We start from the raw sequence: 53236 nt of genomic DNA on the forward strand, positions 1-53236 counted from the left end.
CTCTGCCTCCGGCAGCCGAATACTCGCTTCGCTCGTTTCGCGCGTCCCCGCGCGAATTGCCCGCCTCCGGCGGGGCGGTTTGCAATACGGCCTCCGGCCTTATTGCATAACGTGCGTGCCTCCGGCACGAAAGGCGCTGGTTTGGTTTTGTGGGTGGGGAGTTGGGAATTGAGTTGAGGGGGCGTCATATCCGGTTTCTGGGCCCGGTTTTCGGGTGCGGGGAAGGCGGGAATCTCCGATTCCCTTGCGGGGGGAGGAAGTTGGGGAATCTCCGATTCCCTGAAAGACGGAAAAGGCCTGATTGGTATTCCGTGGAAAAGAATACACCACGGAATACGAGAAAAGGGGGGTTCGGTTCGGGCCCCTCCGGGACCCGAACCCCCGGCCCCGGGCCGGGGGTTCACTGCCTCCGGCAGCTCCCCCCGGCTGCGACCCGTCCGACCGGCCGCGCCCGCGCCCTGTACGAGGACGACAGACCGACTGCCCGAGCCACCAGCCCGGGCAGCCCTCACAGCCCCACACAGGAGCCTCCAGGCTCCTCGACGACCAACTCACCACACGGGAACTGACGACCCCTAGGCGAGCCCACATGACACCAGGAGGGCGACACCCCAGCACCGCCCCACAACCCCACACACGGGCCCACACAACCCAGGGCAGACCTCACCGCCAACACAGCGCGGAGGCACCAGCCGACGCGCAACCAACCAGACCCCGACCTCCATCCCCGAAGCCATCCCACACATCCACACCTACATACAGGCACAAGGAACAGCAGAAGGGGATGTCAGCAACCCGACCACGCGCACACGGCCCTCCGACCAGCCACGACCCCAAGCCGGCCCCTGACGTCAACGTGACAGATCTGGGAGGCAGTTGAGGTGACAGGTTGAGGTGAGAGTTGTTGTGAGGGTTGCTGCGAAGCCCGTTTCGAGATTAGAATTAGCATCGTCTAAATGGACGATCGAGGGGGACCCCAGGGCATGGCAACTCCATTGGAGCAGGCACGCGGCGGGCGCATCGCCGTGGCTACATTCGCGGCTCAGCGAGCCGAACATGCGCCATTCAGCATCGATGGTTTCACCGCTGTCGCAGTATCCGCCGTCGACGCGTACTCCAGGCACCACCAGGGCTCGCCCTTCCAGGAGCAGGCGGAAAGGAACATGGCGGACGCTCTGTCCACTCTCGGCTATGTGGCAGTCGACGTTTTCCATTACATGGATGGCAAGACGAAGGTGGCCGATCTCTACACCCACGCAGTCCGAATTGCTGCGACCGGAATTTGGGGAGTCGGCCAGTACGCACCGGAAGACATTCTGGAGGAATCCAACGCGGCCGCATTGCTGGCGGCTCTGTCCTTCAAGTGCTCGGCAATGTGGGACGACACCAGCGAAGTCGAAATGCTCGAAGATTCCTATGCCCGCTACGCGTCCGACGCGGAAGAAACACGACTTGTTTTCGCCCGACGCGTCAGGCAGTTGGTAGAGACCGAGAGCGCCATGGGAATGGCGGAGCGGCAACTCCGCTGAGGTTCGCAACCCACCACCGAAGGGGAAAGATCATGCGCAGTGTGTATCCCAACTTCCCGTCACAGCCCGGAGTTCCGCGCGGGGGCTACACGTACTACGCCGTGACGGCCCGCTTCCCGAACGGGCGTGAGGTCGAGGTAGGCGAGTGGCAAGGGGACGCCGAGAAGGCCGGAGAGGCCGCCCTGAAGGCGTACGAGCGGTACTACCGGGACGCGTGCGTCGAAGTCCTTTGCGACGGCGGCCCGTTCGCGTACGTGACGCACGACCCGCGAACCCCCGAGAGGACCCCGTTCCTGTGCCAGTCGGGGTTTTGCTGGCACCCCGCGTGCGGCCAGGTGCCTCCGGAGGAGTGTGGTTGCCGCGACCGGATCGAGCGAAGGGGTGGCGTCGCATAACCCTTCGAGGGTATAGTTAGCATCGTCGGGGACGGCGGCAACCGATCCCGGCACAACCCACCAAGCGGGGGCGGCGGAGCGGCCGCCCCCGCACCAGACAGAAGGAGCACTCTCCTATGGGGCATGACCGTCCGTCTTCCGTGACCCTGCCGAACGGCGTCGAGTGGTCGGTTCCGGCCGACACACTCCGCACCCGGCGTGGTCACGACTTCTACCCCACGCTCGGCCAGCGCGCTGCGATCCCCCCGCTGTACAGCACCGAGAACACCCCCGTCCCGGAGAAGATCGTCCATCTGCACTTCTTCGGACTCTCGTGCATGGACTGGTTCGTGACCGAACTCGACCCCACCTGCGGTCTCGCGTTCGGCTGGGCCTGCATCTCGCAGGGCGAATGGGGCTACTTCCTGCTGCCCGAGCTGGAGGCGATCTCCTACGGCCCGGGACTGGTCATCGAGCGCGACCTGCACTGGGAGCCCAAGCCGGTCCGCGACGTGCCGCAGATCGCACGCGTCGGCCGCTTCTGACTCCGTCCGGGGCGGGGGTGCCCGGCAAGGCGCCCCCGCCCCTTTCAACCCACCAGGGGAGCATCGTGTTCTACGAGGACGAGACGACGGCCGACGCCTTGCAGGCCGACCACGAAGCCAAGGTGGACACCGACCTGCAGCAGGCCGAGATGGAAAGCGCCGCGCGCCGGTCCGAAGCCCACGAGAAGGCCGGATACTGCGCGCACCTGAGCGCCGTGGGCTACCTCCCCGCGCCGGTCTACGAGGAGCAGCGCGGTTTGCAGCCGGACCAGCTCCGCTGCACGGGCGGTTGCGCCACGGTGTTCGAGTCGGACGAAGCTTGGTACGCCGCCCTCAACGCCCCAGAGCTGAACCCCGTCAAGCGCACCGGCCGCCGAGGCGCGACGCCGCTCCGGCAGGCCGACAGCGCCAAGCCGAGCGGGGGCGCATGATGCGGGAAACCCCGTTCCCCCGCCCGATGAACAGCACCGAGGCCCGCGAACTGTGGGCCATCATCGGGCGCGTCATGTCCGACAGCGCCCGCGACGCCGCCAGCCAGACCGGCATCCCTCCTCACCGGCTCTTCAAGACGGTTGCGCGTGAGACCGTCCTCCGCGAAGTGACCGCCGTGTTCCTGCGCGCCAATGGGCGCGGAGCGCTCCCCCGGGAGTCCGCCGAGGAGGCCCGCGCGTACCTGACTCACGCACTGCTCACGTTCATCGAGCGAGGACGCGCCGCCCTGCACACAGACCCACCCCGCCCGTAGGCGAGCCAGACGGCCCCACCGGCCGCCCGCGATGAGCGCGGAGCGCTTCCGCCCCCTCCCCGAGTGCGGAGCGCTCCGCGCGCCCCACTGCCGCGTAGCGGCAGCGCGACGCCTCTGCGGAGCAGAGCGCGCGCCGGAAATGGGCGGCAACCCACTTCCGGCACCAACCCACCATTTTGAAGGAGCCCACGCATGGACCTCACGCCTCTGGCCATCGAGACCCCTTCCGGCTCTGTACACGCCTTCAGCGAGCCCAAAGGCGACGACGCCGTGATCTACACACTCGGGGGCGCACTGCGCGGCACCATCCACGTCACCGGCACCCACCACCCGCACCACTGGGACCAGTTCACCGCACTGCGCGCCACCTTCGGAGCCGCCGACGCCATGGCAGAACTCCCGCCCGCCGACTCCCTGCCGCGACTGCGCAACAGCACGGCCCGCCACACCGGCAACCTTCTGATGTGGGACGGCCCTGCCGGTCCCCAGCGAGAACAGAGCACGATCCAGTCCGCATCCGGCAGGCCCCCGGCCCCCGCGACGGCCGAAACACTGCGCACCGTCCTGTATGCCATCGCCGAGGACGCCGCCCGCCGCCCCGACCGGGCCCGCATACTCGATGCCTCCCGCGTACGCGAGACCCCCGCACTCCTGCGGTTTTTCGAGTGCTCCCGCGCCAACTCGCTGGCCGACATCGCACGTTACGAGCGCCGCGCGGCCCGAGACCGGCGCCAGGTCCGGATTGTCACCGCCGCCTGGTGGGCCGCCGCACAGTGGCTCGCCGCCCAGCCCCATCCCGTCCTGCCACTGCTGCTGGCCGACCGCCCCCGCACACTCGCCCGCGACATCTACGCCTGCACACAGGGCGCCGCCGCCTACGAGGACGCCGCCGCCCAGGAACGCCGCCGCATGCAGCGCTTTGCGGCCGAAGCCGCCTCCCTCCGTGCCCAGATGCGGCCAGACCGGCGCAACGCCGCCAACTCCACCCACTGACACACGCCCGCCCGCAGGGTCGGACTGCCGCCGGTCCGGCCCTGCCTCGAACGGAAGGAACGCCCGTGCCCGACAGCACCGCCGGCCCGCGCCGCGAACTTTGCGCCGACGAGGTCACCGTGACCACCGACACGGGCGGCCGCCCCGTCATCCTGCTGCCCTACGACATCATCGCCGCCCTGAACACCTCCTCCCGCAGGGACGTCAAGGACTACGGGATCGAGGGATCCGAGTCCCGCCACTACGCCGCCAGCTCCTGGGAGGCCCGCACCATCCAGACGATTTTCGACGCTCTCACCGCCTGCCCCGACGTCGAGGACAGCGACAAGCACTCCGTCAGGTACGGCAACTTCTACGGCGCCGTCGTAGCTCACCGCCACTGGAACCAGGACACCCGTTGGTGGGCCAACTACCGCCGCGACCGCAACGAGTGGCCGCGCGGCAACCTGGTCATGCTCCACCGCTACCCCGGGCACCGCGAACACCTGACCGTCTATTTCGGCGACTGAACCCGCCCGGGGCAGCCCACCGCACACCGAGCCGCCCCGGCCCGCACGCCAGCCCCAGGCTCCCGCCCCGCCACCTGCCCCACACTCGCCGCCCGGTCACAGCGCCGAACCCTGCCCGTTGCGCGGCCGGCCGACGACGCCCCCTCACGGCAGCCCGCACCCGAAGGAGACCTGTGTTCCTGATCGTCCCCGATCCTGCCCACGGCCTCGTCGCCGCCCCCGAGTCCGAAGCCGACCTCAACCCGCTCACCGAACAGTCCCTCACCGCCCAGGGGTTCACCTGGCACAGCGGAATCGAGGCCTACACCCGCACGGCCGACAGCAGCCCCGAAGCCGTCGACCGCACCGCCCGCACACTCCGCGACCTGGGCCACTACGTACTCGCCTCCTGGCACCCCCTGCCCGGCAGGTGACGAACCCGCACACCGGACCCCGGGCCGCCTCCGGACCACCGCCCCCCCACCCGCCGCACACGGCGCCGAACAGGAAGTCGACTCCATGACCACCGGGCACGACCCACCACCCGCCAACCCCCGCCAGGCCAAGGGCTTTCTCGTCACCCTGTCGCTCCCGCCGACCGTTCCCGCATCCCGCCTTGAACCGTGCGACGTCTTCGCCCTCCCCGAGCAGCCCCGCCACCCGCTCACCATGGACGACGTCAGGCCGCACCCGGTCCTCACCGGGCGCCTGCTGGTCGATCTGCGCGGCGTGAGCGAGCCACTCACGCTCTGCGCCACCGAGCCCGTTCACCCGCTCTCGATGCCCCGCCGCGTGGAAGTCACCTGCCAGCTGTGCGAGGCGATGACGACGATGCCCCTCGATCTCGTCACACACGGCGAGCCGCAGACGTGGGTGTGCCGTCTGCACTGACGCCCCGGCCGTGAGCGGCGAGATCAACGGCTTGACACCCACCCGCGCGAGGGTAGAATTATTACTGCCGATTCGGGCGGCAACCCGGACCGGCACAACCCACCAAGTGATCTAGGAGCAATCCTCACGTGAGCACCACACCCCAGGTGCGCGCAGCCCTGCTGCGCGCCGATCAGATCCATGCCAACCCGCGCAACGTCCGCCACAGCCTCGAACTCGACGAGGAATTCCTCGACTCCATCGGGGAGAACGGCGTGCTGGTCCCCGTCGTGGTCGTCCAGCAGGACGAGGAGGGCCCGGACGCGGAGGCCGCCTACGAGCTCAAGATGGGCCACCGCCGGCACGCAGCCGCCCGGCTGCGCGGGATCGAGTCCGTCCCCTCGCTCATCCTGGATGCCTCGCTGCGCGAGGCGGGCCAGGACTACATCGAGCAGCTGATCGAGAACGATGCCTCGTTCCGCCGCGCGCTCAGCCCGCTGGAGCAGGCCGACGCCCTGTTCGGCGCACTGGAGGACGGCGCGAGCATCGCCACCGTCGCCCGCCGCACCGGCCGCAGCAAGGAACAGATCAACCAGGCCGCCGAGACCGCCAAGCGGCTGGGCCAGGGCACCCGCACCGTGCTGGAGGCCCACGACGCCTACGGCATCGACCTCGAAGTCCTCGCCGCCCTCGCCGAGTTCGACGACGACCCCAACGCCGTCGCCCGCCTGATCAAGGCCCACCAGAACGGCACCTTCACCTACGAGCTCAGCCAGGAGCGCACCGAGCGCACCGAACGGACGGCCCGCGAAGCCCGCTGTGCCGAGCTCAAGCGGGACGGGATCCGGCTGTGGGAGGACGCCACCAACCTCCCGCCGCGCGCCAAGTGGCTTGAGGACCTGGTTGACGGCGACGGTGAGGACCTGGACGAGGCCGCCCATGTCCGCTGCCCCGGCCACGCCGTGGTGTGGGACGACACCGGCAGCGCCGACCCGGCCGCCGTCGCCGCCCTGTGCCTCAACCCCACCGCCTACCACCACTACACCCCCGGCACCGAACCCACCGCCCACCACGCTCCCAGCACAGCGGCCGCCACCGGCGAGGCGGAGGACGACGAGGACGCACCGAAGGACGAGACAGAGGAAGACGAGGAAGCCAAGCAGGCAGCCGCCGAAAAGGCCGAACGCGCCCGCGCCGAAGCCGAATCCAAGGCGGCCGCCGAGGCCGCCGAGCGGAAGAAGGAGCACCACCGCAAGATCGCCGGAAACAAGGCCTACCGTGCCGCGATCGAAGCCCGCCGCACGTTCCTGCGACAACTGCTCACCCGCAAGAGCGCACCCAAGCCGCTCGCCGCCTGGGTGACCCGGACCCTGCTGACCTGCCCCAAGCCCGTGCAGTCCTGGACCGGCGACACCACCCGCTCCGCGATCCTCGCCGATCTACTCTCCATCGGCACCGATGAGAAGAAGGCAGCCAGCGCACAGGAGCGGGCCACCTGGACCGGCAGCAGCGCCACGCCCACCCGCCTGCTCCTCGTCAACTTCGCGGTGATCGCCGCCTGTTACGAGAAACGGATCGAGAAGCCCAACACCTGGCGCCAGGACCAGCCCGAATGGGACACCGAAGAAATCCGGGCCGACGCCCGCGTCTGGCTCACGTTCCTGGCCGAACTCGGCCACCAACTCTCCCCCGTTGAACGCGACGTCATCGACGACACCCCGTTCGAGATCGACGAAGAGCCCGCCGCGACACCACTCGACGACGCGGACAGCAGCCAACCCGCCCAGCCCGCCGACGCCGAAGACTGAGCACCACGGCTGGGGCGTCCGCTCGGACGCCCCAGCCCTCTCCCGGCCCCAAGCCGCACCCCTGCCGCCCGACACGGGCCCACCCGAGCACCGCAGGACGCCGCCACCCGGCTAAAACCGCGCAGCCACAGCTGCGTCGTCCTCGCCGGCGGCCAGGACCCAGCGCACTGCCCCCGCGCGTGGGGCTAGAAAAGCTCGGCCACACCATGCTCACCGCCAGCCAGCTGGCGACCTCCCACGAATCTTGGAAACAGGCCATGAGGTGCGGCGACACCCCCCCTGCGACCGGCCAAGGGGATCCCGGCCCGCTGTGCCCACCGCCCCCACCCGCTGATGCGAAGGAAGCATCCCCGTGCAGCTCGATCCGCGCCGCGGCGCACTCTGCGTGATCCAGGCGACCATCACCACCCCCTCAGGGCAGGCCGAGTTCGTCTCGCTGGCCATGCCCACCGCCCCCCACGGCATCCCCGCCTGGCAGCTGCCCATCGTCGTCTCCTACCTGCACGCCCGCAGCGAGAACAAGAAGCCGCCCACCGCCGCCTCACTCACCGCCCACCTGCACAGCCGGACGCACTCCGCTATCCCCTCCCCGGCCGCCAACTACCCCTACGCCGCCGTGCACGACGAACGCGTCGCCTGCCTGATCAGCCTCACGATGGCGCCCGGACAGGACACCTTCTGGCCCCAGGCCTCACTCGCCCTCCTCCAGCAGGAAAACCGCCCCGTCCGCTGCAGCTGGAGCAGCCTCGAGCACGCACGCGGAACACTCGCCGTCCTTGGCCGCGCCCTGGCCGAAGCCGAAGCCGAACAGTGCCGCCTCGCCGACCTTGTCAGGAACGGACGCCACCCGGCCGCGACCGAACTGCACCACCTGGCCGAACGCGTCACCCACTGGACGCGCAGCATGTATGACATGGCCCGCGCCGCCCACACCGCCGCCCGCGCCGCAGACACCCGCCAAGCCCTGCGCGCCATCTGAGAAACTGCGCGGGACACCGCACGTCCCTGACCGAACTCCCCTTACCGAAGGCGTCATTGATCACGGACCTGCTCGACTCGCGTTTCATCGCAGCAGGCCTCCTCGCCGGCCTCGGCGCTAACACCCACGCCTCCCACGTCATACGTGAGCTGATCGCCGAACGGGCCTGACTGATGGTGTTCCTACTGCCCGCCTACTCGCCCGGCCTCAACCCCGTCGAGTGGGTATGGGTGCACGTCAAGCGCACCGTGGCCAACTTCGCCGTGGTCGCCCTCGATCGGCTAGAGGCCCCTCGTCCGTGACCGGCTCAAACGTTCAGTACCGATCGGCCGCCCTCGACGGTTCATAGCGGGCCGCGGCCTGACCCTCGACGACCCAGCATCACCCTGGCGAGCGAAGTCAGTCCCGAACAGCTGTGGCGCTGAGGGCGTAGCAACTTCCCTCGGTCGCACCGTATTTCTCCGGGTTCATGGGGTAGGTGATCACCGTCGATCCATGCGGTTCCAGGGTGTACTTTGCTGGACTGCCGTCGTTCTTTACAAGCGTCACGCCGTCGACTTGCGGCGAAAACGTTTCCCGTTCATCTGCGGCATTGTCGAAACGGATTTGCGCGATTCGTGCGGGCCGCATCGCCCCACCATCGTTGGATTGCCAGAGTTGCGTCTGGGAGCAATCAACGACCGATCCGCTTACGGGCATGCCTCCGTCCCCTCCGCCCGCGAACGCGTAGGCGACACCGCCGACGGCAAGGGCCAAGCCAGCTCCAGCTGCGGCCAGCAGCCACAGAGGGCGCCTGCCTGCGGTAGGCGGATACGTGGGCATTGGAGGCGTATCGGCGGGGTGTCCTTCCTGCGCTGCGGCCCACCCCTCGATGTAGGTGTCGATGCATTCCTGACAGGTCGCTTGCTCGGGTTCTTCTGCCCGGGGTGCTGAACGGTCGATCGGCGTATCACACATGGCAACCACATCGCCCTTGAGGGCGATGTGTACCACTTCTCTCTGCATGTCCCTCTGGCCCTTCGCGCCGATCACCGCCACGTGAACCACACGGGAACGGCACAGCTACACAACCATGTGAACCTTCTGCAAGCAGACATTCACACCATCAGGCCGTAGTAGATCAGATGAGAGGCTGATCGAGAAGTCTCTGACGCGGCCCCCTCCCTGTCAGACTCTGGTGAGACATCCTGCAAGCCGCCTTCCCGCCACAACTGGTGCCGCTGGTTGGCCGACTTCGGGCTCACCTGCAGGCACCGTGCCGCCTCCGGCGGCTTGGTCTTGGATACGCCACACCGGCCCTATCAGGCACTCCGAGAGAGTTCACCCTGCCGAGCCGAAGTCAGTAATTGGTTTCTGGCATGCGCTTGGCGCGTCCCTGAGCGGGCCGATAGGGACCCCAGACGAGTCCGGCTATCGTCCGGTCATGGACTGGGGAGACGTTCCAGCGTGGGTCGCTCTTGTTGTGGCTGTCGTCGCGGCGGTGTTCAGCGGCATCGCACTGAAACACAGCAGGGACTCCGCACAGGCAGCGAAACAGTCAGCAGTGGCAGCAGATCGATCGGCGACTGCCGCGGAACGCTCGGCGGCGGCAGACGAAGCCACCCTTGCCGAGATGCGGCGTGAGTCGCAGGAGCGACGGGACGCGGAGGCCGAGGCCACGCGGCCCAGGCCTGAGCTGCGCGTCAACCCGATCGGCGGCGTGCGGTACATCGTGCGGAACTACGGCACGGGCCCTGCCGTCAACGTGACGACCGTTCGAGCCGGCAAGCCGGACCAGTGCCGGGACTTGCCGAACGGCGAAACGATCGAAGCGGGCGACGGCCACGAATTCATCATCGTCACCGCGATGGGCATGCCGCTCCCGGCCGCTATCTATGTGACGTGGGACGGTCAAGCGACGCCGGTCGCGTTGCCGGTACCGCAGTGACCTCACACTCCATCGTTGAGAGACACGTAGACCACAGCGGCCTGCTGCCAGCGAAAGCACAGGTCCGCCTCGCCGATGGCTTTCGGCCCTTCGACGAAGCGGACGCTTGTGCCCGCTCCGGCTGGCGCGCTTGCCAACGTTGAGGCCGGAGCAAGCAGTTCAGGGCAAGCCCGTCCGCCCGCCATCGCACGGGCAGAGGCGAGCGGACGGGGGTTTCTCAGATGCGCCCGAGGGCGCGCTCGACGAGCACGCGGGCCAGGATGCGCAGGGCGTCCGGGTCAGGGACAAGCAGGTCGACGTGTGCACGGTGCGCCCAGATATCCCACCCCGGGCCGGAGTTGCCCATCTCGTGGCCGGCGTAGACCGCATCGTCCGGGTCGTCGATCGGCTCGTCGCAGTGGTGGCACACGCGCCGGAGTTGTGTCATGGCCGGCTGCTGAGCTGCTCGTGGTGGTCGACAAGCGCGTTCAGCGCGCGAGCGAGGCGGCGAGCGTAACCGACCCGCCCGCCGTACCTGCGGCACGGTTCGGCCTCGAGTCTGCTGTTCGCTTCCCACACGCAGCCGAGGACGCTGTACCGGGCGATGCTGCCCGGGGTCAGCTGCCGGGCGGCCTGCTGCACCTCGGGGGCGAGGAGCTGAATGTGTCCGCGCAACGTGGCGGTCAGGGCGTCGAGCTGGGCTCCGGTGGGCGGGAGGGCCTCGGGGGCGGCGTCCGGGTCGAGGAGGAGGCGCACGCTGGCGCGCATGGTCTCGAGGTCGACGGGCGCCTCTTCAAGGGCTGGCTCCGGGGCGATAGCTTGCATGTGTCGGCGCTCCTCCACGGCGTTGACCACTCCCGGGGCCGTATCAGCGGCCACCGGGTTTCGTCGTATTCAGCCGACGCTAGGAGCGTGATGGGCAGGACAGCCAGCATTGTGCAGATCTGTGCACACAAGCTCATGCCATGGGCTGACGGCGTGTTAGGCACTCTTGACGGGGCCGCGAAACGGCGTGACGGTGGCGCACAGTCCTGCACAACTCCCCGACGGAGGCGGCCATGTCGCTACGGTTCATCGGCATCGACCCGAACACCGGAGACCACGAATCACCCACGGTGTGGGTCGACGAGAGCAAGCAGGAGATCGTCATTCAGGGATGGAAGCCCGGACCCGGCCTCGCAGCACAGTGCGCGGCCTTCGAGGTACCAGGCCACGCCGCAGGCATCCCCGAGAGTGAGGCCGTAGTCCGTGTCCCCGCCAGGATGGCGCCGATGATCAGGGAGGCGTGCGATGCCGTCGAACGTGCCGCCGCCCGCGTTCACTGAGCTCCTGGCCGGCGCCACCCGCTCGGCCGTCCACCTCGAGATGCGCGACACCTACGCCGTCGACTACGAGTCCGGCCCCTTCGCCGCATGGCGGCGAGGCCACCGGCTCGACCCGGCAGACCGTGCCTCCTGGTGGCGGCCCTGGCTCGACCTGGTCGAGGAAACCGTCACACGCGGCGTCGTCATCCGGCGGGCCCGCATCGTGTCGGAGCCGGTCAGCGAGTACACCCGCTTCCTGCACAGCTTCACCTTCACCAACGTCGTAGCCGGGGAGGAGGTGCGCTGGCTGCCCCGCCGGCGCGCCTCGGACATCGCCCTGCCGGGCAACGACTTCTGGCTCTTCGACGATCACACAGTTCTCTGGAACCACTTCACCGGCGACGGTACGTCCGCAGGCGGAGAGGTCGCCGTGGATCCGGCCGCGGCGAAGCTGTGCGCGGAGGCCTTCGAGACGGTGTGGGCCCGGGGCATCCCCCACGACCGCTACGAGATCCACTGACCCAGCGAACACCGGACAGGCCCGCTCATGCCCCTCTCTCCCTCCTCGTCCGCGCAAGCAGCGCGCGAGGTAGTCGCCCAGCGGCTGCGCGACCTGCGCAAGAGCGCCGGGCTGACGGTCACTGAGCTGGCCAGCCGATGCAACTGGCACCACGCCAAGACATCGCGCATCGAAAACGCCCGTACAGCGCCCACCGCCACGGACATCCGCCTGTGGTGCCGCGCCTGCGAGCTCCCCGGCCAGGCAGAGGACCTGATCACTCAGTCCCTGCACGCCGAATCGATGTACACGGAATGGCGCACCCAGGTGCGGGCGGGGCTCAAGGCGTTGCAGGACAGCGAGCCACGGCTGTTCAAAGACACCGAACTGTTCCGGATCTACTCCTCAACGCTCGTGCCGGGCCTGCTCCAGACCGAGGGCTACGCCGCCGGCATCCTCTCGATCAGCGCCCGCTTCCGCGACCTACCGATCGACGACAGCGCGGAGGCCGCACACGCCCGCGTCGCACGCTCCCGCATCATCCACGAGCCGGGCCACCGCTTCGTGTTCGTCGTCGAGGAAGACGCCCTACGGCACCAGATCTGCGGCACCGAGGAGATGGCCGCACAGCTCGGCTTCCTCCTCACCGCCGGCGCCCTGCCCCAGGTCTCCCTCGGCATCATCCCCATGAACGCGGCCGCCCGGGCACAGTGGCCGCGCGAGACCTTCCACGTCTACGACGACACGCTGGTGTCGGTCGAACTCATCTCCGCCCGAGTCAAGATCACACAGCCATCAGAGATCACCCTCTACCTGCGCGCGTTCGAGCAACTGCGCGCACACGCGGTGTACGGCGCACAGGCCCGAGCCCTGATCGTGAAAGCCATCGACGCACTGAGATGAAGCCGGCACCCTCACCCAGCGAGGATCCCGGCGGTCTGCCACCGCACAATTACGGGATGGCTTCCCGCTTCGCCCGCCCGCTGCCCGAACGGGGCCATGCGACAGGCGGCCAGTCGCCGTCCGGCCGGCCTGCGCGGCCCCCCGGCTCCACGGGTCGGCCTGCGCGGCCGGCTCCCGTCCGAGACGGGCGATTGACACCCCCACCCGCATTGGAGCATTATTATCAACGTCGCTTCAGGGCTGGCGTGCGAATGGCCGGCGGGAAACACCTCACGGTGTCGGCCCAGGGCGGCAACCCCGACCGAACGTCCCACCGGCCATCACGTACTCCAACCCACCAAACGGAAGGAGTACCCCCAGCATACGGACCGACCGCAGATCCCCTACCGCGGATGCCCGCAGCGCCTCTGGAGGCTACCCATGGCACGTGCCCCCGAGCCCAAGACCCTCGAGGTCGACGGTGTCCTCTACGCCAACCGCGCCTGGATCGCCGAGGAGACCGGCGCCAGCATCCCCACCGTCCGCACCTGGTACATCAAGCGGGACACCCAGCCGGCCGAGTCCCGCTTCCCCGAAAAGGGCCCCCGCGTGGAGCGCGAGGACTACTTCAACGTCCAGGAGGTCCTCGCCTTCCACCGCTGGCTGAAGGAGTCCAAGCAGGCCAAGGTGCTGCCCACCGACCCGGCGCTGTATGAGGGCGACCCCGACGACCTGGTCTCCATCAACGACGCCGCCACCTACTTCCACTTCGCCGACGCCTCCGTCATCCGCACCTACGTGAGGAACAACCCCGGCTACTTCGCCGACGTCGCCGGCCACGTCGAAGGCTCGTCCGGACGCCTGCGCCCCGCCTTCCGCCGCGGCGACCTGCAGGACTTCGACCGCCGCCGCAACGGCGACAACACCGGCCGCGCCGGCAGCCCCGGCGGCCCCCGCCCCGAACGCGGCACCCGCACCCCCGAAGTCCAACAGCGCATCGACACCGCCGCCGCCCACCTCACCCAGGCCGGCGGATACCACCACGGCATCGCCGCCGAAATCGCCAGGGCCCACGGCGAACCCACCTGGAAATGGGAACGCGCCGTCAAAGCAGCCCGCGAACAAATCGCCCGCGGCCGCGGTGAGGCATAGGAAAACCAACGCAATCGCCAACCACGGCCAACGTGAGCGAAGGCAAGGCACGCATCGCCGAGGAAGCGTCCCCCTCACCCTGGCGGTGAGACAGCCGGCCTCGCGACCACGCGGTCAGGAGTTGACGGCCTGGGCCTCGCCGATGGCGGTGGTCTGGGTGGTGGTGCGGGTCTCGGTCCACTGCCCGTTGTCGGCGCCCGCCCCGCCTTCGACCTGCCAGATGATGCTCCACGTGGAGGTCGCGGTCACCGTGTAGCGATGGCCGGGCCGGCTGGCGGAGGTGCGGGCGTAGCGGTATCCGCAGTCCGGGGAGTCCGCCAGGCCCATGGACGGCCGGTAGCGCGTGCCGGGACCGTGGCAGAGCACCGGTGTGCCCCCATCCCCCATGCTCCAGATCACCGCGGACACGCGGGCGGTGGCGGTGACCGTGACACCGCCCGCCGTGGCGGTCGCGGTCGCCGGCCCGTACGTGGTCGGACCCTGGTTCACCCACATCCACATCGGCATGCCCACCACATAGTGGCCGCCCGGGCGAGGACTGGCGATGTCCGGCCCGACCAGCTTCATGGAATCCACCGCCTGCCGCGCGAGCGTCTCGGGGTCGATCTGCGGGGCGGCGGGCTGGTTCTGTCCGTTGGCCTGCCACACCAGGCCCACCCGGCCCGTGGCGGGGCAGTTCACCTGGTACACCGCGCCGTCGTCGTCGGGGGTGTGACCGTCCCAGCCGAGGTTGTCGGCCGGCGGCTGCGGATCCAGCCTGGTGTAGGCGCACTTCGGCGCGCCAGAGGCCCGCGAGTGCCGCGCGGCACTGGCCGGCCCTTTGATGTCTGCGGAGCTACGGCCGGGCGCTCTGTTGCCGTCCTGCGCGCACACGGTGATGGTCAGCGGCGCGCCTTCACAGGTGGGGGTGTTGCCCACGCCGGGTCCGTCAGAGGCGTACGCGGTGGGTCCCAGCAGCCCTGCAAGGCAGGCGGCCGCAGCGGCCGCGGCGCGTCTCAGCACGACTGGTCTCCGTGGGGTGTGAAGGCCGTGATGAGCCACTGGCCTTTCCAGCGCTCGGCTTTGGCGGTGGCGAGGTAGCGCAGGGGCTGGCTGGTGGGCATCGGGATGACCGCGTGCTTCTTGGTGCTGTAGGTCTGCCACTGGGAGATGTCCATGCAGTCCGTCAACGTCGCCGTGGGTGTCGTGGCCTTCATGTCGAGGTCCGTGACCTTGGTGCCGTGATGGTTCAGCTCCCCGCGCACGACCGTCCCGGCCGCCTTCATGCGAGCCAGGTCGTTACGGAACTGCCCGAGCGCGTCGAGGGACGCGTACTGCGTCAGCTCGGTGCCGCGGGCATCGGCCTTCTGGTACGCCTTCATCTGCTCCGCCCACATGCGCCGGTAGGTGGTGAGCGCGGCCGTCTTCGCTGCCGCGTCCGGATCAGCCGGCGCCCTCGAGGCCGCGGCGGTGGGGCTCGCCGAGGCGGCCGGCTCCGTCGCGGCCGCCTCGCCACTCTTCGTCCCGGAGTCGCACCCGGCGAGAACTCCCGCCACAGTGACTGCGCACGCGCAAAGACCGAGCGTGCGCATGCGGGTGGTCGTTCGCATCGTTCCCCCTGTGCTCCTGTGGTACGGCGAGCGCCACAGTAGCCGCCCGCGCACCGGTCGTTACAGGCGATTCAACGCCAACCCACACCCCCGACCACGGCCCCAACCGCCCCCGACCATGACGGCCCCAACCCCGACCACGAGCCTGACCACGGCAGGTCACCACGCTGCGCAGGCGCTCTGGCCAAAACCTGCGCAACCGACCACCGACTGCACATCGAAGGAAGCCGGCCACCCGGCTCCACTGCGCAGACCTGCGCACTGCCCCTGGCAGTTGAGCATCAACCCGTCTGCCGGTGCGCGAGGGCTGCGCAATGGTCACGGACGCGAATGCGCAGCAAACTACGCAAGGACGCACCGGCCCCTGCGCCGTTGGACTCACGGGGCCAGCGGATGCGCACCACAGGCACACGTGAGCGGCTCCACCCCCGCAGGTCATCTGCCGTGAGGGGAGCCGTGCGCGTCGGGGCGGTCAGCCGAACCAGACGACGCCGACGACACGCAGGCGCCCAGCCAGGCGATCGGCCCGACAGGCGGCGGCGAACCGTCCACCGGAGGCGGCGCAGCGCCCTTCGGCGGCGATGTCCTCGAAGGGGCTGTACTCGCCAGCTCGCGGACTTCGCTGTTCAGCGGCGTACCCACAGCGCGCACCTCCCGGCGGTCAGAGCCGCCCCGAGGCAACTCTCGGCAGGTCTGGGTGCCGTTGAGCTCACGACGTGCGTGGCTGACCAGGCTCTGGGCGCCGGTGCCGAACATGGCCGACTCTCGCAGGGTGCGCCAGGTGGGCAGGTACAGCGCGATCGAGTCGGCGTCATCGACCCAGAGTTCGGCGTGCCAGACCTCGACCATGACAAGTCGCTCGTCATGCACTCAGAAGCCGCCGGTCGGCGGGACCTTCAGCGAGACAGTAAAGGGGATGATTCCGAGCCGCACGGCGTCGAGGCCGATCAAGCCGGTAAGGCGGTCGAGCTGCGCGGCAAGTACCGAGGGCGGAAAGATCAGGGACCTCAGCCCGGCCTTACCGATCAGGATCTCGAACTGCTTGTGGGCGTCGTACAAGCGCTCTTGGCGCTTGAGGCGAGAGCGCACGGCCGCTTCGGTGTCGCGGGGTGAGCGGTGGAGCTCTGCGTACCGGTTGAACACATGCCCCCGCCGACGGGCTGACAAGCTCAATCCGGATCGCAAAAGCGCTCTGGAAGTTCTGGGCATGCGCTGGCGAGAGCCGCGCTCCCTGAGGGCGTGCCGCAAAGCCGGGTGGGCCCGTGCCGTCTATGCCCGAACGGACTCGTTGTGTTCTCCGACAGAGTTAGGCGGTCAACTGGCCTGCTCGTCCGGGTGGGTGCGCACATGTTTTTCTCAGCAGGTGACCAGACATCCGAACGGTCGCCCCCGCAGCGGCCGTTGACCGGGGGTTGTCGGTGTCGCCCAACTCCAATGTGATTGTTGTGGAGTTGGCCTTCTCGGAAGCCCGGTCCGCAGTCGCCGAGAAGCTATCCGGTGGGCGGCGCCACCGGCCGCCACCTGAGCAAGCCCGAACGCTTCCTCGTCATCCTCCGATGGCACCGCAGATTCACCAACTGAAGTGCCTACGCGGCGTTTTCATGTCGGCTCTGTTGAGGTCGAGGCCGCCTCCTCGGGGTCGGACAACGCAAAGCGAGAACGCTCAACATCCTGTGCCAACCCTGCCTCCCGGCGTACGGTTTGCTCATTAAGGGGAGGTACCGGCTATTTCCGTATTCGATGAGCTGCACGACCTTGGGTACTTCGGACCCACATGTCTGTCTTTGATCAACAAGCTGATCAGGGAGGAAGCGCGGCGGCTGCCGGTCCTGGCTCCGCCGGCCGGCTGGCAGGAGGCCGACTGGGAGGATCTGCTGAACGAGTTTCTGGCAGACCGTCTCAAGCCGGTCACCGCCAATCTCCTGGCTCAGGCCAGTGATGACGACAGCGTCGGAAGACTGCTGCGGACGTCAATCCGGTACTGGTTGATCGACCAGTCACGTGAGACTGCAGTCGTATCGTTGGGCCGCTCACTGAAGAACGTGCTGACGGACAGCGACGCCTTCGAAACAGTGCCCTCAGGTGAGGAGGGCGTCGGCAGGTGGCGCTTGTCCGGCACCACGGCGCAGCCCTGGTCGGGCCCCTTCGACCGGCTCATCCAGGCCGCGTATGCCGTGCCGAACGTCAAAATCCCCAAGTGGACCAGTGAAACCCGCCGGGCCCCCGTGGCCGACAGAGCGTCGATCCAGGCAGTGATCCAGGCAGTTCTGTCCACCGCCGCCGGATCGATGGAGGTCGCTCAGCTGGTCGAGGTGTTCACCGCGCGTTTTCCCGTGGTGCTGGATCCGGTTGTCGTTCCGCTCCCGGATGATGAGGGATCGCAGATCACCGCCGATGCGCACGCCTCCGCGGAAGAGATCGCCGTTGCCCGCGAGGACGAGGACAGGGCGGCAACAGCAGGGGCAGGAATCGTGGCCATGCTCAGCCCTCAGGAGCGGCGCATGGTCCCGTATCTAGACCGTCCCGGAGAGATACAGACGCTTTTGGGCTGCGGCCGATCCCAGGCGTATCACCACGCGGCCTGTTTGAAGGAGAAGCTGCGGCAGCTTGTCGGGGACGGCGACGAGGTACGTTCCGTGAGGTTGGAGGTGATCCGGCTGTGCAGCGAAGCGGTGGAGACACGATGAGTTTGGCCAGGGCCGGACACCCTGCCCGTTATGACGTCAGTCGATGGTGGAGGCCTGCTCAGTCGATGGATGCGGGAGGACACCATGAGTGACCCGGGGGTACCGCAGCGTTTCCTGGATCTGGCCCAGCGGGCGCGGGGGCCGCGGGCCTTGTCGGAGGCAGGGCTGAGAGAACGCTTTGGTGATCCGGCTCAGGTGGAGCTTGAGACCGGTCAGGTGTGGCGGGCGCGCTGGGACGGGGTCAGCATGCTCGTGCTGGTCTTGGATGTGGACGCCCGTGAGGTGAGGACGGTACCCGTCACGATCGACCCGCCGGGTGAGGACGAGACCAGCGTGGTGGTGGACGGATCACGTACCGCGTTCGGCGTCGACGCCACTGTGTGGGCGGGCCTGGTCTCGAGCATCCCAATGCGAGTCCTTGAGCGCGTGGTGGATGCCTGGGACGACGACATCGTGGGGTGCACTGCGGCTCGGGCACAGAACCGGCCGGGGCCGGCTGTCGCTGGGATACGCGAGGGGCAGTCGATCCGTTCCGCCTTGGAGCCGGCCGCCGAGATGCGAGCCGGCCTCGCCGATGATCTGGCATACCTGCGGCGTGCGCCTGGCCTGCCGGTTGGGGAGAGAGGACGCCCGGCCGGAACCCTGGCGTCGTTGCTCGGTGACCGGCTGGACTTGAGGGCGCTGTGTGCCGCCTTGCAGCTGCCGCAGCCGGAGGTCATGAAGCTGCTTCGAGGCAAAACGCCGCTGCCGCCTGACCAGATCGACACCATCGCCTCGGCCACCGGGCTGCCCGCGGAGCAGATCGCCGGTACGGTCCGTCCGTTGCCTGCTGATCTTGTCCATGCCGTGGAGCACCCGCGGTGGCGCTCCGTTTGGGTACGCCGTGCCCGGCGTCTGGGGGTCAGTGAGACCCAGGCACGCCTCTCGGGCGGTTACGGCACCTTCGCCCTGGCCGCTCGCCAGACGGGCGGCGGGTCGGCCGATTGGGATGCCCGTCTGAGGCAGTTCCTTGGCGCCGAGGACGGCTCGAAGGACAGTCCATGACACAGCGCCGGTTCACCGAGGAGGCTCCGCGTCAGGCGGAGGCGATGATCTCGACTCTCGAGCGGCTGCACCCCGGGGTGCTGGAAGCGCTTCGCGCGGATCCGCTGGCCGAGCTACACCGCTGGACGGACATCCGGGTGTCCTTGGAGGCCGAATCGAATGGCAGTGGCCGGTGTTCGGTCGCTGGCAGCTACCGGGCGGAGACCAATCCCCCGACTCTGGTAGTCGGGGCGGCCCGCTCGCTTCGGCGCCGGGGGTTTACCGGCCTGCACGAGCTGGGGCACCACCTTCAGCAGACCGACCCGGCGTTGGGGCAGCGCCTGTTCGACTGGGAGGATTCGGAGGCCTTCGAGGAGGCGGCGTGCGACGCATTCGCTGGGCGCATCCTCGTGCCGGATGACCGGATTGCCCAGGGCGTACGGCGTCGAGGGCCCTCCGCCGACGATGTCGTCGCCATGTTCCGCACGTCCCAGGCGTCGCGTGAGGCGTGCTGCGTGCGCGCAGCGCAGTATCTGGTCGGCGGCGCGGTCGTGCTGCTCGACACCGCGGGTCAGGTGCTCTTCGCCGCGGCTCACGGCATGATCCCGCCGGCCCGGGGCTCCGACCAGTCCGGGACGCCGCTCGTCTCCGCGGCCCTGCGCACCCGCGCGACGATCGAGCGGGACAAGACGTTCGTGGTCTACCGGTCCGGCGGGCGCAGCAGTCTGTTGTACGGGCAGGCGGCCTGGTGCGACGAGGACTACCTGATCGCGGTGCTCGCCGAGGACAGCGTGGCCTGGCGAGCCTTCACGGCGCCGCGCCCAAGTACCGGGAGATCTCGGTTCGGTTCTTGGTGGGAGTGCGAGACGTGCGGGGAGTCGTTCAAGATCACAGAGTCGGCGTGTGCGGAGTGCGGCGAGCCCCGGTGCGGGCAGGGGCACTGCGGCTGTACGACTGCCAGGAGGCAGAGCGACCGTCCCTGCGAGCGCTGCTTCATGGTCCTGGCTCCGTCCCGGTTCGAGGGCGCGAGCACGGTCTGCCGGGACTGTTCCTGACCTGCTCGGGCGTCGCCCCGCGACGGGGTTTTGAGGGGTGTCCGGACGATCTCGACGGTGTGACGTCAGAGGAGGGTGAGCCGCTGAATGGCGGTTCCGCCCGGGGTAGGTCCCGGGCGACGTGTGGCGCCCGGCGCCCCGCACCTGATTGGACAACCGTCATGGGACATTCCGAAGACATCCTCAACGACATCCGCGGCCAGATCGACGCCCACCCACAGCCGCTCGCGGAGGCCCGCACGCGGCTGGACCTGGTCTGCTCGAGCGCCATCGGCTTCACGGGCGCATTGCGGACCTACCGCAGTGGTTCGCTGCCCCAGCACACCTTCATCCACCCGGTCGGCGACGGCGACGGCGGTGTCGTCCTGGACCGGCGCGTGTACCCGCGGCTCGGGCCGGATGGGGGCGGCGAGACACCGGCCGACATCACCGGCGAGCTGTGCGCGCTGCTCGGCCCCGCGGTGCGCAAGGTCTACTCGAAGGCTCGCTGCGGCACCTCCAAGCGCGGCCCGAAAATCACGTTCGGGCAGCCGGTGGACGGCCAGGACCCGACTGTGGACCTGGTGGTGGCCCTCACCCGGAAGGAGGGGGCCGGGTTGTGGATCCCGAACCTGGAGACCAACCGGTGGGAGGCGTCCGACCCGGAGCGCCACGTGGAGCTGTTCACCGGCGGGGGGCTGTCGCTGCGCCGTACGCGCCGGCGAGTGGTGCGCCTGCTGAAGGCGTGGAACAAGCAGTACGGCCAGCCGGGCTTCTCCTCGCACAACCTGACGGTCTGGGCGTGGGAGTTCGTCGAGCTGGGGATGGGCATGGCGAAGGCGCTGAGCACGGTGCTGTCCAAGGCCGCGGCCCGGGTGGAGGCCGGTGTGGCCACCAAGGACCCAGCCGGGGTCTCACCGAACGTGAAGCTGCTGGTGGGGCGTGAGATTGCGGCCCGACGGCTGCGCAGCGCAGCGGACGGCGTGGCCGAGGCGCTGGCGGCGGACGATGACCGCGACGCGGTGCTGTCGGCACTGTCGCGGGTGTTCTACCGGTACGTGGACGCCCCGGCGGCTGACAGCCTCACGGGCAAGATCGCGGCGCTGAGGCAGTCCTCCCCCGTCACAACGGTGACGCTGGGCCTGGGCGGGCCGGCGGCCGCCGTACGTCCCACCCGGGCCTACGGCGACGGACATCACGCATGACACGTCGCCCCGCGTGGCGGGCGCCGGCCTGGTATGCCGGGCCGGCGGCTCGCATCGGCTTCCAGCACCGGCTGGCCGCCTGCGGCCAGCCGGTCAGGGTCATCAAGCCGCCGCGCCGCTACCGCGGCGGCTTCGCCCTGGCCGTCCGGCTGCATGTCCCCGACGTCGCCGAGCAGACGGTCTCGATCGTGTTCGACCCGGCGGCTCCCGAGGTGCCCTATGTGTACACCGACGGACCGTCCGAGTCGCCCCATCGGTACGCCGATGGGGCGTTGTGCATGTGGTATCCCTACGATGCGCCCGAGCAGCGCTGGATCCGCGACGACGGGCCAGCTGCCCTGCTGGGGCATATCGTGGCCCATCTGCTGCGCGAAGAGTGGTGGCGCAGCACAGGCGAGTGGCCCGGCCAGGAGGCTCCCCACGGCACGTGAGCGGCGTGCCCAGTACCGGTTTGGAGGTCGCAATGGCGCCCACGCAGACGGCAGTTCCATCCCCGGTCCCCTCCATGTCGACGGCCACCATGGTTCCCTCCGCGCCGCCTGCGGCCCCCTCCTCGCTCGCCTCCGACGCGGTCTTGCCGGCCGTGGTGTCCGGGGCGTTCCTCGCCGCCATGCTCACCGCGACCATCAACATCTGGCTCGCCCGGCGAAAGAGCCGAGAAGAGGAACACAACCGGCTACGGACTGCCTTCGCCGAGGCCTTCGCCGTCCACAGCGCCTACAAGGAGATGCCCTACGCCATCCGGCGCCGACGCTCCGACGCCCCGGCCGAGGAGCGAGTGCGGCTGTCGGAAGCACTGCGGGAGATCCAGGCCAGCCTCTCCTATCACCTCGCCTGGACGAAGATCGAATCCGAGACGGTAGGCGATGCCTACGCGGCACTCGTCCAGGAACTACGCAAAACGGCCGGGGTAGCCATGCACGCGGCCTGGGAAGCCTCGCCCATCGAGAGCGACTCAGACGTGAACATTCCACCCACTGTGATCGACCTCAGCGCGCTGCAGCCGCTGGAGACTGCCTACATCGCTGCCGTCCGGGCACACCTGCGCACGCGCACACCGTGGTGGTACCGGTAAAGGAACCGCGCACCACGCCAGCATCAAGTTTCGGGGCGCTCAAGGACCGCCGTCCGCGTCGATGCGATGGGTGAGTTGGTCGATGTAGGTGTCCAGGAGCGGTTTGAGGTGGCGGTAGTAGTGGCTGCCGGTCTGGAGATCGCAGGCAGTTTTGCTTCCTTGCCGACGCCAGGTGGGGGAGGGCAGCGGGGTCTTGGGCGATGTCGGCGGGGCAGGGTGAGAGACGGATTTCGCCTTCGGTGGCCCGCGCCCAGATGTAGGTGGTGACGGCGAGCCGCTTGCGGTCGTCGGTGATGGCGTCATTGCTCGGCGGGATGGGGAGGCGGGCGAGCATGACGTCCCAGTGTTCGGCGGCGGGCGAAACAGGGGACTTGGCATCCGTGTCTGCTGCCCGAGAAGACGATCCCAAGCCCGCCGCTCCTGGCCTCGGCCCGGCCGCGGCGCTACCCCCCAGCAGCTGCCGGACCCGCCGGAACGCCGAGCAGCGGTACCGCGGGCGTCGGTGAGCAGCAGGCGGAGTACCGGCGCGGCTGCTGGCGGCGGCCGTCTCCTCGGCCCGGCTGATATGCCACAAGGACACCTGAGCGTTCCTGGTGGAGAAGTCCCTCACGCACGCTCACTTCCGGCTGCCGGACCGGATCGGCGACACCGACGACGGACCAGATCGACACCCATCTCTCCGGCCGTTTCCTGCTCGCCGTGCTGGTCACCGCCCAGCGCATCCTCGACCAGCCCGCCGACGACGATCTGGCCGCCTGGGCCCTCGCCCACGCCATTCACACCCGCACCCACCAGGCCGTCACCGCCGCCAGCACCGAGCGCTCCCCCGACGGCGACGTGACGACCATCCCTCGACCGCTGGCTGACCGCCTCCTCTCCTTTCTCCAAGCGCCTCACCGGCGGTCGTTCCTACGGTGAGGCGCCCAGGTTGGCTGAAGGCCCAGCGCAGCATGCCTTGGTCGACGCGAGTGCGGCCGGTGCGGGCAAGTGCGGTGCGGGTGTGGGCGGTCAGTCTCGCCCAGGCGCGGAAATTGCCGTGCGCGGCGCGGCTGTCGGCGAAGGTGATGTCGTCGGAGTCGGCGTCGGCCCAGATCGGGTGGAACAGGGGGATGGTCTCGAGGACCTCGCCGGAGGTGAGGCGGGTGAAGTGCCAGATAAAGATGCGGGAGGAGAGCATCGCCTCGCGGCGCAGCACGGTGTGGCAGCCCTCGCCGCCGACGAAGATGACCGCGAGCTGGGTGGAGGGGTCGTCCCACAGGTAGCGGAAGTATTCGAACGCCTCCCCGTTGAGCCACTGAGCCTCGTCCACCAGGAAGGTGCGGGGGCGTTCGGCCAGGGCGGTCTTGAGCCGGCGGTCGAACTCGCTGGGGTGGCGCGGGCGCTGGTCGGGCAGGTCGAGTGCGGCGAGAACTGGGTCGGCTACCACCTCGTCGCCCACCTGGCCCTGCGCCGCTACTTCACCCTCCACCAGCGACCCGTGCCCCGCATGCTCCTCCTGGACTAGGTCATCCAGCCCTTCTACCCCTCCGAGGTCGCCAAGGACAGCGGCAACCCGGATCTCATCCGCTCCGACGCCGACCGGCAACACCGTCCGCGGCATGTTCGAGCTGATGTACCGCTTCACCAACGACCTCGCCCCCAACTTCCAGCTCATCGTCAACGACCACGCCAACCTGCCCGCCCAGTGGTGCCCCGGCCAGTGGTGCCAAGATTGCATCCGCTACACCTGGCGCAACGGCGAGGCCCTCGTCCCCAAGCCTGGATCGACAAGCACGCCAGCTAGGCGTACTGGGCCGTTGATTCGAGGGCTGCGGACCCATCTCATCTTCGTCCAGTGCAACTCCGGTCGCTGGTTCAGGATTTACCGGCCCAGGAGACTTCGCCGGCCTACTCGCCGACGACCTTGAAGGCCGCCGCGGCGGCGGATACGACGACGACGCCCGATACCGCAGCACCCTGACCGAGGCCGCGGTCAGGCGCCAGCGGATCGAGGAACACCGGCGAAGGCAGGAGGGCAAGGACAGCTGACACCGACAGCCCCTGGCCAGGCGAGGTGATCCGATTACGGGTGCTCCGTTCCCAGAGCCGCCCGCGCGGCCTGCTGAAAAGCACGGTCCGGAGCACGTTTCGCCTGCCACGCCTGCTTGAAGCACTCGTCGCATTCAGCGAGCCGACCGTGCCCCTCACGCAGAGCCGCAGCAAACCACTCGATCCCGGCCATCTCCCACTCGTACATAGCCACGCGCAGCTCGTCGGCCGCCTCCGCAGCCGCGACCGGCCCGGCGACGGCAACAGCCGCGATCGCCGTACTGAACTGGACCCACGCTTCGTGCGCCTCGGCGAACGACGCACGCCATTGCGTCGGCGTGGACTGCTCGTCCCGAACCCGGTCGGCGAACCGCCACCACGCCGCCGACAACAGTTTCGTGCTCGCGATCAACGCGCCGTACGCCTCCCGGCGTGCGGCCTCGCGCCGATGCTCCCGCTCGGCCTGCAACTGCCGTTGCTGCTGGCGCCACTGGCCGGCCACCGAGACCCAGCCGCCGGCCACGGCTCCCAGCACGCCGATCGCCGCGCCCACCACTCCCGCCACGCTCGCGTCCATGACCGCGCATTACACCGTGCTGCCGCACCTGTGGCCAGAGCGTCTTCGAGGACCGGCCCCCAGACACCGTCCCTGTGGCGGCGTCTCGACGCCTGTTCGGTTACCCCGTGTCGGAGGTCTTCGAAAGCACCATGGAGCGCTACGCCTTGATGCCTGTGCCCGCAGCGAGCAGGATCCAGAGCCTCGCGGGTCGTAGAGCGCGTGCACGGATTGCAAGGCCGATTCGAAAGGACCGATTGTGCCCGGACCCGATCTGCCGCCCGCACCCGCTCTGATGACGGTCGACGCGCTTTTGAACCGATGGCCCACCGGAGCCCAGAAGGTGGAGCTGTCCTCCGGCGTGCTGCTCTTCACGGGCGACTTCGACGAGCGCGACCTGGCTATCGCGCGGCGTACCTACCCTGGTCGGCGTCCCGTTCTGAACGTCGCCGGCGGCCTGGAGGTTCACCCTGCGGGAGAAGGTGAACCGATTCCTGTGGTGAGCGGCTCGTGAACGCCCGCCAGCTGGTCGCCTGTCATCGGACCTGCTCAAGTGTGGTCAGCAGGAGTCGGCAGTTGGTGACTGCCTCGTAGCTGCTGCCCAGGGGCTGACACCGGTAGGAGCGGTGGCGGGCTGACCACAGTCCTTTCCATGTGGCGTACGGCCCCATCGCGTCCGCCCACGTGCTCTTCCCAAGCCAGGCCCGGGCTCGCGTTGTACAGCGGAAGTACCGGTGCAGCTCGCGTTCCAGGACGCGGCGGTCGAAGGCTGCGTTGTAGGTGAGGCAGCGGCGGCCGTGCATGAGTTGGGCGAGGTGCGGAACGAACGCGGCGAAGGGCGGCGCGGCTGCTGCCCGCTGCTGGGTGATGCCGTGCAGCGCGGTCGCTGCGGGGGCGACGTCGGCGAGCGGGTTGAGGTGCTCGTTGAAGAGCACGTTGCCGTGGCGGTCGGTCAGGCCGATTTGCACTGCCCAGGGCTCGGTGAGCGTGGTGGTCTGCACGTCGAGCACGACCAGGCGCGGATCGGCGAGGACGTTGCGTGCCCACCGGCCCACGCGTTCATGGTCTGCGGGCCAGGTGGCGGGCCGGCGCAGCGCGCGGACGGCGTCGTCCAGGCGCAGGTGCTGCTCCTTCAGTGACTGGACGTGCCAGTGCCGGCCGCTGTCGAACTGGGCATGGACGGTGCCGAGGTAGCAGGTGTCCTCGTAGACCGCCCAGGTCGGCCGGTCGGTGTCGCCGGGCCGGACGAAATGGGCGGCCCTGGCGTCAACGGTGCGGGTGAAGAGGTGGCTCGGGTGGAGGGGGAGGTCAGGCGAAGGCATGGTCGGGCGCCTTGGAGATGAAGGGGGTGAGGGGAAGGTCGTGCGCCATCCAGTTGTGGAAGGCCTCCGCGGTGTAGAGGACACCGCTGCCTGAGAGGCGGCCGGGCTGTTTGGGATGGCACCGATTGATCCGCAGGACCAGGTGCAGGCCGTCGGCTTGCTGGGACTCCCCGAGGTCGAGGTGGACCGGTCGGCGGCAGGCGTCGAGGGTCTCGCGGGGCCTGCTCCAGGCGAAGTTGACGTGCTCTCGCCCGGGAATCAGGGCGAGGCGGAGGCGGCCGCGGCGGTGGGCGTCGCAGGCGTCGAAGAGCCACACCATCGTGCCGTAGACCCGCTCGCGGAGTTCGATGTCGACGCGGGACAGGTGCCCGTCCTGCAACTCCACGATGTGCCCGGAGGGAGTCAGGACGTCGCCTTCCAACTCGCCGCGTGGCACGAACTGCTGGTTGCTGCTCAGCCCGGTGCGCCAGCCCTGGTTCCAGAGGCCCTCGCCACGTACACGGGAGGGGCCGAAGGATGCCCCGCACTTGGGGCACCGGGTGAGCGAGGGCATTAGACCGCCTTGAGCTGGGTGTCCAGCCAGGTCACCGTGTCCGTGGTGAGGCCGAGGTCCTCCGGCGTGCGGCCGGCGGCACGCAGGACTCCCGCGATACTCGTCTCGGTGCGGTGCGTGTTGATCAGGTCCTCCAGGACGGCGTCGGCTGCCTCGACGCGGTCGAGGAAGTCCATCTCGTCCTGCTGCACGCGCATCTGCCGGGCCGCATCCGACTGGACGTCGTAGAGGCGCCGATGCTCGGTCTGGGCCTTTTTGCGGCGGGCGGGAACGCTGGCCCTGTAGTCGGACCAGTGGACGATGAAGAGAGTCCCCTGGCGGCCGATGCCGGTGTTCTGGTCGTCTCCCTGGGCGCGGCCGCCGCCGCAGCCCCCGGTGACGGTCACGGTCGGTCCCTTGGTACCGGTCCTCCCGGTCCCGGGTTCTGGACTGCCCGTCCCCGTCGTGTCCCGGCCTTCTTCGCCAGATGCCTTCTGGCCCGGCGTGCCGTCCGGAGTGCCGGTCGTGTCCATGGCGCTCTCGGTGGTGTCCGGGCCCGTCTGGATGACCGCGCAGCGGGCCTGGTCGTACTTCAGGTACTGCTGCTCGATGTGCTTGCCGGCGGGGGCGTTGGGGGCGAAGTAGTGTTCGGCCACCCGGAAGGCGTGGTCGATGCCCTCACGTTGGTTCATGAGGATCAGTTCGCCCATGACCTTGCGGAACTCGTAGGCACTGTCGCCTGCCTTCGCACTGGCCTCGTCGCCGATGCCGGCCAGCCAGTGAGCGGTGTCGGGCGGGTAGCGGTCGAAGAAGAACGGGGCGTTGTCGCCGGGGACGTCGTTGTTCATGCGGTCGTGCTCTCTACGAGGCGCAGGCCTCCGGGCTTGCGCGCGTTGGTGATGGTGGCAGCCCACTGGGCTACGTCGTCGGCGAGGTAGGTGACGAGCTGGAGGAGGTCGTCGTCGGCGTTGGCGGCGACCTTGTCGGCGGGGTACCAGTCGGTGACGAAGGCGTTGAAGCGGCCAACGGCCCGGGCGAAGTCCTGGCGCCACTCGGCCAGCAGTAGTTCGTCGCTGGGCCGGGTGCCGCCGAGGACTTGGACAAGCTCACGGAAGACGGCGTCCCCCGGCTTTTCGTCCGGCGCCTCGTTGTCCGGGTCGTGCAGGGCGGCTTCCTGCGCGGTCGCCTGGATCAGGTCCGGGTCCTCGCGCAGCACGGCGCGGGCCAGTGCGGGACGCTGGACGAGGTAGGCGGCGGTGACGGCGCGGGTGGCCTCCTCATCGGCCTTCACCGCGCCAAGGATCGCCTCGCGGACCTCGGGCCGGCGGGCTTCGAATTGGTGGACCGTGGTGACAACCGCCTTGCGTTCGGACTCGGCACCGGGACGGCGGCTGGGCCGGATCGACTTGCGGACGGCCTTGAGGTAGTCGGCCTCGGTGACTTCGAGGACGTCGTTCTGCTCGGCCAGGTCCATCAGGCCGAGCAGGACCGCGACCTTCTCCTCGAACTGCTCCTCGTCGAAGGTGCCTGGGTCGCTGCTGAGGGCGACCTGGTACAGCGTGGTGAACGAGACGTACACCTTGGAGCCCAGAACGGGCTGGCGCTGCTGCGGCTTCCAGCGGTGGGCCAGCAGGCGGCACTTACGCAGTGTGTGGGGCGACCACTCGAGCCGCGCGGTGAGCACATCGAGCTGCGCCTCCGTGGCATAGCGGGATCCGGGCTTCGCCGGTGGCCCGTACTTCGCCACGAGCCAGTCGCCGACCGTGAAGCGCGTGGCCCTGAATTCCCGGGCCGTGGTGGAGCCACGGGTGACGATGCGTTCGATCTCCTCGAACTCCGCCGGTGTGCAGCCGGCTTCATCCGCGGCTTGGGGTTCGGTCCAAAACGACGTGGACGGCGTGGTCATCCTCATGCCCTCCGGGTGGGGAGGCCGCCCGCACCGGACAGCCGGGCACGGAGAGTAGTCACGCTCCCGGCATGCTTACCTTGGCTGATGATCCGTTTGGGGTGGGTCGAGAGCGGCATCCTGCGCGCGAGGCATCAACCCGGCGAACGGAAAGATCACCTCAGGGGGTGAACTGGGCCGTCGGCACCGGCCTCCACAGCATGCCTGGCATAGTCACAAGCCGTCGCCCACAGCCAGCGCCGAGCGAACGGATGCCAGGCCACGGCGGCTGCCTCCGCGTTCGCTGCGGCATAGCCCCACAGCTCCCGCCGTAGCCCCAAGCACTGCTGCTCAGCGACGCGCAGGCATCCGGCGAGTTCCCGGATGTGCAGCTCCACGGGCGAACAGGGAACACAGAGAGATACGGGTGCGGGGCAAGAGGCGGATTCCTGGATCATGGGGCCCACTCTGCCGGGATCCGCCGCGATCCGGACGCCGATCAACTCGGCCACCGTCCGCCACACTGGCCGAGTGAGAGGTCACCCGCTGCGAGTGACCGCGGCTCCCCGGCAAAGGCCCCGTCGGCTCACGCCACGGACGCCCTGCCCCCAACCATGACGGCCTCAACCCCGACCACAAGTCCGACCACAACAGGTCACAGCGTTGCTCAGACCGTCCGGCGGGAACCTGCGCAATCGGTCGCCGGCTGTGCATCAGGTGAAGCAGGCACTCGGGGGCGGTGCGCAGATCTGCGCACCGCAGCGGACCCTGCGTGCGGGGTTTTGCGTCATGGTCGCGGCAGCGAATGCACAGCCGATGCGCAGACCTGCCGCCGTGCGCAGCGGGCTCCATTCCACTGCCGTGCGCGATGCCCGGCCGGGCTTGAGCGTCTGTGTGTCCGTTGCCGGTGTTCGTCGTTGAACCGGCGAGGCGCACGAAGGCCACGAAGACATAGCCCTGTCCGTCCGCCACGGGGGCAGGCAGGCGGAGCCGTTGGGTCCGCTCCGGCCTGCTCGAGGCTGCCGGCCGGAGCGGCCGGGGGCTCAGCCCTGCATCTGCGCGGCCCAGATGCGGGTCATGATGCGCAGCAGGGTCGAGTCGACCATGTCGACGAGGTCGGCGTGCTCACGATGCGCCCAGACGTCCCAGCCGGGGCCGCTCATGGCCTCCTCGTGCCACAGGAACACCGCGTCGTTGGGGGTGGTGATCTCCTCGTCGCAGGCGCGGCAGACGCGCACGGTCATGCGAAGGTCCCTTTGCTGCCGGCCGCGTTGAGGGTGCGGGCGCGCTCGCGCAGGGCGGTGCGCCGTTCGGCCTGTATGGCGGGGCGGATGCGAGCGGGGTCGGCGTCCCACTCGCGCCCGCCGGCCATCGGGCGCTGCCGGATGCAGGAGCCTTCGTGGCTCATGACATGACCGAGGTTGCTGGTCTGGGTGTCGACGACCAGGGCGCCGTGCCGGTGTTGTGCTGTCCTCATGCGCGGCTCCCTCGTCCCAGCGCGTCTGCCAGCCGTTCGGCCACGTCGGCGCGGACGCGTCCCAGCTCGACGAGGTTCAGGTCGGGGTGGGCGACGTCGACGCCGAGGGACGGGAGGACGATCCCCTCCTCGGTGAGCGCCGCCCGCAGGGACTTCACTGCCGCGCGCGGGCCGGCGTCCCGCCCTCTGGTCGTAGCCATGAACGAGACGGTAGGGAGGGGCAGTTGACCCCCGCTACGGCCTTTTCTCGATTTTTCTCACACGCCTGCTTGCTTCCCTCGATTTTTCTCACGAAGGTGGGAGAGTGCCATGGCCGCAGGCTCCGGACGTGGTGATGCTGTGGTGGCAGGTCCCCACCGAAAGGACTCCGATCATGGCCCGACGGCTGCGCTTCAACGGCACCGGCAGCGGCGAGGGAAGCTGCCCCGCCGTGCACGAAGACCTCGACACGGGCGAGGTCATCGTGCACGGACCGCGCCTGACCGACCCCGCCGCCCTCGCCCAGCTCCAGCACCTCGACGAGAACGAGATCCCGATCGTGATGCCGCGCAACACGCTGATCGACTTCGGCCCGAAGGAGCGCGATGAGAAGCCGCGCCTGTTCACGCCGGAGCAGTTCGCCCGGCTCTTCGACAACTTCCAGCACAGCGCCTGGCATCTGGAGATGCGGCGGCGCTACGCGGTCGACGAAACCACCGACACCTACGCCCAGTTCGTCCGGGGCGAGCAGCCGACGTGGGACCTCGACACCCCGTGGGCCCGCACCATCCGCGCGAAGACCGACGACGGCGCGTACGTCGGCCGGGTCCGCATCGTCGACCAGCCGCCCACCACGGGCCAGCTGTACCTGCTCGCGCACGGGGAGAAGAACGCCGCGCTGGGCGAGGACGTGCGCACCCTGTGGCGCGAGCAAGCCGAAGGCGCGGGCCTGCCCGACGAGGACTTCTGGATCTTCGACTCGCACATCGTCGCCCGGTGCCTCTTCGACGAGGACGACCGCCTCACCGGCGCCGAGCTGATCACCGAGCCCGCGCGGGTGAACCAGTACAACCGGCTGCGGGACGTTGCGCTGCACCACGCGATCCCGTACAAGGAATTCGCGGCGCGGATGACCGCCAAGGAGGCGTAGAGCAGGTGTGCACCGGTGAGCACGGACTACCAGCAGGCCCGCGAAGCCCTCGGCATGCGACTGCGGGAACTTCGCCTCACAGCACCTGACGGCCGGCTCACCGGCAGCGCCCTCGCCCAACGGCTCGGCTGGCCAAACTCCAAGGTCTCCAAGCTGGAACTGGGCAAGCAGACCGCCACACCCGAGGACCTGCACCAGTGGGCCCACGCGTGCGGCCAACCCGCCTCGTATGAGGAACTGCGGGCCCGACTCGCCGGCTTCGAGTCGCACATCCGCTCCTGGCGCAGGCAGCTCGTCGCCGGCCACAAGCCCGTACAGGACGCCCACAACCAGGCCCAGGCGAACTCGACCGTGCTGCGCGCCTGGGAGTCCTCCTGGATCGTCGGCGTCCTGCAAACCCCCGACTACGCCCGTGCCGTGCTCACCCGCTCCGCCGAACTGCACCAATCCCCCCGCGACATCGAGGAAGCGGTCCGGGCCCGCATGAAGCGGCAGGAGCTCCTCTACACCACCGGCAGGCGCTACCACATCCTGCTCTGGGAACCGGTACTGCGCACCCTCGTCTGCCCGCCCTCCGTCCTCGCCGCCCAACTCGACCGACTTACCGGCATCATCGGCATGGACACCGTCCACCTCGGCATCGTCCCCCTCACCGCCCGCCTCAAAATCCCACCCGGCCTCGGCTTCTGGATCTACGACGACCGCCAGGTCGTCACCGAAACCTGGCACGCCGAACTATGGCTCGACGACAACGACACCCTCGCCCTCTACCAACGCACCTGGAAAACACTCGAACAAACCGCCGCCTACGGCACCGACGCCCACCACCTCATCAACACCGCACGAAAAACACTCCCCCCACACTGACCAGCACATCTGCAGGGCAGCAGATGCCAGGTGATGTCGGCTCGTGCTGAGGCATGGTCGAGGGCGCGGCGGGCCAGGGCCACGATGGTGGCAAAGCCTATGGGCTCGTTGGGATGGGGTCCGCGGGGGACCAGCACGTTGCACGGGCCGCCGCCAATGGTCAGCAGTGGCAGGCTCTCGCCCTCCCGTGTCCCGCGACGGATATCCGGCACAGCTGCGGGCGGGCGGCCGCCAGGGCCTTCACCTCGGCCTGGAGCTCGTGCCACGTCGGCGGCCGCGGCGGCAGCGCATAGCCGACGGTCGGGACGTTGTCGTTGCGCCATTGGCAATCGTCGTCCTCTCTCCCCCCGCATCCAGCTCTTGCCAGCGCTTGATGAGGAGCTTCGGTGTTCGAGTGTGGGTGCCCGGGTCTGTCGGCTGGGCAGGATCTGGCGAGATGATGCCCGGCAGGCGCGTGGGGAGGGAAGCTGGTGCAATTTCAGGTAAGGGTGGCGTCCGGTCAGGAAGGTGAACTGCGTTCACTGCAGGGGTGGTTGCGCAATGAGCCGGCGACGCGCGCAGCAACGGTGTCCTTGGGTGGGACAACGCCCGCGCCGGGCTCGATGGGTCAGCTGTTCGACGTGCTGGAGTTCGTGACGGGGAACGGCTGGAGCGCGGCATCGTTCGTGCTGTCGGTGCTCGCCTGGCGGCAGACCAGGCCCCGGCCGCCGCGGGTGGTGATCCGGCGCGGTGAAGTGGAGATCAGCTTGGCCGAGGGCAGCGAGGAAGAAGTACGCGCGCTGGTGGCCGCCCTGGAGCAGGGTGATGACACACCGCGGCAGACGTCGTGAGCGCGCTGCCCGATCCGGCGCTGTCGCGGGCTGTGCTCATCGGGGTCAGCGGCTACGTTCATCTCGAGCCGCTGCCGGCGGTGGCGAACAATCTGCCCGCCCTGGCCGCGGTGCTCACCAGCAGTGGCCTCTGGAATCTTCCGCCCGGCCACTGCACGGTGGTGGCCGAGCCGGACAGCACCCCGGCGATGCTGGACGCAGTGCAGCAAGCCGCCGAGGCGGCCGAGGACACGCTGCTGGTCTACTTCGCCGGCCACGGGCTGCTCGATGGCCGCGGTGAGCTCTTCTTCGGCCTGCCCCGCTCCACCGCCGGGCGCAGTCACACCGGGGTGACCTACCAGGCGCTGCGCGAAATCCTGGCCGACGCCCGGGCTCAGCGGTTCGTCATCATCCTCGACTGCTGCCTGAGCGGGCGGGCGCTGGGCTCGATGAGCAGTGACGAGATGCTCGCCGACCAGGCGGAGATCGAGGGCAGTTATCTGCTGGCGGCAGCCCCCGACAACGGTCTCGCGCTGGCCCCGCCGGGCGAAACGCACACCGCGTTCACCGGGGAGCTGCTACGCATTTTGCGCGACGGGATTCCCGGCACTGCCCGGGACCTGGATCTGGACCTGGTCTACCGGCACCTGCGCGCCGCGCTCAGCGCACGCGGGCTGCCGCAGCCGCAAAAACGCGTCCGCAACACCGCCGGACGGCTCATCCTCGCCCGCAATCACGCCTACCGGCCGGCACCGGCCGACGGGCCCGCCGACCCGGCCGGCGCCACATGGCCCGACCCCGAGCAGTGCCACACCCCGCGCGCGTTCCTGGAGGCGCTGGCCGAAGTGCGAGCCGTCAGCGGCCACACCCTCACCGCGCTCAGCCAGCGCGCCGACCCGCCCCTCTCCGCGGGCAGCATCAGCGCGCTGCTCAACCGCCCCACCCTGCCCAGGACATGGAAGACCACCAGCATCTACCTCACCGCCTGCGGTCTGCCGCCCGAGCAGGCCCAGGCCTGGAAAACGGCCTGGGAACGGCTGCGGGCCACCGAGCCGGCGCCCCGCCCCGTCGTCGCTTCTGCCGCCGGCGCCGAACCCGCGGCCCGCGGTTGGCGGGCCCGGTTGGGCCGCGGCAAACGCCGACGGTAAATCCGGCTGGGCAAGCCGCCGTTATCGGCCCGCCGATGCCGAGGACGCCGGTGCGGATGGCCGGTCCGTGCTGCCCTGGGCATCCGAGCCATGGGAGAACAGCCCCATCCAGGCACCCACTGCCAGCAGTCCGCCCACCACCACGGCCGTGGACTTCTTTCCCGGCTTGCTCTTCGAACCGCCCGCGGGCCGGTTCACCCAATGCCCGGCCCGGTAGTACTGCCCCGAACGCCCCGCCACGCCCAACACCCCCGAAACGAAACGGCCTCTGACCGGCGGACTCCCCGCCGCCGTCACGGAGTGTCGCAGTCACCCGGCCGTTGAGATAGGAGATGCACCAAAAATGGCCGATACACGCCATTACCATAGGTAGCGAGAGGTGTACGGGGCCGCTACGAACGAGACAGCTGAAACACCCGAGCAGCCGCACGTACCCGCCGCACCACGTGCTCCCTACCCGGCGCAAGCCGTCAGCCCGCTGCCTGGCCGGACTCGCACCGCCACGCCCCAGCATGCCCAGCCTGGATGACGGCCAGTCACGGCCTGACGTGTTGTCAGTGCCCGATGCCACGATGAACGGTCCAGCAGGCACACGCCGCGAGCAAGGAGCCAGCCCATGCCCCGAACCCGATCCTGTGCACGCCCCCACCGCACGCCGGCACGCCGAAGCACACGCCCACACGCGGATACAGGCCACCAGACACCGCTGTTACCCACCAGCGGATGGATCACCGCAGCACGGCAGAGCGCAGCCGTCACCGTCCACGCGGGAGCCAGGCATCCCTCGTCTCTACCCGCAGCGCCGCTGCCTGCAGGCCACCGGCCGGCAGGCGAAGAACAGTGACCCGCCGGTCCCCCGCCCGAGGCCGCCGCACCAGGCGACAACGCCCCTCCGACACCACGCTGTTGGCGATGCTGGCAGCGGGGGCCGCCGCCATCGCCCTGGCCTCGAGGGCCGCCGTGTGGCTGTCGGCCCACGGATGGGTGCTCATCCCCGCCGCGGCACTCGCCGCCACGGCCGGCGGCGGCTGGCTGTACCGGCAGCGGCGACACGCCCAGCGGCAGGCGCTACAGACCCAGGGCCTGCGTTATGCGCTGCACCAGCTGGACGCCCTGCACCACAGCGAGTTCGAACACGCCGTCCAGGCCCTGCTGCGCCGCGACGGCTGCCGTAACGCTGTACGGGTCGGCGGCAGCGGCGACCTCGGCGCCGACGTCACCGCCACCGACCCCTACGGCAGGCGCTGGGTCATCCAGTGCAAACACCGCCGCCACGGCGACGCCGGCCACCCGGTCGGCACCCGCGACCTGCAGATCCTCAACGGCACCGCCCGCCCCGTCCACCAGGCCGACATCGCCGTCCTGATCACCAACGGCCGCATCACCACCCCCGCCCGCACCTTCGCAGCACAGCAGCGCCTGCACCTGGTCGACCGGCGTCTCCTCGCCGCCTGGGCCGCCGGCCCCCACCCGCTGTGGCACCACCTGGGAACCACTCCGCCACCTGCACGCCGCACGGCGACGCCGTAGCCCGTGCCGTTGCCCAGCACTCCTCATGCATCCGTTTCAAGGCCGCTCATCGGTGACCGGCCGGAATCGACCACTGCGTCCGCGGCCCTGCGCACATCGCGCAGGAACGGCTCCATGCCCCGCGTGCGAAGGACCTGCAGCCAAGCGTCTCTCGCCGCGGCCACCTCCTCGTCCTGCACCACATCCTCGTGCGGAGCGTGGCGCAGGGCCGAGAGCAAGAGGCCCACCGCGCCCAAAACAGTGCCCGCCGCGGCAACTGCTGCGAAGCCCCAGCCTCCGGTGATCAAATCCGGGGCGATCGACGAATTCGGGCGCACCATCTTCAACACGTACCCGACGACCAGGAAGATCGCCGCGGCGCTTGCGCCGAGCACCGGCACGAGGACGGCCGTGACGGCCAGGGCACCAGCCCCGTTGGGCGCCTCAGCCGACGCCCGGTCGTCGGACGTAAGGCCCAGGTTCCTGCTGCGTACCTCCCTGTAGTGGGCGTACTCGCGGGCGGCCGTCGCTGCGATGAGGTCCTGGGCGGTCAGGGCCATCGTGCGCTGCTGCTCTGCCGTGAGGCCCGCGGATCCGCGAGAAGTCTCCGCTGCCAGCACCTCGTCCAGGACACGCTCGAATTCGTGACGATCCGCCGGGAGCAGGGCCGGCTGCGGCCGCGAGGGGTCTGCAGCCTCTGACGAGCCCGCCCGGTAGGAGACCGGCTCGTCCAGGACAGGAGTGCGCCGCGCGAGCGAGGCGATGAGTTGTTGCATGAACGAGTCAGCCATCACCTGCTGCTCCTTCCGCTCGCGCGGGATCCGGACGGGGACTAGGCACGGGGGTGGCCGCTGGTGCCGAAGCAGGTCCAGGCTGCCCGGACAAGGCGGCCTCGTCCGACACGTCACCAAGGCCCGGCTGCGGCGCGGGCACCCGGCTCTGGCCTGAGCGCAGCATCTCCAGCTCCGCCAACTTCCCCCCGGCCAACTGCTCCAGGACCTTCGGCGCGGCGATGCCGACGGCCATCACACCGACCGGCCCGCCGGCCTGTCCCGACGCCCCAAACGCTGCCGCCATGCCCACACCCAACGCCAACCGGAGCGCCAGCGCGACCAGATAGGGCTTCAGCGGCAGCTCGCCCTTGACTCGCCACGGCAGGTTCTTCACCCGGCCGATCGCACTGTGCAGCTGATGGGCCTCGATGGCACTGGCACCCATAAGGCCCCACACGCACGCCATCCACACCGACACAGGAGATGCACACCTCCTGACGCGGTTGTGGACTCCCCCGGACGGCCGGGCTGCATCCCCCCAACCATCCCGCCCCCCTGGGCATCAAAGGAAGTAAGCACAAGGCGGCAGGAGACCGCACCGGCCGATCCACGCCGAGCGCCGGCGCGAGAAGGCCACGTCGTACGGCAGTCGCCAGACATCCAGGCCGGACGCCTTCGCATATGCGTATCGATCAGCTCGGCGCGGGTGCCAAAGCCGGGCGCGGCGCTCGGCCCGAGCGTGGTCGGCGGCGCCGTGTCGCCGGGCTCCTTGCAGGTGGATGCGAGCCGGCCCCGGTCCGCGGGCGGGTCGCCCGGCGTGGCCGGTTCCCAGCCGAAGACGGCGATCACCGTGCCGTCGGGCGCGAAGGAGAGGCTGCCCGGGCGGAAGTCGCCGTGGACGATGCCCGGGAACTGCGCGGGCACGCGGGCGAGCAGCACGTCGTCCACTGTGTCGAAAAGCTCCAGGCCGGGGGCGCCAAAGCGGTGCACCTGCCGCTGCCAGCGGCGCAGTTGACGTTCGACGCAGCTGTGCGGGCGGGCCATGGCGCCGAGGCCCGCCCAGACGGGGTCGATTGGGTGCAGGGCGGCCAGCACCTTAACGAGGCTCGCACCGGCCCGGCGCCCTGGCCCGCCCCGGCCAGCCGGCCACCGCATCCTGGCCTGCGGCTACGGTGCCCCCGACGAAGCCCATAACGGAGAACTCCGCGCCGCCCACCGAGGAGTCCGCGCATTAGTAGGAGAGCGGTTCGGGCACCGGCACCTCGGTGGGCGCGAGCGCGGTCAACAAGCGCCACTCGCGGCTCATGCCGTGGGCGGTCCTCAGCACGCCGCCCGCCGGCGGCCTGCGCAGCGCCCGTACGGTGCCAGCGGCGCCGGTCACCCGGTAGGTGAGGTTCCAGCGACCACCGGAGACGAGGTCGACGGTGAGCGGCGCGGCGAGGCGCGGGACGTACGCGGCCGGCACGGCCTGGGGCGTCGAACACGCTCGGGGCCAGGATGAGTGCCAGCATCTGCACCCGCCAGGCATGGGTAGGATCACGCCGCACGCCGAGCGGATGGTTCGAGCCACGCCGCGCACGGCACAGACGAAAACATCGGGGGCGCACGGGATGAGTACGCACGGCAACGGTCAGTGGGGTCCCACGGGCAGACCCGGATACGGCCCCGGTGGACAGCCGGGCCCAGGTCCCGGCCCTCAGCCTTACCCCGGAGGCGGACCCCACCCGTACCCCGGCGGTCCCGGCGTGGGGCCCTACCCGCCGCAGCCCGCCCCCGTGCCGGCGCAGGGGTTTCCCGGACATCCGCAGGGCTGGGGGCCGTACCCGCCACCACCGCACGGCGGTGGCCCGCAGCCGCCGTTCCCGCGACCGCCCCGGCCGCCGCTGACGCGCGGGCAGCGGATCCTCAAGTGCGTCTACAACCCGTTCTACGCCGCCCAGCGGGCCTTCCGGCCCTCGCGCCCGGACGCCGTCGAGGACCTGACGGTGCGCAAGATCCAGATGTGGCGGACCGGGCTCGGCGCCGCCGCCTGGCTCGTGCTGGTCATGTCGTACAAGCCGGTCGACACCGCCAAGGGCGCCGACGCCGTCGCGAGCGACAAGTTCGACCAGAGCTGGACCGGCACACTCTTCCTCGTGTGCGCCTTCCCGTTCGTGATCGCCCTGTTCGCGTTCGCCGCGCAGGGCGCACTGCGCCGGCTCTACCTGCGGCGGTCCCTGAAGCCGTTCGGGGCGGTGGCGGCTCTGATGGGGTCCATGGCAACGTTCCCCCTCGCCGTCGCGCCCGACCCGGAGACCACCGGCTTCCGTGACGCCATCGGGATTCCCGGCATGGTCGTCCTCATCACCCTGTGCACATGGTCGGTGGGCTTCGCCCTGTACGGGATCGCGCTCTGCCTCAACCACGTGTTCCGCACCGCCGACATCCACGAGGTACTGCCGCCGATCCTCGCCATGGCGCTGGCGTGGGTGATGGCCGCCCTCGACATGATCAACAACGCGAACGCCGAGGTTCCCGTCCTCGCCCGGATCGTGTTCCTGCTCGGCGCTCCGGTGTCGGTGACGGTGCTGTCGTGCTGGGAGCTGTACCGGCTGCGGAAGTACCACCACCTGTCCGTGCGACAAGCCCTCGGCCGCTAGGACGTCTCCGCGCCGCCTTACACGCACTCGTTGAGCAGCCGCCCCAGATGCTCCCGTCCGGCCGCGAGCAGCCCCTCCAGCCGCGCCGCCCCCTCGTACCACCGCTTCTTGTACTCCCAGCACAGCCAGCCGTCCCAGCCGTGGCGGGAGAGGACCTCCACGCACTCGGTGAGGAGGAGCACGCCCGCGCCGCGGCCCCCACAACCCGCGGTGGGAATGCACAGGGCGCTGGACTCCGCGATCGGCTTACCCAGGAGGCCGACCTGAGCCGTGGGCAGCGGGATCGTCGTGTGCGCCCGGGTGTCGTAGGTCTCGTAGCGGGAGAGATCGACGCAGTCCGACAGCATCGCTTTCGGGGTCGTGGCGCTCAGGCCGAGGCCGGTCACCTTGGCGCCATGGGCCGACACGGCCGCGCACGACCGTTCCAGCCCTCTGCATCCGGGCCAAGTCCCACTCAACCTTGCCCAGGACGTCGAGAGTGGCGTAACGCTCCAGGTCCGTACCCGTCTTGGACGCCTGCCGGTACACCTTGGCCCGCTCGGCCGTCAGGTGTGCGTAGGCGGCCAGCACGGCTCCCTCCTCGCACGCGTCCGGGCCGGCCGCCGCCGTCGAGGCCTGCACCGTAGGGCTCGACGAGGCGGCCAGCTCCGTCGCGGCCGCGTCGCCGCCCTTCGTTCCGGAATCGCATGCGGCAACAAGGACGGCGAGAGTGACTGCGCACGCGCCAAGACCGAATGTGCGCATGCGAGTGACGTCGGCATCGTTCCCTCTGTGCTCCTGCGGTGCTTTGATCGTCACGGCAGCCGCTCGCACACCGTGAGCTACAGGCAATTCAGCGCCAACTCGAAGGCCGACCACGGCCCTCACCACCCCCGACCAGGGACGCTCCAGCCCCGACCACGAGCCTGACCACGGCAGGTCACAACGCTGCGCAGGCGGTCAGGCCGGAACCTACGCAACCGACCACCGAATGCACATCGGAGGAAGCTGGCCATCCGGCTCAACTGCGCAGCCATGTGCATCGGAGCCGATCGTTGAGCACCGGACGTCAACCGGTACGCGAGGGCTGCGCAGTGGTCACGGCCGCGAATACGCAGCCGACTACACAAGGGCGCACACGTCCCTGCGCTGTTGGACTCACGGGGCCAGCGGATGCGCATCACAGGCGCACGTGAGCGGCTCCGGCCCCGGCGGGTCACCGGCCGTGGGGCGGAGCCGCGCGCGTCGAGGCGGACAGCCGAGCCAGACGACGACGATGACATGCAGGCGCCCAGCCGGGCGATCGGCCCGATAAGCGGGCGGTGAACTGTCCGCCGGAGGCGGCGCGGCGCCCTTCGGGGGTGATGTCCTCGAACTGGCTGCACTCACCAGCTCGCGGGTTTCGCTGTTCAGCGGCATACCCACAGGGCGCACCTGCCAGCGGCCAGAGCTGCCCCGGGGCAACTCTGGGCAGGTCTAGGTGAGGTTGAGTTCTCACGGCGGGTGTGGCTGATCAGGTTCTGGGCGTCGGTGCCGAACACGGCCGACTCTCGCAGGGTGCGCGGTGGTGGACCACTCGTTGGCGAAATGCTCCATCTGCTTCAGGATCAGGTCGACAGCCTCCGCGCGCCGGTCCGGCGGGTAGCCGTGTCGGGCCAGCAGGCGCTTGATGGCGCTGCGGAGACCGGCGCGGACCGGTTCACGGGCGATCCAGTCGGGCTTGAGCTTCTTCTGGACCTCCGCGACGAGGTCGCGGGCGATGCTCGCCAGGACTTCATCGCCCATGAGCTCCTGAGCCGTGCCGTGCTCGGCCACGGCGTCGTAGAAGGCGAGCACAGCCTGTTTGGCAGCGCACGCCCGGCGTGAAAGGCGGCACCAGTTGACAGTCGGCGCTGCTGGAATGGATGTGTAGCCGTGTGCCGTGGATCGGCGCGTCTCGAGTACAGGGAGGGGATGGGGCAGTGCAAGACGACTTATTGGTGGTCGGCTTCGATTTAGAAACGGGCCGTGAGGTGCACGTCTCTGAGCGGTCGTCGGAACAATGGCGACGCATCGGATACGGCGGCACCGGCCAACTGGTGTGTTTTTACTGCTTGCGCGGGTTCGAGGCGGCGCCGGGCACGCAGGTACCGCTCGTGACGCGCGGCCGTCTGGGAGGCAAGGTACGCCGGCACTTCGCGCACCCGCCCGGCCGCGCCCCCGCCGGCGGCCACCACCCCGAAACGGTCTGGCGCCTCACGACGAAACACACCCTGGCCGTCTGGGCGCGGTCGCGCCCAAGCGTCGCGCGCGTACGGCTGGAGCAGTGGACCCAGGACCACGACCGGCGCGCGGACGTCGAAGTACTGCTGCACGACGGCACGAAGGTGGCGCTGGAAGCGCAGCGGATGCTGATGACCGATGACGGCTGGCGCGTGCGTCACCGGGACTACATACGCCAGGGCGTAGTCGACGTGTGGTTCTGGCGCCCACGCGTGCACGTCCCGCACATCGTGCTCGACGAGGGCCTGCCCGTGTGGTTCTACTCCGTCTCGAAGCGGGAGGCAGCGACGTCACTGGGCCAACCCCATGCCCGCCGGGGCGAGTGGTGGGACGTCCCCGACCTGTCCGTCTTCGGTCTGCACCATCCACCGTGCCCACTCGACGCGCTGGAACGCGTCTCGATGCCGCTCACCTCCTTGGAGCTCGGGCCAACCGGGGCGATACTGCCCGAGGACCTGCAAGACCGGCTGCACGACTCACAGCGGGATGCACGAAGGGACGCACAGCTGCGGCAGCGCAGCCAGGAACGCTATGCCCAGGCCGTCCGTGAGGCCCGCGAGCGCTCCCGAAAGCCGCAGCCCGCGCCGTTGCCCCCGGTACCACCCGGCAAGCTGCGGTGCACCGTATGCCAACGGCCGCTAGCCCCCGAACTGGCCCCGGCGGGACGCCACCTCCTGTGCTGACGTCCCGCCGAAAGCGCCACAGAAACCGGGCCTGGCGCAGGCACTGGTCCAGGGATGGCCGAAGACCGGTACCACCGAGGCACTCGAATGCCGGCCTCAAATGCGTACGGCTGTCACCCCGTGCGCGGTCTACGAGCACCATTTCCTGGACCGTGAGAACGCGGTCCGTCAGGCTGCCGGGTATAGCGCGATCGGGGAACCACTTGCCACACTGTGGGGCCCAAGAGGCAACAGGACAGGGCACGTTGTGGGTGATCAGCGGCAGTTCACGGCGCTTCCCGCCATCAGCAGTGGGAGCCCCCGGCAGCAGTCATGGGCCGCGGACATACGGGACCGATATGTGCACGCGCGGTGGGGTGGCTCGTGGCCAACGACGATGGACGAGCCCTACCGGATATTGCTGAGCCGCCTGACCGGCGCCAAGTGGTGGATCGACAACAGGGACCGGCTCGATGCCGCACTCGCCGCACTGACTCCCTTGCCTGCCATGGCTGGCGGCACCGAACGAACCCGCCGCAAAGCGACCAGAATCAGAGACAAGCTCGTCGGTACGCGCTGGGGCCACCGGATTCCACCCGGCGTGAAAGCGGCTCTGGACCGGCTCACGGACGCCGAGTGGTGGGTCAGGAACGAGGTGGGCGATGGCAGGCCCATGGCGATCGACCGGGCGCTTGGAGCCGAAGTACCCGAGTACGACCGCAAGATGATGGCTCTGCCGAAGTACGGCCCTCCCCAGCCCAGCCATGCCGGGCCGTGCGAGAAGCAGCCCGGGTATGCCGCGGCTCGGAAAGCCGCCGAGGACGTGGCGTCTCAGTACGGCGACCTTCGCGCGGGGAAGGAAGGCAGTCTCGGTGGCCTGGGCGGGAGCTGCTGCGGACGGGCGGGCTTTCGTGACGGCGAGAAGGAGGGGAAGCAGAGGTGGGTCGACAGGAGGGCCGGCGAGATCCGCAGGGCAACGCGTTCGACCACGCCCGCGCAGGCAGTTTCTGAGGCGAGGTCGGACCTTTCCCGGCTTGAACGAAACTTGTCCGGGTGGGGCTGAGTCCCAGGGCGTGATCACGCCACCCCGTGCTCAGCCCGAGGTGCGCACCACCGACCTCTCGCTGCCCTTCGACTCGATCGACGAGCCGATCTCCCGCCGGTTCTACGAGAACCCGCCGGGGGTCCCGGGACGCGTTCGCCCCGCGCCTGGTCCCGCTGCCCCGCCGTGCCATGGCCCGAAGTCGCTGTACCTCGGACTGGAGGCCACGGGGCATGGCGAGGTGTACCGCCCACTGGCCGGCCTTGGCCAACGTTCCCCTGCTCGACCGGGCCGGCTTCACGGCGGGAGGGCCGACCGCCTGGAGGACGCAAAATCCCGGCGGTACAAGAGCAGTTGGACTCCACAGGGCCTCTCAGTGTGCAGTTCGGAGACTTTCGACTTTGCGAGGCAGCCCCGTCCGCTCAGCTCACTCAGGTCAGGTCATAGCCACGAACCCCCGCACCAGCACGCGCTCACAGCGGGCTACTTCACCGGCCCCTGGGGGCATCGAGGTCCTTCACTGCGAGGGTGCGACGACGGGTGTGCCGTTCGCCGTCGCGCGGATCGCCTGGATGTGAAGGTCGATCTGGGCGGTGAAGAGTGCGTCCTCGTCGGTGGTGCTGGCGAGTGCCGGCATGCGGGAGGCAGGGGGGCTCGTTGCGGCGCCACCTGCAGCCCTGGCGAGAACGCTGCTCGCGTCCAATCCCATCACGGCGGCCGCGGCTGCGCTGCTGTAGCCGAGCCGACAGTGCAGGACCAGCGCGCCGTACTACTGCACAGCACGGCGCGCCCCGTGCACTGGCTCCACTGACCTGTCAAGTCCACGCTCTGTGCGGCGTCGCAAGGGGGCAAGCGTCGTTAGCCTGCCCCATCGCCCGGCACCGCCGCTGCGGTCTAGTCCGGCAGGGAACGCACGTGCAGGACCACGGATGCCGCAGGAAGGGTGACCGACAGCCCGACCACTCCCAGAACCAGCCACGATGCACTGGTGTTCCAGTAGTGCTCCGGGAAGGACGCGGCAATGCCGGCGACGATGGCGCTGATGAGGACGAACGCCGCAGAAGTTCTGGAGGCCCATCTGACGGCGTAGGCACGGTTGGTGGCGGGCTTCCTGTAGGCCCAGACCACGATCAGCGCCGAGGCCGCGGTGAGGACGTACAACGACGTTTCGAGCGGGCCGCGCCACGCTGTCGGATACAGCACGGCCTGGGCGTAGCCCTGGGCACTCACAATGATCATGAGTGCGACGATGAGGGACACGGCGCCGCTGACGAGACGGACCAGGCGCAGCGCCGGACCGGTGTAGTCGTAGGAGTGCACGAGCCAGGCCAATCCGGTGAGCAGTCCAGTGGCGCCGATGCCCAGCACCGCGCCACACATGACGCTTTCGACGTAGCCCCGCGCGCACACCTGCTCGCCGGAGATCACGCCGTAGCCGTAGGAGTCGTAGGCGAAGGCGAAGAGCGTGGCGACGAAGAGCTGCAGGGTGGCTTCCAGTTTCACGTCTTTCGGCGTCACGACAAGCACGGCGATGACGGTGAAGACGAGACCGGCCACGACACCCGCGAACTGGGAATGCTGCTGCGCGGTGATCAGCGGATTCTAGTCGAGATCCCTGACGCAGTCCAGCGCTACCTCGTTCATGATCCCCCCGATGTCGTTTACATGAAGAATCGACACCGGTGGTCTTAATGCGCCCTACTGGCAGGTAGTGCCGAATTGAGACCCAACGGGGTTCAGTGCCACGTCTGTTGTGCCTCGTCCAGCGGTGGTGCCACAGCCCTTGCGGCGGCGCGGCACCAGCCGCAGACGGGTGTTATCCCTCAAGCCGCTCTGGGCCGTGTGTCGCTGCATGGCCTGGTCGTCCGTCACACTCGCCCATGTCCGCGCTGCGGCCGCGCCGTGCGGGCTGTCCGGGCTCCAGGGCCGCGCGGCCGATCCTCGGCGCCTCCTGGTCACGATCCAGCAGGCGAAGCCTGCATCGCCAGGTTCGACCAGACACGGGCCTGCAGCATGCCGTCCCCGGCGAGCATGCCTGCCTGCAGTGCGCCATCTGATGGACCACCCGGCAGGTTCGCAGCCTTCTGGGCCGGTTGGGCGCCCATCGGCGCGCCTTTGCACGACCACAGCTCCGCCTCGGTCCTCGAGGACGGGGCCGTCGCACGCCCGAGGCGGTGCTATGGGCGTAGCACAAAACATCGCAGGCCGCCCGACTCGAGGTCGCACCAGCAGCCGCTCGACCAGCCCTCGACGAGCGCGCCGAGGTCGGCTCGTGTCAGGCCGATGTGTGCCCGCTCCGCAGCCAGCTGCTCCGCGAGCGGCGTGGTCACGACCCATGCTCCGTCCGGGGCCAGCAGGCGTCGTACCCGCTGCGCAGCCGCCGTCCTGTCCGACATGAACGCGAACACCAGACGCATGGTCACCAGGGCGAATTCTCCGGCCGGGACAGTGTTGACGACCGTCTGGTCGTCCTCGAAGTCCAGGTGCCGCGCAGTGAGGCCGGGCAAGAGGCCGGCGTACCGGTCACGTACCGCGGCGACGGACGCCTCGGCCCAATCGACGGCGAGGGTGCGGTAGCCGAGTCCGGTGAGCTCGGCGGCGTACGCGCCGAGGCCGCAGCCGACGTCCATGGCCCGCTGCCCCGGCTCTGGTCGGACATGCTGCGCGAGGAAACGAAGCTCTGCCGGGGTGACCCGCCGCCCTTCCCCTGCGGCGAAGACGCGGTCCCAGTGCGCGACGGTGATGGTCACGATCGGCTTCCTTCCCGCCCAGCCCTGCCTGACGCCCGGTTGCGGGCCATCCCTCCAAACCGTGGCTGGTGCGCACTGCGCACCGAGATGTCCGCGCACCTGCCGTCGTTGTGCAGGCCAACTCGGCCCACCACCGCAGCCACACCGGTCGCAACGGGCCCAGCCATCCCGACAACGTCAGCCCCCCAGCGGCCTGCGACAGACGGCACGACCCAAGACGCCCCAACCGCCACACCCGACCACTCCCCCCGGCCATCGACCATCAACGACGACAGTCCGACCATGAACCCCACCACGGCGGTGGGTTGTCCGAGCGCGGTGGCGGACGTCCTCACCCTCGACCTCGGTGTAGCGGCAACCTGCGCGAGAGTGCGCAGAGAGCACCTCGTCAGCGCGGGTTCAGGGACCGTCGCGCCGCATTGATCACGTTGTGGGCGTCGGCGCCGTAGAGCGCGGACTCCCGGAGCGTCTGCCAGACCTTCCGGTACAGGGTGAGGTTGTCGGTGTCGTCCAGCCACAGCTCGGCGTGCCAGTCCTCGGCGACGACCAGGCGGTCATCGAGGACCCAGAAACCGTTCGCGGGCACGATCTTCACGGCCGCGGTGAAGGGGATGACGCCCAGCTCGACCGTGTCCATCCCGAGCAGGCCGGTGAGGCGGTCGAGCTGGGCAGCCAGCACCGAGGGCGGGCAGATCAGCGAACGCAGCGCGGCCTCCCACATCAGGACGTGCAGCGTGCGGCCGGGCCGGTAGAGCCACTGCTGTCGCTGTACCCGGGCGCGCACGGCGTCTTCGATGTCGTCGGCCCCGCCGAGCAGTTCGGAGTAGCGCTGAAGGACGTGGCGGGCGTATTCGGGGGTCTGGAGCAATCCGGCGATCACCGATTCTTCCCAGACCCACAGCTGTGTGGTGCGCTCGATCTCTGCGCTCAGCCCTTCGTGCAGCGGCTTGAAGCCGTTCGCGAGGGCTCTGCGCCAGGAGCGGATATGGGATTCGAAGCCGGTCAGCCGGGCGGCGAGTTCGGGAAATGCGCCCGGCTGCTCGGTCGCTTCTGCCCAGGCTCGAAGGTCCTCGGGGGTGGCCGTCTGCTTGCCGTTCTCCAGCTTGCTGACCTTGGATCCTGGCCAGCCGAGCCGTAGGGCGAGGTGCCGGCCGGTGAGCCGGCCACCGGGGCACGATAAGCGCAGTTCGCGCAGCCGCGCGCCCAGTGCCGCCCGTGCCTGCTGGTAGTCGGTACTCACCGGTCCCGCGCGCTATTCGTCCGTGGCGACCTGGGTGGCGAACCGGTCGAACGGCACGGCGTGGTGCAGGGCCGCGTCGCGCACCATGGCGAACCGCACGACCTGTGCCGGTTCGGTGATCAGCTCGATGGTGCGCAGGGTGTCGTCGTCGTCGAAGTGCAGCAGGGCGACCAGGCGCGAGTCGAAGATCCAGAAGTCCTCGGCGGGCAGGGCGGCCCGTTCCGCGTCCTTGCGCCACAGGTAGCGGATGTCCTCCCCGGCCGCGGCGTTGTGCCGGGCGTAGTCGAGCAGGAACAGCTGTTCCGTGGTGGGCGGGTGGTCGGCGACGCGGACGCGTCCCACCCGCTTGCCCGCCGTCGTCTGGGCCCTGATGTTGACGAACCACGGCTCATCCGGGTCGCAGGGCGAGTTGCCGGTGGCCAAAAACGCCTGATAGTCGGGGTCCTGACGGTCCGATGCGTAGCCGCGCCGTGTCTCCAGACGCCACGCGGTGTGCTCGAAGGTGTGGAACAGGCGGCGGAACGTGTCCCGGTCGACGATGTCCGGCACCCGCTCCACCTCCTTCGGCCCCCAGTTCACGAGCAGTTCGCGCGGAACGACGACGGCCGCCTCGTCCGGCCCGAAGTGCCGGAGCTGGGCGACGTCGTCCGGTTCGGTCAGGGGCTTGCCCTGCACCACGATCTCGCCTGTGCCGAGGTCCGTATGAAGGGCGGGGCAGCCGTCGACCTTGCTGTCCGTGCCGGTGAAGCGTAGCTGACGAGCCATGGACGCTCTCCCTTCCAAGGGGGGTGATCCACTCAGCATGGGCGCGGCCTCAGGGCGCCGCCACGGGACGCGGCTGTACCCAGGAGAAAACACCAGCAATCCGTAGCAGGCTCCGAGCAATTTCGCGAAAACAGCGTACCGTCGGCCAACTCCCCGCCCCTAGCGTCCTGTTCATGGCCACCAGAGAACTGCCGGACGTCGACCCGTACACGGCTGTGGAATCCCTGCGCGCAGCACTGCACGAGGCCGGGATCGTCCTGCCCTCGCTGGGAGTCGATCCGGCGTCCCCCGCGCTGCAGCTTGTTGAACTGGGGCGTGTGCGTGCCAACGTGGCGGACCGGCTGGCGCAAGCCCTGAAGCGAAAAGGCGAGCGGTGATGCAGCCGGCCGGTGCCCTGGTAATCGACACCCAGCGCAACACACCGGGACACGTCATGGGGCACAAAGGCCCGTACGTGGAGCTCCGGCCGCCGGCCGGCGGACGCGAGGGGGACGCCGACCCCACCCGCGTCCGACCCGCCACCAACGAGGAACAGCTGGGAGCGACGCGCGAACAGGCCCGTGCGGTGAACCTGCTGCACCGTCAGGGGACATGCGGATGACCGTGCCCGCCGTCGACACCTCGACCATGTCCGCCGAGTGCGCGCTCGCCCACCGGCCAGGGCACACGGGCCTTTTCCGCGACTGCCGTCAGACCCAGGACATCCGCCCGCCGTACGGCGCCGGCGTCCTGCAGGCACGCTGCACCTGCCCGTGCCACGCACGGATCGCGGGCACGCCATGACACCCGTCCTGCCCGTCTGCCGGGCCTGCGACCAACCGATCACCGACCCCGACGACGCCGTCTGCCTGGGACACGAAATGGGCAGCTCCGGCCCCGGATGGGATCTTTGGGCCCACCGCGCACACGCCCACCTCGTCGGCCCCGACCCCGACGCCACCCGCATCCTCGCCCGCGTCCTAGCCGCCAAAGCCCTCTGGCGCGCCTGACCGCCCCTTTAGCCGCCCCGCCCGTCTGCCCAACCCCCGTGACAGATGGGCGGGGCCACCTCGCATTCAGCCCCGCCTCGGTGAGCGTCGCCCGCAGGGACCTAACTGCCGTGCCGGGGCGACATCCCACAGGTTCAGCAGCCATGAACTGGACGGCCGACATGAGCAGTTGGCCGCCTCAACATCGCCGCTCGGCGGGCTCGTGACGCTAGCCGGCGAGGAGCGCGATCAACGCCAGCACAATGGTGATCGAGTCGAGACCGGAGCTCACCGCAGCGGCGAGTTCCGGGTTGCTGTATGTGAACAGACTCACCGTAAGGCCGAGAAGGGCCAGTGCGTACAGGTCAGTCGTGGTCCACTTGTTCATGAGTCCTCCGGGGCTCGGGCCCGCCACGTGCGCTTAGCCGGCTGAACGTGGCGGGCCGCCTTACGGCCGACAGCTGCCGGCCACGGGCCGACTCTTCACGAAGAGCTCCCGTTGCCGTAAGACGCAGCAACTCCTCTATGTGCAATGGCCTTTCATTGCCACGTGGCATCCGCCGCGGTGGGATCATTGCCTATCGGCAGCATGAGCATCCAGAGGTGGTTGTGGCAGGTAAAGGGTTGGTTCGACGGGCCCTTCGGGAGATCAAGATCAAGGAGGCGGGGCCAAAGCTCGCTCTCGTTGAGAAGCTTCGTGAGCTGTACGGGAACAGCAACTGGAAGTCACTGACAGAGTTCCGTGATGCCATCGGGCGGCACCGCTCCGGGGAGGAGCCACCCAGTGTCACCACGCTCTCGCGTTACCTGAGCGGGGACCGACCGGTCACGTCCGACTTTCTGGAGCAGATGTTCGATGCCCTGGACGAAGGCAAATCCGAACAGGAGCAGCTCGCTGACGATGTGAAACAGCATGTGCTCGGTCTCTATTTCGACTCCATCGCCAAGTCTCAACCGGCGAAGCACCGCCTGTTTCAGCGGGAGCAGGATTTTCGGGAGAAGGTCGAGGAGTGCGAGGGCCACAGTCGCCTCATCGAAGAGCTGCATGAGGAGATCGAACAGGCTCGTGCGGAGCACGATCGTCTCAACGAGCAGCTGGAAACCGTCACATGGCAACTGGAGAACGTTGCCGGGGACCGCAACAAGCTGAAGAAGGAGCAAACGGATCTGCTCTCGGAGCGGGCCGAGCTCAAATCCCGGATCGACCGGCTTCACGGTGAGCTGAAGGACGTCAAGGAGGATCGGAACCAGGCCTGCAAGGAGCGGGACGAGCTGGCCGCCGCCTACCGGGTAGAGCGTCGTGCGGCAACGGACGAGCGGCAGGCGCTGCTGGAGGAGACCCAGGAGCAGACCGCGGCATTGAAGATGCGCGCGCGTGAGGCCGAGGAGCGATGCCGGGTTCTCGAGTCACAGCTGACCGAGGTACGCCAGGCACTGGCCGGCCCCGGACACGCACCAGAGCCGACCGCCGTCTCCGTAGCGGACGACACGTTGCGCAACTGCCACACCCGTCTGGCGTCACGGGATACCGAAAACCAGCACATGGCTCTCAACGAGCTGGGTCATCTGCTGCGCGAGGACGCCACTGTGCGCGGGCCGGTCGTGGACGCACTGTGCCAGTTCATTCGCCAGGCACGCGAGCAGCGCACGACCGCTCCGGTCGTGTCCATTGCGGTCAACCTGGTCGCCGCGCACCTACGCTCCGCCCACCCGCTGCCCATCGACCTCGCCGGCGCCACCCTCAAGGCCGTGGACCTGAGCACCTGCAATCTCCGCTCGGCGCGACTGTCAGGGATCTGCCTGGAAGGAGTCTCCCTGCGCGGCGCCGACCTCACCGGCGCGGATCTGCGGGGGGCCGATCTTTTCCGCGTCGATCTCCAGCAAGCCACCCTCACTGACGCCGACCTCAGCGGCGCCACCGGGCTGGAGGCCGCCGACCTCGAGGAGACCGTCGACGCGCGCAAAGCCACGCTCCCCGACAATCTGGAGCTCAGCCGGCGACGACTGCGCCAAATCGTCATCGACAGGCCGGGATACCCAGTTGAGGAAAAGGGCCTGGGCCGGCTCCTTGAGCAGGCGCGCCTGCGCACCGGCAAGTCGATGCCCCAGGTCAGCCGCGAGAGCCAGGTTCCCCTCCACCTGGTGCACGGCATGGAGCGGGGAACTCCCGTCGCCTTTCAGCACGCGGAACAGTTGTGGAAAGTCGCACGCCACATCGATGCCGACAGGGACCGCATCACCCGGCTGTGGCGGCGTCTGGAGCACCGCCGCCGCTCCGCAGCCCCCTCGCCCCGCCGGGGCACCGCTGCCCCCGCGCCCCTCACCCTCCCTGGACTCCTCACCCCGCCCCCATCGGAGCACCTTCAACAAGCGCACTCCCCCGAAATCGATGCCCTCAAGCAGGCACGCCTGCGCCAACAGCAGGAAGCCCGCCGGGCCGCCGCGCATCGGGCCCAGCAACGCATCGGCCACCCCCAGCCCCTACCACCCGACGAACATCCGTAACCCACCAGCCTCGACGGGTGGTTGCCCCGCACCGCAACCACCACCGCCCTACACGTTGCGCACCCGCGCAACCAGTCAGCTGCACACCAGGTCCACCGCGCGGCGGATGCGACCGGCGCAGGGAGCACTCGCGGCCCCGCCGTGTCCTTGGCCGCGGCCCCGCGGGCACTGGCGCGGGGCCTGACTCCATGTCGCGGGTTCACATCAACAGCCCAGCGGCCAGCCGTCACTGGTCCCTGCGTGCCACACGGCCGGATCCGAAGCCGGGTGGGCTTCGGAACGTCACCGGTACTCCGCCACCCAGCCGAGCAGTTCCTGCCGCTGCTGTCCCTGCGCGTACTGCGCGAGGTGCTCGACGAGCAGGACACAGGGCAGCGGCTCGCCGGGCCGCGCGTTGAGAGTGGCCGCGTACACCACCGCCAACCACGGCTCCTCACAGTAGGCCGGGAGAGAGAGTGACCGAGTGTTCGGCCCTCGCCGCCCTCACGCTCGATGGGGCGGTGCCCCGGGGTAGATGTGACGCCTACTGGCCGCTGGAGGAGGGCTGATGCGCGCCTGGGTTCGTGCAGCTAGGTGATGGCGGATGGCCGGTCAGGGCGCGCCGCGCCTTCACCGCGGCCAGGCAGGTGTTGGCGATCGTGCACAGCGTGACGGCTGCGGGGTGGCCGAGTGTGGCGACCTCTGCCACGGCCAGCAGACTGAGCACGGTGCCAGCGAGCCAGGCCAGGGCGGACAGACAAGCCGGCATCTGCCGCAGGGTGCGGTGGGCGATGGAGGTGAGGGCCGGGCGCGTATTCATCGCTGCTCCTGTGGGTTCAGGGATCGTGGACGCGCACAGCGTGCGGCCGCCGGCCAGCCCATCGCGATGGATCGTTCCGATGGCTCCCGCGGGTGGATGAGATCCGCGACGATGAGAGACGGCAACACCGGATGGCCACCAGTGATGGCCATTGACATCGGTGACCCGGTGCGGCTAGGCGGGGAGGACGTGTGGGGGCCCTATGGGAGTGGAACGACTGGCAGCAGCGTCTGCTGGGCGCCGAGGACGAGGACCTCTCGCAGGTGTTCACCAGGGTCAAGGTGCACACCCTGCGCGAGACACAGATCAAATGGGCCATCCACAAGCGCACCCGGGCATTTTGTGATCTTGCGCTGCATCTGCTGTATCAGCACCATCTCGCCGATGGTGCAAGGGCGGCGCTGGGTGGGGAGGTGAAGCTGTTTCGTAACCTCGGCCCGGAAGACCTGATGCGGCACGCGGCGCGGGTTGTCCCCGACGCGCGGGAGGCCGAAGGACTCGACCGGCAGCGGTGGCTGGACACCTGGCGCTTCCAAGCAGCCTTCCTGGACGATCTTGTGGCCTATCTCTTTCGGCCCTCCGTCGTGCAGCGCCGCATCGGCGCGGTGCACGAGGTACTCCTCACCATGGCACCGCAGCTGACGTTGGGGCAGCTCATCAGAGAAGGCACCGCGGCCGAACTGCAGTCCACGCTGCACGAGCCCATCGTGGGATTGCAGACCTTCATCCAGGCCGCGCTCCCCCGCCAGCCCCGCATCCGGCAGTACATCGATGCCATGGAAGTCATGTCCCTCACCCAGTGGGCGCACCTGTACGAGAGAGTCCTGCCCGGCTACGGCCTCGCCCTGCGGCCCGGCGTCACCTGGCACGACCTCGCCCGCCTCTTCGACACCGTCATCGAAG

General features: G+C 69.3%; 66 protein-coding genes and 3 pseudogenes (1 of these 69 cut by a window edge). 40 read left to right on the forward strand and 29 right to left on the reverse strand.

Annotation, left to right across the window (positions count from 1 at the left end; all coding sequences use genetic code 11):
• Positions 1-956 precede the first annotated feature (956 nt).
• From ACGFYN_RS41520 to ACGFYN_RS41575, 12 genes are all read left to right on the forward strand, one after another.
• The gene (locus ACGFYN_RS41520; RefSeq protein ID WP_393871196.1) at positions 957-1529 is read left to right on the forward strand and encodes a hypothetical protein; all 573 of its coding nucleotides are present in this window, start codon (positions 957-959) and stop codon (positions 1527-1529) included.
• Between the two features lie 32 nt (positions 1530-1561).
• The gene (locus tag ACGFYN_RS41525) at positions 1562-1924 is read left to right on the forward strand and encodes a hypothetical protein (RefSeq protein WP_393871197.1); all 363 of its coding nucleotides are present in this window, start codon (positions 1562-1564) and stop codon (positions 1922-1924) included.
• Between the two features lie 116 nt (positions 1925-2040).
• Entirely contained in the window at positions 2041-2448 is a 408-nt protein-coding gene (locus ACGFYN_RS41530) for a DUF2958 domain-containing protein (protein ID WP_393871198.1), read from the forward strand.
• Positions 2449-2513: 65 nt separating this feature from the next.
• The gene (locus ACGFYN_RS41535) at positions 2514-2879 is read left to right on the forward strand and encodes a hypothetical protein (RefSeq protein ID WP_393871199.1); all 366 of its coding nucleotides are present in this window, start codon (positions 2514-2516) and stop codon (positions 2877-2879) included.
• 26 nt (positions 2880-2905) lie between these two features.
• The gene (locus ACGFYN_RS41540) at positions 2906-3193 is read left to right on the forward strand and encodes a hypothetical protein (RefSeq protein ID WP_393871200.1); all 288 of its coding nucleotides are present in this window, start codon (positions 2906-2908) and stop codon (positions 3191-3193) included.
• Between the two features lie 192 nt (positions 3194-3385).
• Positions 3386-4186 carry a hypothetical protein gene (locus ACGFYN_RS41545; protein WP_393871201.1) on the forward strand — a complete coding sequence of 267 codons (801 nt, stop codon included), beginning with the start codon at positions 3386-3388 and terminating at the stop codon, positions 4184-4186.
• A gap of 65 nt (positions 4187-4251) precedes the next feature.
• Positions 4252-4695, forward strand: coding sequence for a hypothetical protein (locus ACGFYN_RS41550; protein ID WP_393871202.1), 444 nt, complete (start codon positions 4252-4254; stop codon positions 4693-4695).
• 173 nt (positions 4696-4868) lie between these two features.
• Complete coding sequence (locus ACGFYN_RS41555; RefSeq protein WP_393871203.1) at positions 4869-5108, forward strand: hypothetical protein; 240 nt, start codon at positions 4869-4871, stop codon at positions 5106-5108.
• 85 nt (positions 5109-5193) lie between these two features.
• Positions 5194-5565 carry a hypothetical protein gene (locus tag ACGFYN_RS41560; RefSeq protein WP_393871204.1) on the forward strand — a complete coding sequence of 124 codons (372 nt, stop codon included), beginning with the start codon at positions 5194-5196 and terminating at the stop codon, positions 5563-5565.
• A gap of 128 nt (positions 5566-5693) precedes the next feature.
• On the forward strand, positions 5694-7352 hold the full coding sequence (locus tag ACGFYN_RS41565) for a ParB/RepB/Spo0J family partition protein (protein ID WP_393871205.1): 1659 nt from the start codon (positions 5694-5696) through the stop codon (positions 7350-7352).
• 352 nt (positions 7353-7704) lie between these two features.
• On the forward strand, positions 7705-8331 hold the full coding sequence (locus tag ACGFYN_RS41570; protein WP_393871206.1) for a hypothetical protein: 627 nt from the start codon (positions 7705-7707) through the stop codon (positions 8329-8331).
• A 173-nt stretch (positions 8332-8504) separates the two neighbouring features.
• Positions 8505-8633 (forward strand): hypothetical protein, encoded by a 129-nt coding sequence (locus tag ACGFYN_RS41575; protein WP_393871207.1) that lies wholly within the window; start codon positions 8505-8507, stop codon positions 8631-8633.
• Positions 8634-8730: 97 nt separating this feature from the next.
• Here ACGFYN_RS41575 and ACGFYN_RS41580 read toward each other — a convergent pair whose 3' ends face one another.
• On the reverse strand, positions 8731-9369 hold the full coding sequence (locus ACGFYN_RS41580; RefSeq protein WP_393871208.1) for a hypothetical protein: 639 nt from the start codon (positions 9367-9369) through the stop codon (positions 8731-8733).
• A 385-nt stretch (positions 9370-9754) separates the two neighbouring features.
• Here ACGFYN_RS41580 and ACGFYN_RS41585 point away from each other — a divergent pair, with 385 nt between their 5' ends.
• Positions 9755-10258 carry a hypothetical protein gene (locus tag ACGFYN_RS41585; RefSeq protein ID WP_393871209.1) on the forward strand — a complete coding sequence of 168 codons (504 nt, stop codon included), beginning with the start codon at positions 9755-9757 and terminating at the stop codon, positions 10256-10258.
• Between the two features lie 217 nt (positions 10259-10475).
• On the opposite strand, the gene ACGFYN_RS41590 is transcribed toward ACGFYN_RS41585, so the two are convergent.
• Both ACGFYN_RS41590 and ACGFYN_RS41595 read right to left on the reverse strand, forming a co-directional pair.
• On the reverse strand, positions 10476-10685 hold the full coding sequence (locus ACGFYN_RS41590; RefSeq protein ID WP_393871210.1) for a hypothetical protein: 210 nt from the start codon (positions 10683-10685) through the stop codon (positions 10476-10478).
• A complete protein-coding gene (locus tag ACGFYN_RS41595; RefSeq protein ID WP_393871211.1) occupies positions 10682-11062 on the reverse strand; it encodes a DUF6415 family natural product biosynthesis protein in 381 nt (126 codons plus the stop codon). The genes ACGFYN_RS41590 and ACGFYN_RS41595 overlap by 4 nt, the downstream gene beginning before the upstream one ends.
• Positions 11063-11295: 233 nt before the next feature.
• On the opposite strand from ACGFYN_RS41595, the gene ACGFYN_RS41600 reads away from it, so the two are divergent.
• From ACGFYN_RS41600 to ACGFYN_RS41615, 4 genes are all read left to right on the forward strand, one after another.
• A complete protein-coding gene (locus tag ACGFYN_RS41600) occupies positions 11296-11562 on the forward strand; it encodes a hypothetical protein (RefSeq protein ID WP_393871212.1) in 267 nt (88 codons plus the stop codon).
• The gene (locus ACGFYN_RS41605; RefSeq protein ID WP_393871213.1) at positions 11528-12061 is read left to right on the forward strand and encodes a DUF6879 family protein; all 534 of its coding nucleotides are present in this window, start codon (positions 11528-11530) and stop codon (positions 12059-12061) included. Before ACGFYN_RS41600 ends, ACGFYN_RS41605 begins: the two co-directional genes overlap by 35 nt.
• Positions 12062-12088: 27 nt before the next feature.
• Positions 12089-12943, forward strand: coding sequence for a Scr1 family TA system antitoxin-like transcriptional regulator (locus tag ACGFYN_RS41610; RefSeq protein WP_393871214.1), 855 nt, complete (start codon positions 12089-12091; stop codon positions 12941-12943).
• 420 nt (positions 12944-13363) lie between these two features.
• Complete coding sequence (locus tag ACGFYN_RS41615) at positions 13364-14074, forward strand: hypothetical protein (protein WP_393871215.1); 711 nt, start codon at positions 13364-13366, stop codon at positions 14072-14074.
• A 114-nt stretch (positions 14075-14188) separates the two neighbouring features.
• Here ACGFYN_RS41615 and ACGFYN_RS41620 read toward each other — a convergent pair whose 3' ends face one another.
• From ACGFYN_RS41620 to ACGFYN_RS41630, 3 genes and pseudogenes are all read right to left on the reverse strand, one after another.
• The gene (locus ACGFYN_RS41620) at positions 14189-15076 is read right to left on the reverse strand and encodes an ATP/GTP-binding protein (protein ID WP_393871216.1); all 888 of its coding nucleotides are present in this window, start codon (positions 15074-15076) and stop codon (positions 14189-14191) included.
• Entirely contained in the window at positions 15070-15663 is a 594-nt protein-coding gene (locus ACGFYN_RS41625) for a hypothetical protein (protein ID WP_393871217.1), read from the reverse strand. Before ACGFYN_RS41625 ends, ACGFYN_RS41620 begins: the two co-directional genes overlap by 7 nt.
• A gap of 702 nt (positions 15664-16365) precedes the next feature.
• A pseudogene (locus tag ACGFYN_RS41630) lies at positions 16366-16806 on the reverse strand (Scr1 family TA system antitoxin-like transcriptional regulator); the annotation flags it as partial.
• A 641-nt stretch (positions 16807-17447) separates the two neighbouring features.
• Here ACGFYN_RS41630 and ACGFYN_RS41635 point away from each other — a divergent pair.
• The 6 genes from ACGFYN_RS41635 to ACGFYN_RS41660 all read left to right on the forward strand — a co-directional run bounded on the left by ACGFYN_RS41635 (position 17448) and on the right by ACGFYN_RS41660 (position 22687).
• Positions 17448-18350, forward strand: a complete 903-nt coding sequence (locus ACGFYN_RS41635) for a hypothetical protein (protein ID WP_393871218.1) — start codon at positions 17448-17450, stop codon at positions 18348-18350.
• Positions 18351-18380: 30 nt separating this feature from the next.
• Positions 18381-19394, forward strand: coding sequence for a hypothetical protein (locus tag ACGFYN_RS41640; protein WP_393871219.1), 1014 nt, complete (start codon positions 18381-18383; stop codon positions 19392-19394).
• On the forward strand, positions 19391-20428 hold the full coding sequence (locus tag ACGFYN_RS41645) for an ImmA/IrrE family metallo-endopeptidase (protein ID WP_393871220.1): 1038 nt from the start codon (positions 19391-19393) through the stop codon (positions 20426-20428). The genes ACGFYN_RS41640 and ACGFYN_RS41645 overlap by 4 nt, the downstream gene beginning before the upstream one ends.
• A gap of 161 nt (positions 20429-20589) precedes the next feature.
• Positions 20590-21612, forward strand: coding sequence for a hypothetical protein (locus ACGFYN_RS41650; RefSeq protein WP_393871221.1), 1023 nt, complete (start codon positions 20590-20592; stop codon positions 21610-21612).
• Complete coding sequence (locus tag ACGFYN_RS41655; protein WP_393871222.1) at positions 21609-22043, forward strand: hypothetical protein; 435 nt, start codon at positions 21609-21611, stop codon at positions 22041-22043. Before ACGFYN_RS41650 ends, ACGFYN_RS41655 begins: the two co-directional genes overlap by 4 nt.
• A 74-nt stretch (positions 22044-22117) precedes the next feature.
• A complete protein-coding gene (locus tag ACGFYN_RS41660) occupies positions 22118-22687 on the forward strand; it encodes a hypothetical protein (RefSeq protein ID WP_393871223.1) in 570 nt (189 codons plus the stop codon).
• Between the two features lie 799 nt (positions 22688-23486).
• Here ACGFYN_RS41660 and ACGFYN_RS41665 read toward each other — a convergent pair.
• On the reverse strand, positions 23487-24113 hold the full coding sequence (locus ACGFYN_RS41665) for an AAA family ATPase (protein ID WP_393871224.1): 627 nt from the start codon (positions 24111-24113) through the stop codon (positions 23487-23489).
• On the opposite strand from ACGFYN_RS41665, the gene ACGFYN_RS41670 reads away from it, so the two are divergent.
• Positions 24057-24191 (forward strand): DUF3732 domain-containing protein, encoded by a 135-nt coding sequence (locus tag ACGFYN_RS41670; RefSeq protein ID WP_393871225.1) that lies wholly within the window; start codon positions 24057-24059, stop codon positions 24189-24191. The two genes, ACGFYN_RS41665 and ACGFYN_RS41670, sit on opposite strands and share 57 nt — an antisense overlap.
• A 106-nt stretch (positions 24192-24297) precedes the next feature.
• Entirely contained in the window at positions 24298-24594 is a 297-nt protein-coding gene (locus tag ACGFYN_RS41675; RefSeq protein ID WP_393871274.1) for a hypothetical protein, read from the forward strand.
• Here ACGFYN_RS41675 and ACGFYN_RS41680 read toward each other — a convergent pair.
• Together ACGFYN_RS41680 and ACGFYN_RS41685 are read right to left on the reverse strand one after the other, a co-directional pair.
• Entirely contained in the window at positions 24575-24718 is a 144-nt protein-coding gene (locus tag ACGFYN_RS41680) for a hypothetical protein (protein WP_393871226.1), read from the reverse strand. The genes ACGFYN_RS41675 and ACGFYN_RS41680 overlap by 20 nt on opposite strands.
• 31 nt (positions 24719-24749) lie before the next feature.
• Positions 24750-25292: a hypothetical protein gene (locus ACGFYN_RS41685; protein WP_393871227.1), complete on the reverse strand. Its 543-nt coding sequence runs from the start codon at positions 25290-25292 to the stop codon at positions 24750-24752.
• A gap of 238 nt (positions 25293-25530) precedes the next feature.
• Between ACGFYN_RS41685 and ACGFYN_RS41690 the strand changes: the two genes are divergently transcribed.
• Positions 25531-25785 carry a hypothetical protein gene (locus tag ACGFYN_RS41690; protein ID WP_393871228.1) on the forward strand — a complete coding sequence of 85 codons (255 nt, stop codon included), beginning with the start codon at positions 25531-25533 and terminating at the stop codon, positions 25783-25785.
• Between the two features lie 22 nt (positions 25786-25807).
• Here the strand turns inward: ACGFYN_RS41690 and ACGFYN_RS41695 are convergent, their stop codons facing one another.
• From ACGFYN_RS41695 to ACGFYN_RS41725, 7 genes are all read right to left on the reverse strand, one after another.
• On the reverse strand, positions 25808-26593 hold the full coding sequence (locus tag ACGFYN_RS41695) for an exonuclease domain-containing protein (protein ID WP_393871229.1): 786 nt from the start codon (positions 26591-26593) through the stop codon (positions 25808-25810).
• On the reverse strand, positions 26580-27146 hold the full coding sequence (locus ACGFYN_RS41700) for a hypothetical protein (protein ID WP_393871230.1): 567 nt from the start codon (positions 27144-27146) through the stop codon (positions 26580-26582). Before ACGFYN_RS41700 ends, ACGFYN_RS41695 begins: the two co-directional genes overlap by 14 nt.
• Positions 27146-27973 (reverse strand): hypothetical protein, encoded by an 828-nt coding sequence (locus ACGFYN_RS41705; RefSeq protein WP_393871231.1) that lies wholly within the window; start codon positions 27971-27973, stop codon positions 27146-27148. The genes ACGFYN_RS41700 and ACGFYN_RS41705 overlap by 1 nt, the downstream gene beginning before the upstream one ends.
• Entirely contained in the window at positions 27970-29031 is a 1062-nt protein-coding gene (locus ACGFYN_RS41710; RefSeq protein WP_393871232.1) for a hypothetical protein, read from the reverse strand. Before ACGFYN_RS41710 ends, ACGFYN_RS41705 begins: the two co-directional genes overlap by 4 nt.
• A 1022-nt stretch (positions 29032-30053) precedes the next feature.
• Entirely contained in the window at positions 30054-30254 is a 201-nt protein-coding gene (locus tag ACGFYN_RS41715) for a hypothetical protein (RefSeq protein ID WP_393871233.1), read from the reverse strand.
• Complete coding sequence (locus ACGFYN_RS41720) at positions 30251-30487, reverse strand: hypothetical protein (RefSeq protein WP_393871234.1); 237 nt, start codon at positions 30485-30487, stop codon at positions 30251-30253. The genes ACGFYN_RS41715 and ACGFYN_RS41720 overlap by 4 nt, the downstream gene beginning before the upstream one ends.
• Positions 30484-30687, reverse strand: coding sequence for a hypothetical protein (locus tag ACGFYN_RS41725; RefSeq protein ID WP_393871235.1), 204 nt, complete (start codon positions 30685-30687; stop codon positions 30484-30486). The genes ACGFYN_RS41720 and ACGFYN_RS41725 overlap by 4 nt, the downstream gene beginning before the upstream one ends.
• Before the next feature lie 173 nt (positions 30688-30860).
• On the opposite strand from ACGFYN_RS41725, the gene ACGFYN_RS41730 reads away from it, so the two are divergent.
• From ACGFYN_RS41730 to ACGFYN_RS41750, 5 genes are all read left to right on the forward strand, one after another.
• Positions 30861-31616: a DUF6879 family protein gene (locus ACGFYN_RS41730; RefSeq protein WP_393871275.1), complete on the forward strand. Its 756-nt coding sequence runs from the start codon at positions 30861-30863 to the stop codon at positions 31614-31616.
• Positions 31617-31631: 15 nt separating this feature from the next.
• On the forward strand, positions 31632-32483 hold the full coding sequence (locus ACGFYN_RS41735; RefSeq protein WP_393871236.1) for a helix-turn-helix domain-containing protein: 852 nt from the start codon (positions 31632-31634) through the stop codon (positions 32481-32483).
• A gap of 470 nt (positions 32484-32953) precedes the next feature.
• Positions 32954-33313 carry a hypothetical protein gene (locus tag ACGFYN_RS41740; protein WP_393871237.1) on the forward strand — a complete coding sequence of 120 codons (360 nt, stop codon included), beginning with the start codon at positions 32954-32956 and terminating at the stop codon, positions 33311-33313.
• Complete coding sequence (locus tag ACGFYN_RS41745; RefSeq protein ID WP_393871238.1) at positions 33310-34440, forward strand: caspase domain-containing protein; 1131 nt, start codon at positions 33310-33312, stop codon at positions 34438-34440. The genes ACGFYN_RS41740 and ACGFYN_RS41745 overlap by 4 nt, the downstream gene beginning before the upstream one ends.
• Before the next feature lie 912 nt (positions 34441-35352).
• On the forward strand, positions 35353-35970 hold the full coding sequence (locus tag ACGFYN_RS41750) for a restriction endonuclease (RefSeq protein WP_393871239.1): 618 nt from the start codon (positions 35353-35355) through the stop codon (positions 35968-35970).
• Positions 35971-35993: 23 nt separating this feature from the next.
• Here the strand turns inward: ACGFYN_RS41750 and ACGFYN_RS41755 are convergent, their stop codons facing one another.
• The 4 genes from ACGFYN_RS41755 to ACGFYN_RS41770 all read right to left on the reverse strand — a co-directional run bounded on the left by ACGFYN_RS41755 (position 35994) and on the right by ACGFYN_RS41770 (position 38187).
• Positions 35994-36740, reverse strand: a complete 747-nt coding sequence (locus tag ACGFYN_RS41755; RefSeq protein WP_393871240.1) for a hypothetical protein — start codon at positions 36738-36740, stop codon at positions 35994-35996.
• On the reverse strand, positions 36733-37200 hold the full coding sequence (locus ACGFYN_RS41760; protein ID WP_393871276.1) for a hypothetical protein: 468 nt from the start codon (positions 37198-37200) through the stop codon (positions 36733-36735). Before ACGFYN_RS41760 ends, ACGFYN_RS41755 begins: the two co-directional genes overlap by 8 nt.
• Positions 37113-37877, reverse strand: coding sequence for a phosphotransferase (locus tag ACGFYN_RS41765; protein ID WP_393871241.1), 765 nt, complete (start codon positions 37875-37877; stop codon positions 37113-37115). Before ACGFYN_RS41765 ends, ACGFYN_RS41760 begins: the two co-directional genes overlap by 88 nt.
• A 76-nt stretch (positions 37878-37953) precedes the next feature.
• On the reverse strand, positions 37954-38187 hold the full coding sequence (locus tag ACGFYN_RS41770; protein ID WP_393871242.1) for a phosphotransferase: 234 nt from the start codon (positions 38185-38187) through the stop codon (positions 37954-37956).
• Between the two features lie 280 nt (positions 38188-38467).
• Between ACGFYN_RS41770 and ACGFYN_RS41775 the strand changes: the two genes are divergently transcribed.
• Positions 38468-39361, forward strand: a complete 894-nt coding sequence (locus ACGFYN_RS41775) for a hypothetical protein (protein WP_393871243.1) — start codon at positions 38468-38470, stop codon at positions 39359-39361.
• A gap of 17 nt (positions 39362-39378) precedes the next feature.
• Here the strand turns inward: ACGFYN_RS41775 and ACGFYN_RS41780 are convergent.
• Positions 39379-39552, reverse strand: a pseudogene (locus ACGFYN_RS41780) (sugar phosphate isomerase/epimerase); the annotation flags it as partial.
• 1282 nt (positions 39553-40834) lie between these two features.
• A complete protein-coding gene (locus tag ACGFYN_RS41785; RefSeq protein ID WP_393871244.1) occupies positions 40835-41176 on the reverse strand; it encodes a type I restriction enzyme endonuclease domain-containing protein in 342 nt (113 codons plus the stop codon).
• A gap of 299 nt (positions 41177-41475) precedes the next feature.
• On the opposite strand from ACGFYN_RS41785, the gene ACGFYN_RS41790 reads away from it, so the two are divergent.
• The gene (locus ACGFYN_RS41790; protein ID WP_393871245.1) at positions 41476-42285 is read left to right on the forward strand and encodes a competence protein CoiA family protein; all 810 of its coding nucleotides are present in this window, start codon (positions 41476-41478) and stop codon (positions 42283-42285) included.
• 376 nt (positions 42286-42661) lie between these two features.
• Positions 42662-43327 carry a hypothetical protein gene (locus ACGFYN_RS41795; RefSeq protein ID WP_393871246.1) on the forward strand — a complete coding sequence of 222 codons (666 nt, stop codon included), beginning with the start codon at positions 42662-42664 and terminating at the stop codon, positions 43325-43327.
• An 873-nt stretch (positions 43328-44200) separates the two neighbouring features.
• Here the strand turns inward: ACGFYN_RS41795 and ACGFYN_RS41800 are convergent.
• The 4 genes from ACGFYN_RS41800 to ACGFYN_RS41815 form a co-directional block, all read right to left on the reverse strand.
• The gene (locus tag ACGFYN_RS41800) at positions 44201-44863 is read right to left on the reverse strand and encodes a hypothetical protein (protein ID WP_393871247.1); all 663 of its coding nucleotides are present in this window, start codon (positions 44861-44863) and stop codon (positions 44201-44203) included.
• Positions 44864-45483: 620 nt separating this feature from the next.
• Entirely contained in the window at positions 45484-46056 is a 573-nt protein-coding gene (locus tag ACGFYN_RS41805; protein WP_393871248.1) for a class I SAM-dependent methyltransferase, read from the reverse strand.
• Between the two features lie 388 nt (positions 46057-46444).
• On the reverse strand, positions 46445-47296 hold the full coding sequence (locus ACGFYN_RS41810; protein WP_393871249.1) for a helix-turn-helix domain-containing protein: 852 nt from the start codon (positions 47294-47296) through the stop codon (positions 46445-46447).
• Positions 47297-47308: 12 nt separating this feature from the next.
• Positions 47309-48061 carry a DUF6879 family protein gene (locus ACGFYN_RS41815; protein WP_393871250.1) on the reverse strand — a complete coding sequence of 251 codons (753 nt, stop codon included), beginning with the start codon at positions 48059-48061 and terminating at the stop codon, positions 47309-47311.
• 173 nt (positions 48062-48234) lie between these two features.
• On the opposite strand from ACGFYN_RS41815, the gene ACGFYN_RS41820 reads away from it, so the two are divergent.
• Genes ACGFYN_RS41820 through ACGFYN_RS41835 form a run of 4 tightly spaced genes read left to right on the forward strand, consistent with a single transcriptional unit; the run spans position 48235 to position 49050 of the window.
• Positions 48235-48438 carry a hypothetical protein gene (locus tag ACGFYN_RS41820; protein WP_393871251.1) on the forward strand — a complete coding sequence of 68 codons (204 nt, stop codon included), beginning with the start codon at positions 48235-48237 and terminating at the stop codon, positions 48436-48438.
• Positions 48438-48662, forward strand: coding sequence for a hypothetical protein (locus tag ACGFYN_RS41825; RefSeq protein ID WP_393871252.1), 225 nt, complete (start codon positions 48438-48440; stop codon positions 48660-48662). Before ACGFYN_RS41820 ends, ACGFYN_RS41825 begins: the two co-directional genes overlap by 1 nt.
• Positions 48653-48844 (forward strand): hypothetical protein, encoded by a 192-nt coding sequence (locus ACGFYN_RS41830; RefSeq protein WP_393871253.1) that lies wholly within the window; start codon positions 48653-48655, stop codon positions 48842-48844. Before ACGFYN_RS41825 ends, ACGFYN_RS41830 begins: the two co-directional genes overlap by 10 nt.
• Positions 48841-49050: a hypothetical protein gene (locus ACGFYN_RS41835; protein ID WP_393871254.1), complete on the forward strand. Its 210-nt coding sequence runs from the start codon at positions 48841-48843 to the stop codon at positions 49048-49050. The genes ACGFYN_RS41830 and ACGFYN_RS41835 overlap by 4 nt, the downstream gene beginning before the upstream one ends.
• Positions 49051-49258: 208 nt before the next feature.
• Here the strand turns inward: ACGFYN_RS41835 and ACGFYN_RS41840 are convergent, their stop codons facing one another.
• A complete protein-coding gene (locus tag ACGFYN_RS41840) occupies positions 49259-49417 on the reverse strand; it encodes a hypothetical protein (RefSeq protein WP_393871255.1) in 159 nt (52 codons plus the stop codon).
• Between the two features lie 137 nt (positions 49418-49554).
• Between ACGFYN_RS41840 and ACGFYN_RS41845 the strand changes: the two genes are divergently transcribed.
• A complete protein-coding gene (locus ACGFYN_RS41845; RefSeq protein WP_393871256.1) occupies positions 49555-51534 on the forward strand; it encodes a pentapeptide repeat-containing protein in 1980 nt (659 codons plus the stop codon).
• Between the two features lie 282 nt (positions 51535-51816).
• Here ACGFYN_RS41845 and ACGFYN_RS41850 read toward each other — a convergent pair.
• Both ACGFYN_RS41850 and ACGFYN_RS41855 read right to left on the reverse strand, forming a co-directional pair.
• Positions 51817-51981 (reverse strand): annotated as a pseudogene (locus ACGFYN_RS41850) (hypothetical protein); the annotation flags it as partial.
• 76 nt (positions 51982-52057) lie between these two features.
• Positions 52058-52333 carry a hypothetical protein gene (locus ACGFYN_RS41855; protein WP_393871257.1) on the reverse strand — a complete coding sequence of 92 codons (276 nt, stop codon included), beginning with the start codon at positions 52331-52333 and terminating at the stop codon, positions 52058-52060.
• A 191-nt stretch (positions 52334-52524) separates the two neighbouring features.
• Here ACGFYN_RS41855 and ACGFYN_RS41860 point away from each other — a divergent pair, with 191 nt between their 5' ends.
• Positions 52525-53236, forward strand: the 5' portion of a protein-coding gene (locus tag ACGFYN_RS41860; RefSeq protein ID WP_393871258.1) for a hypothetical protein. Its footprint extends 197 nt past the window's final position; only the first 712 of its 909 coding nucleotides appear in the window; the start codon lies at positions 52525-52527; its stop codon lies beyond the right edge, outside the window.

It is taken from the genome of Streptomyces sp. NPDC048419, from assembly GCF_043200415.1.
Lineage (GTDB): Bacteria > Actinomycetota > Actinomycetes > Streptomycetales > Streptomycetaceae > Streptomyces.

Bases quoted from the DNA above. Each gene is read 5' to 3' on its own strand.
- ACGFYN_RS41520 (WP_393871196.1), top strand. From the start codon at position 957: ATGGACGATCGAGGGGGACCCCAGGGCATGGCAACTCCATTGGAGCAG.
- ACGFYN_RS41525 (WP_393871197.1), top strand. From the start codon at position 1,562: ATGCGCAGTGTGTATCCCAACTTCCCGTCACAGCCCGGAGTTCCGCGC.
- ACGFYN_RS41530 (WP_393871198.1), top strand. From the start codon at position 2,041: ATGGGGCATGACCGTCCGTCTTCCGTGACCCTGCCGAACGGCGTCGAG.
- ACGFYN_RS41540 (WP_393871200.1), top strand. From the start codon at position 2,906: ATGAACAGCACCGAGGCCCGCGAACTGTGGGCCATCATCGGGCGCGTC.
- ACGFYN_RS41545 (WP_393871201.1), top strand. From the start codon at position 3,386: ATGGACCTCACGCCTCTGGCCATCGAGACCCCTTCCGGCTCTGTACAC.
- ACGFYN_RS41560 (WP_393871204.1), top strand. From the start codon at position 5,194: ATGACCACCGGGCACGACCCACCACCCGCCAACCCCCGCCAGGCCAAG.
- ACGFYN_RS41575 (WP_393871207.1), top strand. From the start codon at position 8,505: ATGGTGTTCCTACTGCCCGCCTACTCGCCCGGCCTCAACCCCGTCGAG.
- ACGFYN_RS41585 (WP_393871209.1), top strand. From the start codon at position 9,755: ATGGACTGGGGAGACGTTCCAGCGTGGGTCGCTCTTGTTGTGGCTGTC.
- ACGFYN_RS41590 (WP_393871210.1), bottom strand. From the start codon at position 10,685: ATGACACAACTCCGGCGCGTGTGCCACCACTGCGACGAGCCGATCGAC.
- ACGFYN_RS41595 (WP_393871211.1), bottom strand. From the start codon at position 11,062: ATGCAAGCTATCGCCCCGGAGCCAGCCCTTGAAGAGGCGCCCGTCGAC.
- ACGFYN_RS41600 (WP_393871212.1), top strand. From the start codon at position 11,296: ATGTCGCTACGGTTCATCGGCATCGACCCGAACACCGGAGACCACGAA.
- ACGFYN_RS41605 (WP_393871213.1), top strand. From the start codon at position 11,528: ATGCCGTCGAACGTGCCGCCGCCCGCGTTCACTGAGCTCCTGGCCGGC.
- ACGFYN_RS41610 (WP_393871214.1), top strand. From the start codon at position 12,089: ATGCCCCTCTCTCCCTCCTCGTCCGCGCAAGCAGCGCGCGAGGTAGTC.
- ACGFYN_RS41615 (WP_393871215.1), top strand. From the start codon at position 13,364: ATGGCACGTGCCCCCGAGCCCAAGACCCTCGAGGTCGACGGTGTCCTC.
- ACGFYN_RS41625 (WP_393871217.1), bottom strand. From the start codon at position 15,663: ATGCGAACGACCACCCGCATGCGCACGCTCGGTCTTTGCGCGTGCGCA.
- ACGFYN_RS41640 (WP_393871219.1), top strand. From the start codon at position 18,381: ATGACGTCAGTCGATGGTGGAGGCCTGCTCAGTCGATGGATGCGGGAG.
- ACGFYN_RS41645 (WP_393871220.1), top strand. From the start codon at position 19,391: ATGACACAGCGCCGGTTCACCGAGGAGGCTCCGCGTCAGGCGGAGGCG.
- ACGFYN_RS41650 (WP_393871221.1), top strand. From the start codon at position 20,590: ATGGGACATTCCGAAGACATCCTCAACGACATCCGCGGCCAGATCGAC.
- ACGFYN_RS41655 (WP_393871222.1), top strand. From the start codon at position 21,609: ATGACACGTCGCCCCGCGTGGCGGGCGCCGGCCTGGTATGCCGGGCCG.
- ACGFYN_RS41660 (WP_393871223.1), top strand. From the start codon at position 22,118: ATGTCGACGGCCACCATGGTTCCCTCCGCGCCGCCTGCGGCCCCCTCC.
- ACGFYN_RS41675 (WP_393871274.1), top strand. From the start codon at position 24,298: ATGTACCGCTTCACCAACGACCTCGCCCCCAACTTCCAGCTCATCGTC.
- ACGFYN_RS41685 (WP_393871227.1), bottom strand. From the start codon at position 25,292: ATGGACGCGAGCGTGGCGGGAGTGGTGGGCGCGGCGATCGGCGTGCTG.
- ACGFYN_RS41695 (WP_393871229.1), bottom strand. From the start codon at position 26,593: ATGCCTTCGCCTGACCTCCCCCTCCACCCGAGCCACCTCTTCACCCGC.
- ACGFYN_RS41700 (WP_393871230.1), bottom strand. From the start codon at position 27,146: ATGCCCTCGCTCACCCGGTGCCCCAAGTGCGGGGCATCCTTCGGCCCC.
- ACGFYN_RS41705 (WP_393871231.1), bottom strand. From the start codon at position 27,973: ATGAACAACGACGTCCCCGGCGACAACGCCCCGTTCTTCTTCGACCGC.
- ACGFYN_RS41710 (WP_393871232.1), bottom strand. From the start codon at position 29,031: ATGACCACGCCGTCCACGTCGTTTTGGACCGAACCCCAAGCCGCGGAT.
- ACGFYN_RS41715 (WP_393871233.1), bottom strand. From the start codon at position 30,254: ATGACCGTGCGCGTCTGCCGCGCCTGCGACGAGGAGATCACCACCCCC.
- ACGFYN_RS41720 (WP_393871234.1), bottom strand. From the start codon at position 30,487: ATGAGGACAGCACAACACCGGCACGGCGCCCTGGTCGTCGACACCCAG.
- ACGFYN_RS41725 (WP_393871235.1), bottom strand. From the start codon at position 30,687: ATGGCTACGACCAGAGGGCGGGACGCCGGCCCGCGCGCGGCAGTGAAG.
- ACGFYN_RS41730 (WP_393871275.1), top strand. From the start codon at position 30,861: ATGGCCCGACGGCTGCGCTTCAACGGCACCGGCAGCGGCGAGGGAAGC.
- ACGFYN_RS41750 (WP_393871239.1), top strand. From the start codon at position 35,353: ATGCTGGCAGCGGGGGCCGCCGCCATCGCCCTGGCCTCGAGGGCCGCC.
- ACGFYN_RS41755 (WP_393871240.1), bottom strand. From the start codon at position 36,740: ATGGCTGACTCGTTCATGCAACAACTCATCGCCTCGCTCGCGCGGCGC.
- ACGFYN_RS41765 (WP_393871241.1), bottom strand. From the start codon at position 37,877: ATGCGGTGGCCGGCTGGCCGGGGCGGGCCAGGGCGCCGGGCCGGTGCG.
- ACGFYN_RS41795 (WP_393871246.1), top strand. From the start codon at position 42,662: ATGGACGAGCCCTACCGGATATTGCTGAGCCGCCTGACCGGCGCCAAG.
- ACGFYN_RS41815 (WP_393871250.1), bottom strand. From the start codon at position 48,061: ATGGCTCGTCAGCTACGCTTCACCGGCACGGACAGCAAGGTCGACGGC.
- ACGFYN_RS41820 (WP_393871251.1), top strand. From the start codon at position 48,235: ATGGCCACCAGAGAACTGCCGGACGTCGACCCGTACACGGCTGTGGAA.
- ACGFYN_RS41825 (WP_393871252.1), top strand. From the start codon at position 48,438: ATGCAGCCGGCCGGTGCCCTGGTAATCGACACCCAGCGCAACACACCG.
- ACGFYN_RS41830 (WP_393871253.1), top strand. From the start codon at position 48,653: ATGCGGATGACCGTGCCCGCCGTCGACACCTCGACCATGTCCGCCGAG.
- ACGFYN_RS41835 (WP_393871254.1), top strand. From the start codon at position 48,841: ATGACACCCGTCCTGCCCGTCTGCCGGGCCTGCGACCAACCGATCACC.
- ACGFYN_RS41840 (WP_393871255.1), bottom strand. From the start codon at position 49,417: ATGAACAAGTGGACCACGACTGACCTGTACGCACTGGCCCTTCTCGGC.
- ACGFYN_RS41845 (WP_393871256.1), top strand. From the start codon at position 49,555: ATGTGCAATGGCCTTTCATTGCCACGTGGCATCCGCCGCGGTGGGATC.
- ACGFYN_RS41855 (WP_393871257.1), bottom strand. From the start codon at position 52,333: ATGAATACGCGCCCGGCCCTCACCTCCATCGCCCACCGCACCCTGCGG.